Origin of the sequence: Pseudomonas sp. SJZ079, assembly GCF_007993865.1 — a bacterium.
GTDB lineage: Bacteria > Pseudomonadota > Gammaproteobacteria > Pseudomonadales > Pseudomonadaceae > Aquipseudomonas.
Genome location: NZ_VIUH01000009.1, coordinates 1 through 55,543, shown reverse-complemented (window position 1 = coordinate 55,543; position 55,543 = coordinate 1). Strand labels below are relative to the sequence as shown.

The window sequence follows — 55,543 nt, the reverse complement described above, 5'->3', positions numbered from 1 at the left end:
CTGACGGTGCCGAGCAAGCCCAGCAGCGGGTACATAGCCACCAAGGTCTTGCTCAGGCGCAGCGGGCCCATCAGGTGCTGACGGGCCTGGGCCAGCCAGGCGCTGCGCACCGCGCGCTGCCAGCTGCCGTCATCCTCTTGCAGCAGCTGCTGCCAGGCCTGACGGCGCTCGCCGACCCATTCGGGAAAGACCCGGCGCATGTACCAGAAGCGCTCGAACACCAGGGTCCAGAACAGCACGCAGAGCCCCGCCAACGCCCACATCACCACGCCACCGGCGCCCATGAAGTCGAGCAGCGCATAGCCGCTGTCGAGCAGCCGTAGCCAGAAGCCGAGCCAATCAGTCACGACGCGGCGCCCCGGACAGGTGCAGGGCGATCAAGCCGGCGCTTTGCTGTTCCAGCAGCTGGATCAACCCCTTGCTGCGGCTGGCCAGCAGGCTGTGCAGGAACAGCAGCGGGATCGCCACCACCAGACCCAGTACGGTGGTGACCAGGGCCTGGGAGATGCCATCGGCCATCAAGCGCGAGTCGCCGCCCCCGCCCTGGGTGATGGCCTGGAAGGTGACGATCATGCCGGTCACGGTGCCGAGCAAGCCGAGCAGCGGCGCCACCGCGCAGAGCAGCTTGAGCAGGCTCTGGCCTTTCTCCAGCGGCGGGGTTTCCTGGAGGATGGCCTCGTCGAGCTTCAACTCCAGGGTCTCCAGGTCGGACAGCTGCGGCTTCGGCCCCAGCACGCCGATCACCCGGCCCAGCGGATTATCGTCGCGCGGCTCACTCAGCGCGTGGATTTGCGCCCTCACCCCTTGCCCCACGCGGAGCAGATAGACCATGCGCCAGAGCGCCAGCAACAGACCGAACAGGCCCATGGCGACGATCAGCCAGCCGACCAGCCCGCCTTGCTGCACGCGATCCCACAGACTCGGCTGGCGTTGCAACTGGGCTAACCAGGTGCCGCGACTCGGGTCGATGGGCAGACTGGCGAGCGCCTCGGCACTCTCCAGGTAGTCCTCGACCTGACCCAGCCCGGACGGCTGGCGCGGCGGCGCCAGCAACTCACCGGCATCGGCGTCGTAACGCAGGAAGGCGTCGGCGCTGAAGGCGGAAAATGCACCGACGCGCAACACCGACTGCACCTCGCGGCGGCCATCGGCGGCCACCACCGGCAGCGCCACGCGCGCGACCCGGCCACTGGCGGCGAGGTCTTCGAGCAGCAGCATCCAGTAACCGTCGAGGTCTTCCGCCGAGGGCAAGGTGCGGCTTTCCGCCAGGGCCTTGAGGCGTTGCAGGCGCGCGGGGTACTGCGCGTTGAGCAGGCTGTCCTGCCACTGCCCGGCGACATCGCCGGCGCTCTGGCGGACTACGCCGAACAGCTCGCCGAGATGCCCGACACGCTGGGCCAGGCGCTTTTCCTGCTCGGCCAATTCGGCCTCCTGGCGGTCGAACTCAGCCTGCAAACGCTCGGCTTCGGCTTTCTGTACCTGCAGGGCGGCCTTGGCACTGGCCAGCCGCTGCGCGCGCTCGCCCCGTTCAGTGATAAAGGCCTGCTCGCGCGAATGCATGGCGGCAACTTCGGCGGCACGCTCGCCACGGATACGCTGCAGCAGTTGATCGGGGCTGAGCGTTTCAGCGGCCTGGACGATAATCGGTAGCAGACTCAAGGCGGCTATCGCGAGAAAACGACGGCTCATGGCTTGGCCTCCTGGGCCAGGGTTTTCACCGGCAGATCGAGCAGCACCGGTGCCTGCTCCTGGCGGGCGATGGCAATGGCCTGCTGCAGCGGGCGCCGCGCGCTGCTGTCCAACGCCTGCCACTTGCGACTTTGCGGGTCCCACCAGCCGCTTTGGTGGCCGTCGAGGGTCTGGAAATACAGCATCACCCGGCCCAGGCGCAGAAACTCGACGCTACGCGAACCACCGTCACCCGGCAGCTCACCGCGCCAGGTTTCCAGGGTGCGGCCGTAGTCACTCTCGACCTGATAGGCCTCGAGGATTCGTCGGTACTTTTCCGCCAGGCTGACATCGGCGCGCGGCAGCATATCCTGCAGTTGCGCCAGGCGATCGCTGCGCTCATCGGGCAGGAACGGCAGGTCGGCGGCAATGAACTCACCGAGCACTTCGACCATGCGGCGCATCTGCGGGGTGACCGCCTCCTGGGTGCGTTCGATGCCGTCCAGTTGCGCCTGGTAACCGGCCAGCTCCTTGCGTTGGGCGGCGACCAGCTCGCGCAGTTGGGCGTTATAGCCTTGCAAGGCCTCAGCGTGCTGCAGCGCATCGCGGTACTCATTGAGCATCTCGCGGCTGCTGTCATCGAGCTGCTCGATGCGCGCCTGCGAGGCCTTGGCTTCGGCGGCCAGGCGCTGGCTTTCATCCAGCGCGGCGTCCAATGGCGCGGCCAGCAGCGGCGCGCTGAGCAACGTCAGGGCAGCGGCCAACGCACGGAGGGGGTAAGGGTTCATGCAGGAAGAGTCCTCGACCGACGAGCTTACTTAAAAAAGAGAAGCATTATCATCTATGCCCTTGAGCGAAGGCAACGGGTAAAAAGCCACAGCCCAATGAAGGGTTTTATTGCGCCATGTCAAAAGCGGATTCGCTTAGCTCCCTAACATTGTCATCAACCCACCTTACCGACGACTCGACTGGAGCCACAATGCGCACACCCCTGCTCTCCGCTTCCCTGCTGGCCATGGCACTGACCACCCCCTTCGCCCAGGCCCACCAGGCCGGCGACATCATCCTGCGTGCCGGCGCCATCACCGTCGCCCCCCAGGAACAAAGCAGCGCTATCTGGGTTGGCGCGCTGAACAGCGACGTGGCCGGCACTAAAGCCTCGCTGAACAGTGACACCCAGCTGGGCTTGAACTTCGCCTACATGCTGACCAACCACGTCGGCATCGAATTGCTGGCCGCGACCCCGTTCAGCCACGACGTAGGCGTGAAAGGCATGCCAGGCGCGTTTGCCGGCCTCAACGGCCAGCTCGGCGAGCTCAAGCAGTTGCCGCCAACCTTGAGCCTGCTGTACTACCCGATGGACAGCGGCTCGGCCTTCCAGCCTTATGCGGGCGCGGGCATCAACTACACCTGGTTCTTCGACGACAAGCTCACCAGCGAGGCGCAAAACAAGGGCTTCAGCGGCCTGGACATGCAAGACTCCTGGGGCCTCGCCGCCCAGCTGGGCATGGACTACCTGCTCGGCGACAAGCTGATGCTCAACGGCCAGGTGCGCTATATCGACATCGACACCAGCGGCAGCACCTCCTTCGGCGGGCAGAAGGTCAAGGTCGAGGTGGAAGTCGATCCCTGGGTCTACATGGTCGGCCTCGGCTACACATTCTAGGCGCCAGCAGCGGTCAGAAAAAAACCGGCGAGTGCGCCGGTTTTTTATGCGCAGCAATGGCCGCGGCTCAGCTCAGCCCCAGCAGCTGCTGCAGGCCGACGCGGATCGAGGTCGGCGGCGGCAACCGATAGTGTTCCAGCAGACGCTGGTTGTTCGCCCGCGAATGGCGGATGTCGCCGGGGCGTGGCGGCAGGTAGCTGACCGCCGGCAATCCGCCGAACAGGCTGCCGATTTCGGCCAGCAGCCGATTCAGGCTGATGCTCTGATTCCAGCCGACGTTCACCGCACCGACTACCGCCTGCGGCGCGGTCAGGGCTTGTAGCAGCAGGTCGACCAGATCGGCGATGTAGAGGAAATCGCGGGTCTGCTCGCCATCGCCAAACACGCTGATCGGCAGCCCTTGCTGCGCGCGCGCGGTGAAGATGCTGATCACCCCGGAGTAAGGCGAAGAGGGGTCCTGACGCGGCCCGAAGATATTGAAGAAGCGAAAAATCGCCGGTTCCAGGCCATGCTGGCGGCGATAGAAGTCCAGATACTGCTCGCTGGCCAGTTTGTCCACCGCATAAGGGGTCAGCGGCGCCTTGGCGATTTCTTCGTCGATCGCCTGGCCTTCGCCGTTGTTGCCGTAGACCGCCGCACTGGAGGCGAACAGCACGCGCCTGACACCATGCTGACGCATCGCCTCGCAGACGTTCAGGGTGCCGACGAAGTTGCTCTGATGGGTGCTCACCGGGTCGTGCACCGAGGCCTGTACCGAGGCCACGGCGGCCAGGTGCACCACAGCGCTGCAGCCGGCCACCGCCTCCAACACCAGGGCGGCATCGGCCACATCGCCCTCGATCAGTTGCAGGCGCGGATGCTCCAGCGGCAGGTTGCCGCGCCTGCCCATCGACAGGTTATCCAGCACCCGCACCGCATGGCCCTGCGCCAGCAGCGCGTCGACCAGATGCGAACCGATGAAGCCGGCGCCGCCGGTGACCAGAACAGGGGATAGCGGCTCAGACATGACGGTAGTAGCGGTCCAGTAAGCTCGGCAGCCCGGCGCGCCAGGCGCGCGGTTTGATGCCGAAGGTGTGGAGGATTTTTTTGCAGGCCAGCACCGCATGCTGCGGCTCATTGCCGGCATCCGGACGCGCGGCATGCGCTTGCGCGGCGACCTCCTCGACCAGGCTGCTGCGGAAGTTACGCGCCTCGCTCAGCAGCGCCTGACCCAGGCCCAGCGAGGTGGTCGCCTCATGCCCGCCGTAGTGGTAGGTGCCCCATAACGGCGACTGGCAGTCGAGCTGTTTGAGTACTGCGAGGATCACCCGCGCCGCGTCATCGACCGGGGTCGGATTGCCGCGCCGATCATCGGCGAGCAGCACGGTCTCATCACGCTCGGCGCGAGCCAGGAAGCGCCCGAGGCGCCCCTCGGGACTCTCATCCAGCAACCAACCGAAGCGCAGCAGTACATGCCGCGGGCAGGTCGCGCGTACGCTTTGCTCGAGTCGCCACAAGGCCTGGCCCTGGATGCCCAAGGGCTGCGGTTCTTCCTTTTCGCTATAGGCGGTGACCCGCGAACCATCGAATACCCGGTAGCTGGACGGCTGCAGCAAACGGATCTCGTGGTGTTTGCACAGCTCGGCCAAGCGCTCGACGGCCCGCTCCTGCAGGGTCAGACGCGTCTCGCAGACCTCGTCTGCCTGGAACCAGTCGAAGTAATAGGCCAGATTGACCAGCGCATCGGGGCGGGTCTCATCCAGTAGATGGGTCAGGCTGGCGGCGTCCCAGCCACTTTCTGGCGGGCGTGGCGCCAGGAAGCCGATGTCCTCCTCGGCACCGAGGCGGATCAGCGCCTGTCCCAGGGCATTGCCGCCGCCCAGTAGCATCAAGCGCATATGCATGGTTGTTCGCTGCGATCAATCGCGTCAGGCGCACTCATGGGGCAATACCGCGAAGCACTGGCCTCGCGCCCTTGCTCACCGCTCCTGACTCGACCACCGCCTCTCTCCCGGCTTGGCATTATCGTAGTTAGACGCTGGCGCAGCGCCGAAGTGTCGCATTTTGCGGGTTTAAGCGCGCGCCGTCACTAGTCGCGCACCACGCCGGGTGCACGCGTCAGTCCGAACCAGCCACAGCACCAAGCCAACCGGCCCGCATCCGCGCGCCAGGCGCTTGCCCTCAACTCCTCAGCAAGCCCCCATCGACCGCGATCGATGCGCCCGTCAGGTAGCCGGCCAGCGGACTGGCGAGGAACGCCGCGAGCGCACCGAATTCCTCGGCCGTGCCATAACGGCCGAGCGGTATCTCGGCCTGCTCCTGAGCCATCAACACCTCGAGCGGGGTGCCGCTGCGCTCGGCCGCGCCGTGCAGCAGGCTCTGCGTGCGCTCGGTATAGAACATGCCCGGCAGCAAGCTGTTAACCGTGATGCCGGTGGCGCCCAGCTCGGTCGCCAGGGTCTTGCCCCAGTTCGCCAGGGCCGCGCGCAGGGCGCTGGACAGCACCAGGCCTAGAATGGGCTCGATCACGCTGGTCGAAGAGATCATCAGGATGCGGCCGAAGCGACGCCGACGCATGGCCGGCAACAGGCCGTTGGTCAGGGTCATGGCCGACACCAGCATGGCATCGAGCTGCGCATGCCAGAGCTGCGGGTTGCACTCAGCCGCAGGGCTTGGGGGTGGCCCGGCATTATTGCAGACGAGGATATCGGGATCACCGATAAGCGCCCGCACCTGCTGGATCGCCGCATCCAGATTGGCGATGTCATTGAGATCGGCCATCACCGCCTGGGCATCGCCACCGGCCTGGCGGATCTGCGCGACCGCGCGCTCCAGCTTGGTCGGGTCGCGTGCCAGCAGACAGACCCGCGTGCCCTCCTGTGCCAGGGCCTGGGCCACGCCGAAACCAAGCCCGGCGCTACCGCCACAGACCAGTGCACTACGATTTTCCAGAGCCAGGTTCATCCATCCTCCTCAGCAGCGCTGCAGCAACGCGCGAGTTTGCCGGCAGTCAGCGGCAAACCCGCGCCGATTCAGGCGGTCAGTACGCGACAGGCTTCGGCCGGGATGGTCACCGACACCGGGTTGCCGATGCTCAGGCCAATGCTCTGGCAAGGGGTACTCAGGGCGGTCAGCGATACCCCGGAACAGTCGATGGTGGTTTCGATGGTCGCGCCGCTGTCGCGCACGAAGGTCACGGTGCCCGGCAGGCAGTTGCCGGCAGTGGCTTGGGGCAGCGACAACTGCAGGTCTTCCGGGCGCACCAGCATCTTGATGCTGGCGCCGGCTTGAATGCTCTCGCAGATCGGCACCTGCAGCGCCGCACCGCCCGGCAGGCCCACGCGGCCGCCGCCCAGCGCGGTCGCCGGGAAGATGTTGCCGCTGCCGATGAAGTCGGCGACGAAGGCGTTGGACGGGTTGCGGTAGATCTCGATTGGCGTGCCGACCTGCTGCACCCGGTGCTCGCCGAGCACCACCACGATATCGGCCATGGTCATGGCTTCGCGCTGGTCATGGGTGACCAGGATGGTGGTGATGTTCAGACGCTGCTGCAGCTGGCGGATCTCGATCTGCATGGATTCGCGCAACTTGGCATCCAGCGCCGACAAGGGTTCGTCCAGCAGCAGCAGCTTGGGGTGCGAGGCAATCGCCCGGGCAATCGCCACGCGCTGGCGTTGGCCGCCAGACAGCTTGGCCACCGGACGGTCGACCATCTCCTGCAACTGGATCAGTTGCAGCAATTCAATCACCCGCGCCTGTTGATCGGCCTTGCTCACGCCGCGCAGGCGCAGCGGATAGGCGATGTTCTCGCCGACGGTCATGTGCGGGAACAGCGCCAGCGACTGGAACACCATGCCGAAGTTGCGCTGATGCGCCGGGGTGTGGCCGATGTCTTCGCCGTCCAGGCGGATTTCGCCGTCGCTGAGGGTTTCCAGCCCGGCGATCATGCGCAGCAGGGTGGTCTTGCCGCAGCCCGAGGGGCCGAGAAAGCACACCAACTTGCCCTCCGGCAGGTGCAGGTTGACGTCCGTCACGGCGCAGGCCGAGCCGTAGTGTTTTTCGACGTTTTCTAGAACTAATCCGCTCATGCGGCACCTCAAATAAGCTGTTGCCGGCAAGCCCAGGGCCTGCCCGGCTGAATTAAAAGGACACGCCACCTTCGCCGACCAGCTTCTCCAGCGCCCAGATCAGGGCGAAGTCGATCAGCACGATCAGCACGGCGAAGGAGAAAACCGTCGGGTCGAGGGACGACACGGTGCGGCTGTACATCCAGATCGGCACGGTCATCACGTCGATGTTGTAGAGGAAATAGGTCACGGTGAATTCGTTGAAGGAGATGATGAACGCCAGCAGCATCCCGGCCAGAATCCCCGAGCGCATCAGCGGCACCACCACATCGACGATCGCGCGCAACGGCGAGGCGCCGAGCATCTGCGCGGCCTCCTCGACCTCACTGCCGATCGACAGCATGGCCGCGGTGCAGTTCTTCACCACGAACGGCAGGGCGAGGATCACGTGGGCGATCACCAGCCGCGAGGTGTTCAGCTGAAACGGCAAGCTGTCGAACACCAGCAGCAGGGCCAGGCCCAGCACCACCATGGGGAACACCAGCGGCAGCGACATCAGCTGCATCGCCGCCGCCTTGCCGCGGAACTCGCAGCGCACCAGCGCATAGGCCGCCGGCACCGCGATCAGGGTGGCGAACAGCATGCTCAGGGTGGACACCAGCAGGCTGGTGGTGAGCGCCTGGCCGAGACTCAGCACGTCGCTCGAGTCCGGCGAGACGAAGGTGTGCCAGGCGGCCTTGTACCACTGCAGGCTGTAGCTGGCCGGCGGAAAGTCGAGGTTCGAGGCGCCGCTGAACGACATCACGATCATGGTCAGGATCGGCAGCACCGCCAGCAACAGGATGGCCCCGGACAGGAACATGGCGAAACGTCCGGTTTCGCCCGGCAAGGGGGCGGCGCGGCGCAAGCCGCCCTTGAGTAGACTGCTCATTGCGAAGCCTCCAGGATGCGCCGACGACGGCCGGTGACGAATTCGGAGAAGGTCATGATCGCCAGCGTGGTGACGATCAGCACCACCCCGGCGGCCGACGCGGCGGGCCAGTTCATCAGCGGGGCGATCTGGTCATGCACCATCACCGCGAGCATCGGCACCCGGCGGCCACCGAGGAGCAAGGGCACCACGAAGCTGCTGGCGTTGTAGGCGAACACCAGGGTGGCGCCGGTGATGATGCCCGGCAGGCTCATCGGCAACACCACCTGACGGAACACCTGCAGGCGACTGGCGCCCAGGGTCGCGGCGGCCTCCTCATAGCTGCGTGCAACGCCGCGCATGGCGCTGGCGATCGGCAGCACCGCCAACGGGAAGGCGGTCTGCACCAGGCCCATCAGCACGCCGGTCTGGTTGTACAGCAGCATCACCGGGCGGTCGATCAGGCCCAGGCCGAGCAGCGCCTGGTTGAGCATCCCCCCCGGGCCGAGGATCACCAGCCAGCCGTAGCTTTGCAGCAGCAGGTTGACCAGCAAGGGTAGCAGCACCGCGGCGAGGAACACCCGACGCAACAGCGGCGACTGCAGGCGCGACATGCAGTAGCCCACCGGAATCGCCAGCAGCACCGCGATCAGTGCACTGACCAGGGCCAGACGCAAGGTCAGCAGCAGCGACTTGAGGTAATAGGGTTCGAGCAACTGGGCGTAGCTGGCCAGGCTGAAACCGCTCCATTCCGCGCCCTTGGTGCCGACGCTCATGCGCAACACCAGCAGGCTGGCGGCAATCAGCACGCCGAGGAACAGCATCGACGGCGTCAGGAACAGCCAGGCTCGCGCGGTGGGGGAAATCGTCTTGGCCGGGCGCAGGGGCGCCACGCCGACCGGACGGGTCAGAGTTGAATGTGCCATTTCGGTGATCTCATCAGTACAGAAGGTTGCCGCGCACCGCGCAGAGGCTCGGGGCCAGCTGCGCGGTGCCGTTCACGGCAGGTACCGTAGCTACATCAGGAGGAGAAGATTTCCGTGTAGCGGCGAATCCACTGGTCGTGCACGGTGGCCAGGAAGGCGTTGTCGTGCATGATCGCCTTCTCCGAGATCTGCTCGGGCGTGAGGATGTACGGGCTCTTGCGCGCCTCGGCGGAGATGATCGCCTTGGCGTTGACCGGGCCGTTGAAGATGTCTTCGGCCATCTTGCCCTGCACCAGCGGGTCGAGCGAGTGGTCGATGAAGGCATAGGCCAGGTCGGTATCGCCGGGACGGTGCTTGGGCATGACCGAGAGCATCAGGTCGGTGTAGAAACCTTCTTTCATGCCGAAGGTGGCACCCAGGCCGTAGGCCGGATCGCGGATCTGCTTGGGGAAGAAGGCCGGCGCATAGAGGCCGCCCATGTCCAGCGAACCGGTGCGGAACAGTTCGGCGATCTGGTTGGGGTTCTCGCCCAGGGTAATCACCCGATCCTTGAGCTTCTCGAGCATTTTGAAACCCGGCTCGACATTGTGCTCGTCACCGCCGGCCAGCTTGGCGGCGATGATGATCAGGTCCATGGCCTCGGTCCAGTTCGGTGGCGGCAGGAAAATGTTCGGCGCCATGTCCTTGTCCCACAGGGCGGCGTAGCTGTCCGGCGCCTCTTTCACGGTGCGGGTGCTGTAGATCAGGCTGTTGCACCACAGCAGATAGCCGATGCCATGGCCGCCGGCGCCGGTCTGGTACTGCGCCGGCACGTCGCGCAGATTGGGGATGCGGTTGAGGTCGGGCTTTTCCAACAGCCCGGCGCTGGCCAGGCCCTCGGCGCCGACGCCGGCCAGGGTGATGATGTCGTATTGTGGGCGATCGCCAGCGGCCTTGAGCTTGGCGACCATCTCCGAGGTGCTGCCGGTGCGGTCGGCGATCACCTTGGCGCCGGTCTTGGCCTCGAAGGTCGCGGCGATATTGCGCAGCGCGGCCAGGCCGGTGTCGTCCGACCAGGTGAGCAGACGCAGGGTCTTGCCCTGGAACTTCATATCGCTGGCGCTGGCCTTGATGAAGGGAAAGGACAAGGCCGCGGCAGCCACCGACGCGGCGCCCACCGTCTTGATGAATTTTCTTCTGCTGAAATCGTGTTCGCTCATCGCTATTTCCTCTTGTTTTTATCTTTCATCGGGAGCTTGCGGCCCGGCGCCGGGCTCCCCGCAATAAACCGTTCAACCTGGCCTGACGGCTCAATTCGCGCCGGCGCGGCCTGAGCCGGTCAAGCCATCCTGCGGCGCACTCGACAGGCCAACAATCGATAAATAGTCATCGAAGCCATGCGTGAAACGCATGCCTTACAAGCAGGCATGCGTGCGCCACAAACGCCCGATTAAAGGGCGCGAATAACGTGTTTGATTTCCTGGAATGCCTGCAGCCCCCAGGGCCCCAACTCACGCCCGATGCTGCTCTGCTTGAAGCCGCCCCAGGCCGCCTGCGGGAAGATCACCTGCGGCGCATTGATCCACACCAGGCCCGCTTGCAGGGCATTGGCGACCCGTTCGGCGCGACTGGCGTCGCCGCTGACCACGCTGGCCACCAGGCCGAACTCGCTGTCGTTGGCCAGCTCGATGGCCTCTTCCTCACTGCTGAAACTGCGCACACAGAGCACCGGCCCGAAGATCTCCTCGCGCCACAGGGCACTGTCCAACGGCACCTCGGTAAATACCGTGGGCCGCAGGAAGTAGCCACGCGACAGGCCCGCCGGCCGCTCGCCGCCGGTCAGCAAGCGCGCGCCGACATCCAGGCCGTCGGCGATATGCCGGCAGACCCGCTGGTACTGGGCCTGATTGACCAGGGCGCCCATTTCCACATCCGACTCCAGTGGGTCACCGACGCGGATCGCCTCGGCCCGCGTCTGCAGGCGCGCGAGAAATTCATCGAGCAGCTCATCGGCGACCAGCACCCGACTGGTGGCCGAACACATCTGCCCGGCATTGAAGAAGCCGCCGCCACAGGCCAGCTCGACCGCCAGATCCAGATCGGCATCGGCGAACACCAGCAGCGAGGACTTGCCGCCCAGCTCCAGGCTCACGCCCTTGACGGTCTCGGCCGCGCGCTGCATGACCTGTACGCCCACCGCATTGCTGCCGGTGAACGACAACTTGGCCACCCCCGGATGCGCCGCCAGTGGCGCCCCGACCGCCAGGCCGGTGCCGCAGACCAGGTTGAACACCCCGGCCGGCAGGCCGCTCTCGGCGATGATGTCGGCCAGCTCCAGTTCCGCCAGCGGGGTGACCTCCGAGGGCTTCAACACCACGGTGCAACCCGCCGCCAAAGCGGGGGCCAGTTTCCAGGCGGTGGTCACCATGGGGAAATTCCACGGCACGATCAGCCCCACCACGCCACAGGGCTCACGACGCAGACGGGCGGCGAAGTCCGTGCTCGGCAGCGCCACCGCGGTGTCCTGCTGAGCATCCAGCGCCTCCGCCAGTTCGGCGTAATAGGTGAAGGTGGCGATCACATCGTCGACATCGATCGCCGCTTCCGTCAGCGGCTTGCCGTTGTTGCGGGCCTGCAGCTGGATCAGACGCTCGCGGCGCGCGTCGACCCCGGCGGCGATCCGGCGCAGACAGGCGCCCCGCTCGGCCCCGCTGCTGCGCCCCCAGAGCGGAAACGCCGCGTTCGCCGCGCGCACCGCCTGCTCCACCGCCGCGGCGGCGCCGCCAGCCACATTCACCAACTGCTCTTCGGTGGCAGGGTTGATCACCCGCAAGCTGTCGTCACCGCTCAACCATTGCCCATCGATATACAGGCCGGCCAGCGCGCCGTTGTGCGTCGGACGGCTGTTCAACATGCGGCCACCCCACTCATCCAGGCCTGCTGATCGATCTCGATCAACGTCGGCACCTGGGCTTCGCGCGCCTGGCGCAAGGCCGCGCGCAACGCCTCGGCGTCATTCGCCCGCCCCGCCGCGCAGCCCAAGGCCGTGGCCGCGGCGACAAAGTCCGGGGTGAAGATGTCCACACCCACCGGCTCGATGTCGCGGTTGACCATGTACTTCTTGATCTCCTCGTAACCCTGGTTATTCCACAGCAGCACGATGATCGGCGCACGCGCCTCCACCGCGCTGGCCAGCTCGGCCAGGGTGAACTGCAATCCGCCGTCGCCGATCAGGCACACCACCGGACGCCGCGCCTTGCCCTCGCGGCTGTCGCCGAGCAAGGCACCGATGGCCGCCGGCAAGGCATAGCCGAGAGTGCCGTAGCCGGTCGAGGAATTGAACCAACGGCGTGGCTGTTCCAGGTTCAGGGTCAGGTTGCCGCTGTATACCGGCTGAGTCGAATCGCCGACCAATACGGCGTCCGGCAGCTCCTCCAGCACCGTCTGCAGAAAGCTCGTCTGCCCCCGCATAGGGAGATCCCAGGACGCCTCGAGGTCTGCACGCAGTCGCGCGGCGCGGGCGCTGCCCCAGTCGTCACGACGCGCGGCCAATCCCTGCTCGGCCAGCGCCGCATGCAAGGCCTCCAGCGCCAGCGCGGAGTCGGCGACCAGTGCCATGGCGGGCGGGTAATTGCGCACCGCCTGATCCGGGTCGATGTCGATGCGCAACAGCGCCCCGGGAATCTCGAAGCCACCGGCGAAAGTCACGTCATAGTCGGTTTCACCCAGCTCGGTACCGACCGCCAGCACCACATCCGCCTCGGCCACCAGCTCGCGGGTGGCCAGGGTCGACTGGGTCGAGCCGATCAACAGCGGATGGGCCGAAGGCAACAGGCCCTTGGCATTGATGGTCAGGGCCACCGGGGCTTGCAACTGCTCGGCCAGGCGGGTCAGCGCCGGCGCCGCGTCGATGGCGCCGCCACCGGCGAGAATCAGTGGCCGCTTGGCGGCAGCCAGGCGGCTGGCCATCTGCGCGACGGCGGCCGGGCTGGCGCCGGGCCTGGCCAAGCTGATTGGCTGACTGGCCCGCAGCTGATCGGCCTCCTCGACCAGTACGTCCAGCGGAATCTCGATATGCACCGGGCGCGGACGCGCCGCCTGAAACACCGCGAAGGCACGCGCCAGCACCGCCGGCAGCTCGGTGGCCGACAGCAGAGTATGGGAGAAGGCGGAGAAGCCGGCGACCAGATTGCTCTGCGACGGCAGCTCGTGCAGCTTGCCACGCCCACCGCCGAGCTGACTGCGCGCCTGCACACTGGAGATCACCAGCATCGGAATCGAATCGGCATAGGCCTGGGCCATGGCCGTGGCGATATTGGTCATGCCAGGACCGGTGATGATGAAACACACCCCCGGCTTGCCGCTGGTACGCGCATAGCCATCGGCCATGAACCCAGCGCCCTGCTCGTGGCGCGGCGTGACATGTTCGATAGGCGAACGGGCCAGGCCGCGATAGAGCTCGACGGTATGCACGCCGGGAATACCGAATACCCGCTCAACGCCGTAGCCTTCGAGTAATTGCACCAATACTTCGCCACATGTCGCCATCTTCTTTGTCCTGTTCTAGCTACTTTGGGTTCTGCACTAGTCGCCCGCCGGCCGCCCCAAAAAACCAGAGGGCATTGAATTGACCGCGGGCGCGAGAAAGTGCGCAGACGAGACCTAATTTGACCGCTGCCAAGGCGACCTGACAACGCAAAATTTGTCATACTAGACATGTCCTCACCGCATAGCTGAGCACCGATGAAACGTCTCCCGCCCTTGCCCGCGCTGCATACCTTCGTGATCACCGCGCAATGCTGCAACTTCACCCGCGCGGCCGAACTGCTGCACATCACCCAGGGCGCGGTGAGTCGGCAGATCGCCGGACTGGAAAGCCACCTGGGCTACCCACTGTTTCAGCGCCAGGCCCGCGGGCTGAGCCTGACCGCCCAGGGTCGCGAACTGTTCCCGCAGATCCAGCAGGCCTTCGGCCTGATCGACGAGGCGGTCGAGCGGGTCGGTGCGCGCCGCGAGGCGCTGCGACTGAAGGCACCCACCTGCGTGATGCGCTGGCTGCTGCCACGCCTGATGCACTGGCAAGTCGAGCGGCCGGACGTGCCGGTGGAACTGACCACCACGGTGCAGCACTCGGTCGATTTTCGCAGTGAGGAATTCGACGCCGCCGTGGTCTTCGGCGCCCAACCCGGCCAGACAGTGGTGGCGCACCACCTGTTCGATGAGTTGCTGACCCCGGTCTGCTCCCAGCAATTGCTGACGGGCCCGCTGCCACTCAAGCACCCGGCCGACCTGGAACGCCACACCCTGCTGCACCCCACCCGCGACCAACGCGACTGGGAAGCCTGGCTGAAGGCCGCCGACACCAAGGTCGCCAGCATCGGCAAGGGCCAGCACTTCGATACCCTCGACCTGGCCATGTCGGTCGCCTCGCAGGGCCTGGGCGTGGCCATCGGCGACTGGTCGCTGATTGGCGAGGACTTGACCGCCGGGCGCCTGGCCACACCCTTCGAGTTGAAAGTCCGTACCGGCGACGCCTATTTCCTGATTTACCCCGAACGCCCACAACCCTCGACGCAGCTAACCGAACTGGTCGACTGGCTGCGCCAGCAAGCAGCGGCGCGCACCGTGCAGCTGCCGCGCTGAACGTCTAACAACCCCTCGCGCAACGCGAACGGGTCGGCATGAGGGGCGAGCCCTACGGGACAATCGCCGCGCAAAGAAAAACCCCTGTGGCCGAGTGAGCCACAGGGGTTCTGATCTGAAACGTTACTAGCTTGGTCTAAGGTATACCCTAGAACGGAATATCGTCATCGAAACTGTCGAAATCGGGTGCAGGCTGAGCGGCCTGTTGCGGGGCCGGACGCGCTTCACGTGGGGCCTGCTGTTGCGGCGCTTGCTGCGGACGCTGTTGGGCAGGACGCTGCTGGCGCGAATCACCGCCGGCATTGTCTGGGCGGCCGCCGAGCAGCTGCATGGTGCCCTGCATGTCGACGACGATTTCCGTGGTGTAGCGCTTGATGCCGTCCTTTTCCCACTCGCGGGTCTGCAGCTTGCCCTCGATGTACACCTGCGAACCCTTGCGCAGGTACTCGCCGGCGATTTCGGCGACCTTGCCGAACAGCGACACACGGTGCCACTCGGTTTTCTCGACTTTCTGCCCGGTCTGCTTGTCGGTCCACTGCTCGCTGGTGGCCAGGCTCAGATTGGTGACTGCGTTACCGCTAGGCAGGTAGCGGGTTTCCGGGTCCTGACCGCAGGTACCGACCAGAATGACTTTGTTAACCCCACGGGCCATAACGTTCTCCTAGGCTTTCAGCACGTCACCGGCGCCGGCTCGATCAGGCGCTCAAGGGACATGCGATCCAATTGTTGGGTATCCACTTTGATATAGATGGCGGCCTCGTCGACCACCACCACGGCATCCGCCACTCCAGGCGCTGCCAGCAAACGCTCGGCCAACCCCACATCTTGCAATGCCGCGGCTGAAAGCGGCAGGCGCAGGCTGGTCACATAAGGCGGTTCACGCATAGTAACAGCAAAGCCCAGCCAAAGAAGCGCCAAGGCGGCACAACCGAGGAACACCCCCGACAAGCTGTAATGCTGGTACAGCCAGCCCCCCAGAATGCCGCCCAGCGCCGCGCCGAGGAACTGGCTGGTGGAGTACACGCCCATCGCCGTGCCTTTGCCGCCCGCCGGTGCGACCTTGCTGATCAACGAGGGCAACGAGGCCTCCAGCAGGTTGAACGCAGTGAAGAACACCACGGTGCCCAGCACCAATGCACGCAGGCTGGTGCCGAAGGCCCAGAAATACAGTTCGCAGGCCAGCAGCACGGCCACCGCGCCGAGCAACACGCGCTTCATCCGGCGCTTCTTCTCGCCATAGATGATGAACGGCAGCATGCCGAAGAAGCCCACCAGCAAGGCGGTCAGATAGACCCACCAGTGCTCCTCCTTGGGCAGACCGCCTTGCGCTACCAAGGCCAGCGGCAAGGCTATAAAGCTGGCCATGAGGATGGCGTGCAGGACAAAGATGCCCAGATCCAGACGCAGCAGATCGGCATGTCTCAAGGTCGGCAGCAATGCCTGTTTGGCCACGCCCGACTCACGGTGGCGCAACGTCCTCGACGCGCGCGGCACCATCAGCAGCACGATAAAAATACCCAGCAGGGCCATGCCCGCGGTGACCCAGAACAACCCGGACAGGCCGTAGGCACGGGTCAGTAGCGGCCCCACCACCATGGCCACGGCGAAGGACAGGCCGATGCTCATGCCGATCATCGCCATGGCCTTGGTCCGATGCTGTTCACGGGTGAGGTCGGAGAGCAGGGCCATCACCGCGGCGGAAATAGCCCCGGCGCCCTGCAGCACACGTCCGGCGATGACCCCCCAGATCGAGTCCGCGTTGGCCGCCAACGCGGCACCGGCGGCAAAGATCAACAGCCCGACATAGATCACCGGCAAACGGCCGATGCGGTCGGATAGTACGCCGAAAGGTATCTGCAGCACGGCCTGAGTCAGGCCGTAGGCGCCGATCGCCAGACCAATAAGCGCTGGCGTGGCGCCTGCCAGGTCCATGCCATAGGTGGCCAACACCGGCAGCACCATAAACATGCCGAGCATGCGGAACGCGAATACCAGCGCCAGCCCACTGGCTGCACGGGTTTCGCTGCCACTCATGCGCTCGCTGTGCGGATCGTGCATGGATAATGCCCTGTGGAAATAGGCGGCGATTCTAACAGCCTCGCCCGGCGCGGCACAGCCGTGACGCTTTGCCGCGCAACACCCCTGGGCCGTATACTCGCGGGTTTCCGCCCGCCATGCGAGGCCGCTGTTTGTGGACAAGATTCTGATTCGTGGGGCACGCACCCATAACCTGAAAAACATCGACCTGACCCTGCCGCGCGACAAGTTGATCGTGATCACCGGCCTATCGGGCTCCGGCAAGTCATCGCTGGCCTTCGACACCCTGTACGCCGAGGGCCAGCGCCGCTACGTCGAATCGCTATCGGCCTACGCCCGGCAATTTCTGTCGATGATGGAAAAGCCCGACGTCGACACCATCGAGGGCCTGTCGCCAGCCATCTCCATCGAGCAGAAATCCACCTCGCACAACCCGCGCTCCACCGTCGGCACCATCACCGAGATCTACGACTACCTGCGCCTGCTCTATGCCCGCGTGGGTATTCCGCGCTGCCCGGATCACGATGTTCCGCTGGAAGCACAGACTGTCAGCCAGATGGTCGACCTGGTCATGGCCTTACCGGAAGGCCGCAAGCTGATGCTGTTGGCGCCGGTGATCCGTGAGCGCAAGGGCGAGCACCTCTCGGTATTCGAGGAACTACGCGCCCAGGGCTTCGTCCGCGCAAGGGTCAACGGCAAGCTCTACGAGCTGGATGAACTGCCCAAGCTGGACAAGCAGAAGAAACACTCGATCGACGTGGTGGTCGACCGTTTCAAGGTCCGCGAGGACCTGCAGCAACGCCTGGCGGAATCCTTCGAGACTGCACTCAATCTGGCCGACGGCATCGCTTTGGTCGCGCCACTGGATGACGAACCGGGTGTCGCGGGCGAGGAAATCATCTTCTCCGCGCGCTTCGCCTGCCCGCATTGCGGCCACGCCATCAGCGAGCTGGAACCCAAGCTGTTCTCCTTCAACAACCCGGCTGGCGCCTGCCCCACCTGCGACGGCTTGGGCGTGAAGCAGTTCTTCGACACCAAACGCCTGGTCAACGGCGAGATGACCCTGGCCGAAGGGGCGATTCGCGGCTGGGATCGACGTAACGTCTACTACTTCCAGATGCTCGGCTCGTTGGCTGCGCATTACGGCTTCAACCTGGAGATCCCCTTCGACGACCTGGCCGCCGAGCACCAGAAGACCATCCTGTTCGGCAGCGGAAGCCATAGCGTCGACTTCCGCTACCTCAACGACCGTGGCGACATCGTCAAGCGCGCCCACCCCTTCGAGGGCATAGTGCCCAACCTGGAGCGCCGCTACCGCGAGACCGAGTCGACCAGTGTGCGCGAGGAGCTGTCCAAGCTCCTCAGCACCCAGCACTGCCCGGATTGCCGTGGCACCCGCCTGCGTCGCGAGGCGCGGCATGTGTGGGTCGGTGAGCGCACGCTGCCAGCCGTGACCGGTCTACCGATCGGCGAGGCCGCCGAATATTTCGGCGGCCTCGCCTTGACCGGACGGCGCGGCGAGATCGCCGAGAAGATTCTCAAGGAAATCCGCGAGCGCCTGCAGTTCCTGGTCAATGTCGGCCTGGATTATCTGACCCTGGACCGCAGCGCCGACACCCTGTCCGGCGGCGAAGCCCAGCGCATTCGCCTGGCCAGCCAGATCGGCGCCGGCCTGGTCGGGGTGATGTACATCCTCGACGAACCGTCCATCGGCCTGCACCAGCGCGACAACGAGCGCCTGCTCGGCACCCTGCGCCACCTGCGCGATATCGGTAACACGGTGATCGTGGTGGAACACGACGAGGACGCCATTCGCATGGCCGACTACGTGGTCGACATCGGCCCCGGTGCCGGCGTGCATGGCGGCCAGATTGTCGCCCAGGGCACGGCGGCCGAGGTGATGGCACACCCGGATTCGCTGACCGGCAAGTACCTCTCCGGTCGGGTCAAGATTGAAGTACCAAGCCAGCGCACGCCGCGTGACCACAAGCTCTCGCTGAAGATCAAAGGCGCACGCGGCAACAACCTGCGCAACGTCAATCTAGAAGTCCCGATTGGCCTGCTGACCTGCGTCACCGGGGTCTCGGGCTCCGGCAAGTCAACCCTGATCAACAACACCCTGTACCCGCTCAGCGCCACTGCCCTGAATGGTGCCACCACCCTGGAAGCTTCGCCGCACGACAGCTGCGACGGCCTGCAGCACCTGGACAAGGTGGTGGATATCGACCAGAGCCCGATCGGTCGTACCCCGCGCTCCAACCCGGCGACCTACACCGGCCTGTTCACGCCGATCCGCGAACTGTTTGCCGGCGTACCGGAATCGCGCTCACGCGGTTATGGCCCGGGCCGCTTTTCCTTCAACGTCAAAGGCGGACGCTGCGAGGCCTGCCAGGGCGATGGCCTGATCAAGGTGGAGATGCACTTTCTGCCGGACATCTATGTGCCCTGCGACGTATGCAAGAGCAAGCGCTACAACCGTGAAACCCTGGAAGTGAAGTACAAGGGTAAGAACATCACCGAGGTGCTCGACATGACCATCGAGGAAGCGCGCAGCTTCTTCGATGCCGTGCCGGCCCTGGCGCGTAAACTGCAGACCCTGATGGACGTGGGCCTGTCCTACATCAAGCTGGGACAGAGCGCGACCACCCTGTCCGGCGGTGAAGCGCAACGGGTCAAGCTGTCGCGTGAGCTGTCCAAGCGCGATACCGGCAAGACCCTGTACATCCTAGATGAGCCGACTACCGGCCTGCACTTCGCCGACATCCAACAACTGCTCGACGTGCTGCATCGCCTGCGCGACCACGGCAACACGGTGGTGGTGATCGAGCACAACCTGGACGTGATCAAGACCGCCGACTGGATGATAGATCTAGGCCCGGAAGGCGGCTCCAAAGGCGGCCAAATCATCGCCTGCGGCACGCCGGAAGAAGTCGCCGAGATGCCGCAATCCTATACCGGACACTTCCTTAAACCGTTGCTGGAGAGGGATCGCGCGTAACTGACTGAGGGACAGTCCACATGCACAAGAAAGCCCCGTTACCGGGGCTTTCTTGTGCGCGCGCAACGATCTACATCTGCGCTTGCAGGTAGTTTTCCAGGCCTAGCGTATCGATCAGCTGCAACTGAGTCTCTAGCCAGTAGGCATGATCCTCTTCGGTATCCTTCAACTGCACCAGAAGAATATCGCGGCTCGGGTAGTCCTGGTGGCGCTCGCACAACTCAATCCCCTTGCACAACGCCGCGCGCACCTCGTACTCCAGGGCGAGGTCAAGCTTGAGCATGTCAGGCACCGTCTGACCAAAGCTGAACGGGTTTGGCGTCATATCCGGCAGCCCCTCGAGAAACAGGATGCGCTTGAGCAAGGCATCGGCGTGCTGAGTCTCCTCCTCCATCTCGTGGTTGATTCGCAGGTAAAGCTTGCCGAAGCCCCAGTCCTCGTAGAGGCGCGAGTGCACAAAGTACTGATCGCGTGCGGCCAGCTCGCCTTTGAGCAGGCGCTTTAAACAGTCGACAACTTCCGCGTGACCTTTCATCAGGCAAATCCTTGGGCAGACAACCAAACAGCCACGCATCCTCGTCGCCACAACGCACAAGGTCAAGCACCCAGTACAGCGCTTCCGCACGGCAGTTCGTGCACATGCATGGCACCAGCAGAATCCTACGCACCAATAGCGCGATCAGCTCGCCAAAACTGTCACCAACTAAAAACAGCCAACCGTTGGTTTGGCCCTGCATCAGCTTGAGCGAATTCGCGGCGAAACCGGCCATGCAGCACCGAGCACCAGGGGCAAAATCGGGCGACGAAACAGCGTTGCGGGAAGGAGAACAACAACGGGAGAGATGACACTAGGAGTACTAGGCTCAGACAGGATGGGCAATTGTTCTTATAGAGCCTTCGAGCCTGCAGGATCGGAGACTGACAAATCTTACCCAGACAAGCTGCGCATACAACAGCAAACGCAACGGTGTGTATTTCTGTCACTCCAAACACAAAAAAACCGGGCCAAGGCCCGGTTTTCTCTACAACCTACAACTTACTCAGCAGCTTCTACTGCGCCACCGACCGGACGGTCGACCAGCTCAACATAAGCCATCGGAGCGTTGTCGCCAGTGCGGAAACCGCACTTGAGGATGCGCAGGTAACCGCCCTGACGGGTGGCATAACGCTTGCCCAGGTCGTTAAACAGCTTACCGACGATGGCTTTCGAACGAGTACGGTCGAAGGCCAGACGACGATTTGCAACGCTATCTTCTTTAGCCAGAGTGATCAGCGGCTCAGCAACGCGACGCAGTTCTTTGGCTTTCGGCAGAGTAGTTTTGATCAGCTCGTGCTCGAACAGCGATACCGCCATGTTTTGGAACATGGCCTTGCGGTGTGCGCTGGTGCGGCTGAGGTGACGGCCACTTTTACGATGACGCATGGTTCAATTCCTTACCAAACTGACGTTCGGTGATGATGACGATCAGGCTGTCGCCTTATCGTCTTTCTTCAGACTTGCCGGCGGCCAATTGTCGAGGCGCATACCGAGGGACAGACCGCGAGAAGCCAGAACATCCTTGATTTCAGTCAGGGATTTCTTGCCCAGGTTCGGCGTTTTCAACAGTTCTACTTCGGTGCGCTGAATCAGATCGCCGATATAGTAAATGTTTTCTGCCTTGAGGCAGTTTGCCGAACGTACGGTCAGTTCCAGATCATCTACCGGACGCAGCAGGATCGGATCGATCTCGTCTTCCTGCTCGATCACTACAGGCTCACTGTCACCTTTGAGGTCGACGAACGCGGCCAACTGCTGCTGCAGAATGGTCGCGGCACGACGGATAGCTTCCTCAGGATCAAGAGTCCCGTTGGTTTCTAGGTCGATAACCAGTTTGTCCAAGTTGGTACGCTGCTCGACGCGAGCATTTTCCACCACGTAAGCAATACGGCGTACAGGGCTGAACGAAGCGTCAAGCTGCAAGCGACCGATGCTGCGGCTTTCATCTTCATCACTCTGGCGCGCGTCTGCCGGCTCATAGCCGCGACCACGAGCTACGGTGAGCTTCATGTTCAGCGCGCCATTAGCAGCCAGGTTAGCGATTACGTGGTCGCCATTGACGATTTCGACATCGTGATCCAGCTGAATATCGGCAGCGGTAACTACACCCGAGCCCTTCTTCGCCAGAGTCAGCGTCACTTCGTCGCGACCGTGCAGCTTGATAGCCAGACCTTTAAGGTTGAGCAGGATCTCAATCACATCTTCCTGAACACCTTCGATGGCGCTGTACTCATGGAGTACACCGTCAATCTCGGCCTCGACTACTGCACAGCCAGGCATGGAGGACAACAGGATGCGACGCAGCGCGTTGCCCAGGGTGTGGCCAAAACCACGCTCGAGAGGCTCGAGAGTGATCTTAGCGCGGGTCGGACTGACCACCTGCACATCGATGTGACGGGGGGTCAGGAACTCATTTACCGAAATCTGCATGGATGCACCTATTTTCTAGCCCTTACTTGGAGTAGAGCTCGACAATCAGGCTTTCGTTGATGTCGGCGGAGAGATCACCACGAGCAGGCACGTTTTTAAACACGCCGGACTTCTTCTCGGTGTCTACTTCTACCCATTCAACGCGGCCACGCTGAGCACAGAGTTCAAGGGCTTGAACGATGCGCAGCTGATTCTTCGCCTTCTCACGAACTGCAACAACGTCACCAGCTTTAACCTGGTAGGACGGCACGTTTACAGTTTTACCGTTGATGCTGATCGACTTGTGCGAAACCAACTGACGGGATTCAGCACGGGTCGAACCAAAGCCCATACGGTAAACAACGTTATCCAGACGGCACTCGAGCAGTTGCAGCAGGTTCTCACCAGTAGCGCCTTTCTTACCGGCAGCTTCTTTGTAGTAACCACTGAACTGACGCTCGAGCACGCCATAGATACGGCGAACTTTTTGCTTCTCACGCAGCTGAGTACCGTAGTCGGACTGACGGCTACGGCGCTGACCGTGAATACCTGGGGCTGCTTCGATGTTGCACTTCGATTCCAGAGCGCGTACGCCACTTTTCAGGAAAAGATCTGTGCCTTCACGACGAGACAGTTTGCATTTGGGACCAATGTAACGAGCCATTTCTCACTGTCTCCTGATTACACGCGACGCTTCTTCGAAGGACGGCATCCGTTATGCGGAATGGGCGTCACATCGGTGATGCTGGCGATCTTGTAACCGCAGCCGTTCAAAGCACGGACAGCGGACTCACGACCCGGACCGGGACCCTTGACGTTCACATCAAGGTTCTTCAGGCCGTATTCCAGCGCAGCTTGACCAGCACGCTCAGCAGCCACCTGGGCAGCGAACGGGGTGCTTTTACGCGAGCCGCGGAAACCTGAACCACCAGAGGTAGCCCAAGACAGAGCATTGCCCTGACGGTCAGTAATGGTCACGATTGTGTTGTTGAAAGACGCGTGGATATGGGCGATGCCATCCACCACTGTCTTTTTGACTTTCTTACGAGTACGAGCAGCAGGCTTAGCCATGACTTATTTCCTGTCGATTCGCGGGCGCAATTACTTGCGGATCGGCTTACGCGGGCCCTTACGGGTGCGCGCGTTGGTCTTGGTACGCTGACCGCGGACCGGAAGGCCACGGCGATGACGCAGACCGCGGTAGCAGCCCAGGTCCATCAAGCGCTTGATTTTCATGTTCACTTCACGACGCAGATCACCCTCGGTATTAACCTTGGCTACTTCGCCACGCAGCTGCTCGATCTGCTCGTCAGAGAGATCTTTGATCTTTACTGCCGGATTAACACCAGCAGCAACACAGATTTTCTGTGCTGTAGTGCGACCGACACCGAAGATGTAGGTCAGCGAGATAACAGTGTGTTTGTTATCCGGAATGTTTACGCCTGCAATACGGGCCATTCAGTGTAACTCCAATTGACAGCTACCTACGCCCCGGAAGCCAAGAAATAGGGCGCGAGATACTAACGCTGTAAAAACAAATAATCAACCCGGCAGCGCACTAGCTGCCGGGCTTGTAACGCTTCAATCACATCAGCCTTGGCGCTGTTTGTGACGCGGTTCCGCGCTGCAAATCACTCGCACAACACCTTCGCGACGAATAATTTTGCAGTTACGGCACAGCTTTTTCACCGATGCACGAACTTTCATTACCCACTCCTCGAACCTTATGGACACTTCAGCGAAGCATGCCGCTGCCGTAGCCCTTCAGGTTGGCTTTCTTCATCAGGGATTCGTACTGGTGCGAAACGAGGTGCGATTGTACTTGCGACATGAAGTCCATCACAACCACCACCACGATCAGCAACGAGGTCCCGCCAAGGTAGAACGGTACGTTGGCCGCCACCACCAGAAACTGGGGCAACAAGCATACGGCCGTCATGTACAGAGCACCGAACATGGTCAAACGAGTCAGCACGCCATCGATATAGCGCGCAGACTGCTCACCCGGACGGATACCCGGAATAAAGGCACCGGACTTCTTCAGGTTTTCCGCTACGTCTTTCGGATTGAACATCAAGGCTGTATAGAAGAAGCAGAAGAAAACAATCCCCGCACTAAACAGCAAAATATTCAACGGCTGACCAGGAGCGATAGCCTGTGAAATATCCTGCAGCCAGCCCATACCTTCAGACTGACCAAACCAGGCACCCAGCGAAGCCGGGAACAACAGAAGGCTGCTGGCGAAAATCGCAGGAATAACACCTGCCATATTCACCTTCAAAGGCAAGTGACTGGTCTGCGCGGCAAAAACCTTACGGCCCTGCTGACGCTTGGCGTAGTGCACCGCGATGCGACGCTGACCACGCTCAATGAACACCACAAAACCAATGATCGCTACTGCCAGCAAACCGATGGCGATGAGCGCGAAAATATTGATATCGCCCTGACGAGCAGACTCGAAAGACTGCCCAATCGCCGACGGCAGACCGGCTACGATGCCTGCAAAAATCAGCATCGAAATACCGTTGCCAACACCGCGCTCGGTGATCTGCTCGCCCAACCACATCATAAACATCGCACCCGCCACAAATGTGGTGACTGCTACGAAGTGGAAGCCGAAATCGACCGAAAACGCTACACCCTGACTCGCCAGACCAACGGACATGCCGATAGCCTGGACGAACGCCAAGAGCAAAGTGCCGTAGCGGGTGTATTGGCTGATCTTGCGACGACCAGCCTCACCTTCCTTCTTCAACTGCTCCAACTGCGGGCTGACAGCGGTCATCAGCTGCATGATGATCGATGCCGAAATATACGGCATGATCCCCAGTGCAAAGATACTCATCCGCTCCAGCGCGCCGCCGGAAAACATGTTGAACAAGCTAAGAATGGTCCCCTCATTCTGTCGAAACAGATCTGCCAGCCGGTCTGGATTGATCCCCGGCACTGGAATGTGTGCACCGATCCGATAGACGATAATCGCCATTAACAGGAAGCGCAGTCGAGCCCAGAGCTCGGATAACCCGCCATTGCTGAGCGCTGAGAGAGCACCTTGCTTAGCCATTTATTCCTCGAACTTACCGCCAGCTGCTTCGATAGCCGCACGCGCACCTTTGGTGGCAGCGATACCTTTAAGGGTGACAGCACGAGTAACCTCGCCGGACAGCATGACTTTCACACGCTGTACGTTTTGGTTAATCAGGTTGGCATCCTTTAGCGCTTGCAGAGTAACAACATCGCCTTCGACCTTGTTCAGCTCGGAAGTGCGCACTTCTGCGCGATCCATAGCCTTCAGGGAAACGAAGCCGAACTTAGGCAAACGACGGTGCAGAGGTTGCTGACCGCCTTCAAAACCCGGAGCAATGGTGCCACCGGAACGGGAGGACTGACCCTTGTGGCCACGGCCACCGGTCTTACCCAAACCGCTACCGATACCACGGCCCGGACGGTGCTTCTCGCGGCGGGAACCCGGCGCAGGACTCAGATCGTTCAGGTACATGTATTAACCCTCGACTCGCAGCATGTAGTAAGCCTTGTTGATCATCCCGCGATTCTCGGGAGTATCCAGGACTTCTACAGTGTGACCAATCCGACGCAGACCCAGACCCTTCACACACAACTTGTGATTCGGGATACGGCCGCTAACGCTTTTGATCAGCGTAACTTTGACGGTGTTAGCCATGATTAGAAAATCTCCTTAACAGTCTTGCCGCGCTTGGCAGCAATAGAATCAGGAGACTGCATAGCCTTCAGCCCTTTGAAAGTGGCATGCACCACGTTCACCGGATTGGTCGAGCCATAGCACTTGGCCAGAACGTTCTGCACGCCGGCCACTTCCAACACGGCGCGCATAGCACCACCAGCGATAATGCCAGTACCTTCGGAAGCCGGCTGCATGTACACCTTGGAGGCGCCATGGGCAGATTTCATCGCGTACTGCAACGTGGTGCCGTTCAGATCCACCTGGATCATATTGCGGCGCGCTGCTTCCATAGCCTTCTGGATTGCAGCAGGCACTTCACGGGACTTGCCGCGACCGAAACCAACGCGACCTTTACCATCACCCACCACGGTCAACGCGGTAAATGTGAAAATTCGGCCACCTTTAACGGTCTTAGCAACGCGATTAACCTGTACCAGCTTCTCGATATAGCCTTCGTCGCGCTTTTGGTCGTTATATGACATAACTTAGAACTCCAGCCCGCCTTCACGAGCAGCATCAGCCAGCGCCTTGACGCGGCCGTGGTACTTGAAGCCAGAACGGTCGAATGCAACCTGAGTCACACCAGCGGCTTTCGCACGCTCAGCAACCAGCTGACCAACTTTCTTGGCCGCGTCGACGTTGCCAGTGGCGCCATCACGCAGTGCTTTGTCCAAAGTCGAGGCGCTGGCCACAACTTTGCTGCCGTCGGCCGAAATGACCTGGGCATAAATGTGCTGCGAAGAGCGATACACGCAGAGACGCACGACTTCTAGTTCGTGCATTTTCAGGCGTGCTTTGCGAGCGCGACGCAGTCTTGTTACTTTCTTGGCGGTCATTTGCTAGGCCCTACTTCTTCTTGGCTTCTTTACGGCGGACGACTTCGTCGGCGTAACGAACACCTTTGCCCTTGTAAGGTTCAGGACGACGGAAGTCACGAATTTCCGCAGCAACCTGACCAACCAACTGCTTATCGACACCCTTGATCAGGATGTCGGTCTGGCTAGGGGTCTCGGCGGTAACGCCTTGCGGCAGTTCGTAATCGATCGGGTGCGAATAGCCCAACGCCAGAGACAGAACCTGCCCCTTGGCTTGCGCCTTGTAACCAACACCGACCAACTGGAGCTTACGCTCGAAGCCTTCGCTGACGCCGATTACCATATTGTTAACCAACGCACGAGTGGTACCGGCCATTGCGCGGGTTTGCTGGTCGCCGTTACGAGCAGCGAAACGCAGCTCACCGGATTCCTCAAGCACCTCAATGGACGAATGAATATTCAGTTCCAAAGCGCCCTTGGCGCCTTTGACCGATAGCTGCTGACCGGCGAGCTTAATCTCTACACCAGCAGGCAGCTTGACGGGGTTTTTAGCAACGCGAGACATGCCTATACCCCCCTTAGAACACTGTACACAGCACTTCACCACCGACACCGGCAGCGCGCGCAGCACGATCCGTCATCACACCTTTGTTGGTGGAGACGATGGATACGCCGAGACCGCCACGAACCTTTGGCAGATCTTCAACGGACTTGTACTGGCGAAGGCCTGGGCGGCTGACGCGCTTAACTTCTTCAATGACCGGGCGGCCTTCGAAGTACTTCAGCTCGATGGACAGCTGCGGCTTAACTTCACCGCTGATCTGATAACCCGCAATATAACCTTCGTCCTTGAGAACTTGGGCTACAGCCACCTTCAACGTGGAAGACGGCATGCTTACGACGGACTTTTCAGCCATCTGGGCATTACGGATACGAGTTAGCATGTCCGCTAACGGGTCCTGCATACTCATGGGCTAGACGCTCCTGATACAAAAAGAATTAGCCTTGCGGCTAGAGTCGCCAAAACGCCGGACAAGATAAAGCCCAGGCTCAGGCGAGCCGAACATTCTAGAGACTGATCAAAAATGAATCAAGCCCCAAAAGGGGCTTGATTCATTTTCTTGCACTGGATCGACGATGCCAACGGCACCGCCGGCCCAGACTCACACAGCCGCTTACCAGCTGGCCTTGCGCAGACCCGGTACATCGCCACGCATAGCCGCTTCACGCAGCTTGATACGCGACAGGCCGAACTTACGGAAAACACCGTGCGGACGACCAGTAATGCGGCAGCGATTACGCAGGCGAGAAGAGCTGGCATCACGCGGTTGCTTTTGCAACGCGATCTGGGCTTCCCAGCGTGCTTCCGGACTGGCTTCCAGATCGGAGATGACTGCCTTTAGCTCGGCACGCTTTTTGGCGTACTTGGCTACCGTTTGCTGACGCTTCAGCTCACGGTTTTTCATGCTCATTTTGGCCATGATCCAACTCCAATCAGTTGCGGAACGGAAACTTGAAGGCGCGCAGCAATGCACGACCCTCGTCATCCGTACGAGCAGTGGTGGTCAGGGTAATATCCAGACCACGCAGGACATCGATCTTGTCGTAGTCGATTTCCGGGAAGATGATCTGCTCTTTAACGCCCATGCTGTAGTTACCACGACCATCGAAGGACTTGGCATTCAGCCCGCGGAAGTCACGCACCCGCGGCAGGGAGATCGACAGCAGACGATCCAGGAATTCGTACATACGATCGCTGCGCAAGGTGACCTTGACGCCGATCGGCCAACCCTCACGAACCTTGAAACCTGCAATCGACTTACGGGCATGAGTCACAACGACTTTCTGACCGCAAATCTTTTCCAGATCGGAAACAGCATGGTCGATAATCTTCTTATCGCCAATCGCTTCGCCAAGACCCATGTTCAGGGTGATTTTGGTAATACGCGGAACTTCCATCACGTTCGAAAGCTTCAGGTCTTCCTTCAGCTTCGGCGCGATTTCTTTCCGATAAATCTCTTTTAGTCGTGCCATGGTCTTCTACCTAGCAGTGTTCAAGCATCAACCGCTTTTTGGGTCGACTTGAAGACACGAATTTTTTTACCGTCTTCAACCTTAAAACCAACACGATCTGCCTTGCTGGTTTCACCGTTGAAAATGGCTACGTTAGAAGCGTGCAATGGCGCTTCTTTTTCGACGATACCGCCTTGAACGCCCGACGCAGGGTTCGGCTTGGTATGGCGCTTGACCAGGTTGACCCCACCAACGACCAGACGGTCATCAGCGAGCACCCTCAGCACCTTGCCACGCTTACCTTTGTCTTTGCCGGCGATCACGATGATCTCGTCGTCACGACGAATCTTTTGCATGTCGGATCTCCTTACAGCACTTCAGGGGCGAGCGAGACGATCTTCATGAACTTCTCGTTGCGAAGCTCACGGGTCACGGGCCCAAAGATACGGGTACCGATCGGCTCTTGCTTGTTGTTCAACAGAACAGCAGCGTTGCCATCAAAGCGAATAATCGAGCCATCAGGGCGACGAACGCCGTGACGAGTGCGGACTACTACTGCAGTCATCACTTGGCCTTTCTTCACTTTACCGCGCGGAATTGCTTCCTTAACGGTCACCTTGATGATGTCGCCGATACCGGCGTAACGGCGGTGCGAACCGCCCAGCACCTTGATGCACATAACGCGACGAGCACCGCTGTTGTCAGCGACGTCGAGCATGGATTGAGTCTGAATCATATAATTTCTCCGACCCTTAGCCCTTAGACTTCCACTGCGCGTTCGAGAACTTCAACCAGCGCCCAAGACTTGGTCTTGGCTACAGGACGGGTTTCACGGATGGAAACCTTGTCACCGATGTGGCACTGATTGCTTTCGTCGTGAGCGTGCAGCTTGGTCGAACGCTTGACATATTTGCCGTAGATCGGGTGCTTAACGCGACGCTCGATCAATACGGTGATGGTCTTGTCCATCTTGTCGCTGACGACACGGCCGGTCAGCGTACGGACTGTTTTTTCGGCTTCAGCCATGATCACTTACCTGCCTGCTGGTTGAGCACAGTTTTCACACGAGCGATGTCGCGCTTAACTTGCGAGAGCAGGTGAGACTGCCCCAACTGGCCAGTTGCTTTCTGCATACGCAGATTGAACTGGTCGCGCAGCAGGCCGAGCAGTTGCTCGTTCAGCTGCTGTGCTGATTTTTCACGAAGTTCATTCGCCTTCATCACATCACCGTCCGCTTAACAAAAGTGGTGGCGAGCGGCAGCTTTGCAGCAGCCAGGGCGAAAGCCTCACGCGCCAACTCTTCGGAAACGCCTTCGATCTCATACAGGACTTTGCCTGGCTGGATCTGGGCTACCCAATATTCAACGCCACCCTTACCTTTACCCATCCGCACTTCGAGAGGCTTCTTGGTAACCGGTTTATCAGGGAACACGCGAATCCAGATTTTCCCGCCACGCTTAACGTGACGAGTCAGAGCACGACGAGCGGACTCGATCTGACGGGCGGTGAGACGACCGCGGGCAACAGACTTCAGCGCGAACTCGCCGAAGCTGACTTTGCTACCGCGCTGAGCCAGACCACGGTTGTGGCCGGTCATCTGCTTGCGGAACTTCGTACGCTTTGGTTGCAACATTTGGCGTACCCCTTACTTAGCAGCTTTTTTACGAGGCGCAGGTGCTTGCGGCTTGAGTTCTTCCTGGCGACCACCAATCACTTCGCCCTTGAAGATCCAAACCTTGACACCGATCACACCGTAAGTGGTGTGCGCTTCGTACGTGGCATAGTCGATATCGGCACGCAGGGTGTGCAACGGCACACGACCTTCGCGATACCATTCGGTGCGTGCAATTTCAGCACCACCAAGACGACCGCTCACTTGGATTTTGATGCCCTTGGCACCAATGCGCATCGAGTTCTGAACAGCGCGCTTCATAGCGCGACGGAACATCACACGACGCTCCAGCTGCTGAGCTACGCTCTGCGCAACCAGCATACCGTCGAGCTCCGGCTTGCGGATCTCTTCGATATTGATGTGCACAGGCACACCCATTTGCTTGGTCAGGTCCTGACGCAGCTTCTCAACATCTTCACCTTTCTTGCCGATCACGATACCGGGACGGGCGGTGTGGATGGTGATGCGTGCGGTTTGAGCCGGGCGAGCAATGTCGATACGGCTCACGGACGCGCTTTTTAATTTGTCTTGGAGATACTCGCGCACCTTCAGATCAGCGAACAAATAGTCCGCATAAGTCCGACCGTCTGCGTACCAGACGGAGGTGTGCTCCTTGACGATTCCCAGGCGAATGCCAATGGGATGTACTTTCTGACCCATCTGATCGACTCCGTTACTTGTCCGCAACCTTGACAGTGATATGGCAAGACCGCTTGACGATGCGATCAGCGCGGCCTTTGGCACGCGGCATGATTCGCTTCAGCGAACGCCCTTCGTTGACGAAAACGGTGCTGACCTTGAGGTCATCAACATCTGCGCCTTCGTTATGCTCGGCGTTGGCCACAGCCGACTCCAGCACTTTCTTGATGATCTCGGCGGCTTTCTTACTGCTGAAAGCCAATACATTGAGCGCTTCGCCCACCTTCTTCCCGCGGATCTGGTCTGCGACCAAGCGGGCTTTCTGGGCGGAGATTCGAGCGCCCGACAACTTAGCGGCTACTTCCATTTCCTAACCCCTTAACGCTTGGCTTTCTTGTCTGCTACGTGCCCACGATAAGTGCGGGTACCAGCAAACTCGCCGAGTTTGTGACCGACCATGTCTTCGTTCACCAGAACTGGGACATGTTGACGGCCGTTATGCACAGCGATGGTCAGACCGACCATTTGCGGCAGAATCATTGAACGGCGCGACCAGGTTTTAACTGGTTTGCGATCGTTCTTTTCCGCCGCCACTTCGATCTTCTTCAGTAGGTGAAGATCAATAAAAGGACCTTTTTTCAGAGAACGTGGCACTGTCGTATCCCTCTATTTACTTGCGACGACGGACGATCATGTTATCGGTGCGTTTGTTACCACGAGTCTTCGCGCCCTTAGTCGGGAAGCCCCATGGAGACACCGGATGACGACCACCAGAGGTACGACCTTCACCACCACCGTGTGGGTGGTCGACCGGGTTCATGGCAACACCACGAACGGTCGGGCGAACGCCACGCCAGCGTTTGGCACCAGCTTTACCCAGCGAACGCAGGCTGTGCTCGGAGTTCGAGACTTCGCCCAGGGTCGCACGGCACTCGGCCAGCACTTTACGCATTTCACCGGAACGCAGACGCAGGGTCACATAGACACCTTCACGCGCAATCAGCTGAGCCGAAGCACCAGCGGAACGTGCGATCTGAGCGCCTTTACCCGGCTTCAGTTCGATACCGTGAACAGTGCTACCAACTGGAATGTTGCGCAGTTGCAGGCTGTTACCGGCCTTGATCGGAGCCATCAGACCCGCGACCAGCTGATCGCCAGCAGATACGCCTTTAGGGGCGATAATGTAGCGACGCTCGCCATCGGCATACTTCAGCAGGGCCAAATGCGCAGTACGGTTTGGATCGTATTCGATGCGCTCGACAGTGGCTGGAATGCCATCTTTGTCATTGCGACGGAAATCGACCAAGCGGTAATGCTGCTTGTGACCACCACCGATATGACGGGTAGTGATGCGACCATTGTTGTTACGACCGCCAGTCTTCGACTTCTTCTCAAGCAGCGGAGCGTAAGGAGCGCCTTTATGCAGCTCCTGATTGACCACCTTGACCACAAAACGGCGGCCAGCGGAAGTCGGTTTGCATTTAACGATTGCCATGATGCACCCCTCCCTTACTCAGCACTGCTGGCGAAATCGAGATCTTGGCCCGGCTGAAGGGAGATAACTGCCTTCTTCCAGTCGTTACGCTTGCCCAGACCGCGAGCGGTGCGCTTGCTCTTACCCAGAACGTTCTGAGTAGTCACACGCTCAACCTTCACGCTGAACAGGCTTTCGACGGCCTTCTTGATTTCCAGCTTGGTTGCATCGGTTGCAACCTTGAAAACGAATTGGCTTTTCTTGTCAGCCAGAACAGTAGCCTTCTCGGAGACGTGCGGGCCAAGTAGCACTTTAAATACGCGTTCCTGGTTCATCCCAGCAGCTCCTCGAATTTCTTCACGGCAGAAACGGTAACCAGTACCTTTTCGTACGCGATCAGACTGACCGGATCGGAACCTTGCACGTCACGAACATCAACATGCGGCAGGTTACGAGCAGCCAGGTACAGATTCTCATCAATAGCATCGGACACGATCAACACATCGGTCAGACCCATGCCATTCAGCTTGCCCAGCAGGTCTTTAGTTTTCGGCGCCTCGACGCTGAAGTCCTCAACCACAACCAGGCGATCAGTACGAACCAGCTCAGCAAGAATCGAACGCAATGCAGCGCGATACATCTTCTTGTTCAGCTTTTGATCGTGATTTTGCGGACGAGCAGCAAAGGTCACACCACCGCCACGCCAGATCGGACCGCGCGTGGTACCAGCACGAGCACGACCAGTGCCCTTCTGACGCCACGGACGCTTGCCACCACCGGATACATCGGAGCGGGTTTTCTGCTGCTTGCTGCCTTGACGGCCGCCGGCCATGTAGGCCACAACTGCTTGGTGAACCAGGGTCTCGTTGTAATCGCCACCGAAAGTCGCTTCGGAAACTTCGATCGCTTGAGCGCCATTTACATTTAATTGCATGTCAGCTTCCCCTTAACCGCGAGCCTTGGCTGCCGGACGCACAACCAAGTTGCCGCCAGTAGCACCAGGAACGGCACCCTTGACCAACAGCAGGTTGCGTTCAGCATCGACGCGCACTACTTCCAGGGACTGCACAGTCACGCGCTCAGCACCCATGTGACCGGACATTTTCTTGCCCTTGAAGACGCGACCCGGAGTTTGGCACTGGCCAATCGAACCCGGAACACGGTGGGACACGGAGTTACCGTGAGTGTTGTCTTGGCCGCGGAAGTTCCAACGCTTGATGGTACCGGCAAAGCCTTTACCCTTGGACTGACCGGTGACATCCACCATTTGCCCAGCTTGGAAAATTTCAGCGTTGATCAGATCGCCGGCCTGGTAATCGCCTTCTGCAAGACGGAACTCCCAAACACCACGACCTGCCGCGACGTTCGCCTTAGCGAAGTGACCGGCCTGAGCCTTGCTGACACGCGAAGCACGACGCTCACCGACAGTAACCTGCACTGCACGATAGCCATCGGTTTCTTCAGTTTTGAACTGGGTGACGCGATTCGGCTCGATCTCAATGACCGTAACCGGAATGGAGACACCTTCTTCGGTGAAAATACGGGTCATCCCGCATTTACGACCGACTACACCAATAGTCATGTTGTAACCTCATGAGTGTACGGGGCTTTCACCCGCTATGGCCGCCCATTTCAGAGCGTTACACGACTAAAACCCCAAGGTTTTAGCCGAGGCTGATCTGCACTTCCACGCCAGCCGCAAGATCGAGCTTCATCAGCGCATCAACGGTTTTATCCGTTGGCTGGACAATGTCCAGAACACGCTTGTGGGTACGAATTTCGAACTGATCCCGCGCGTCTTTGTTGACGTGCGGAGAAGTCAGTACGGTGTACCGCTCCTTGCGGGTAGGCAGAGGAATCGGACCACGCACCTGAGCACCAGTACGTTTCGCGGTTTCCACGATTTCCTGGGTAGATTGATCGATCAGGCGATGATCAAAAGCCTTCAACCGAATACGGATTTGTTGATTTTGCATTTTGACCTCAGATTCCAAGCTGCTATTCCCAACAGGCGCAATACGCCCGTTAAAAGGAGGCGCAATTCTATAGACGGCCCCTATGGGTGTCAACCCAATAAAAAAGCCCCCGCAAGCGGGGGCTCCCCTGCAGATCAATCGATTACTCGATGATCTTGGCAACCACGCCGGCACCAACGGTACGGCCGCCTTCGCGAATCGCGAAACGCAGACCGTCTTCCATGGCGATCGACTTGATCAGGGTAACAACCATTTTCACGTTATCGCCCGGCATTACCATTTCAACGCCTTCCGGCAGTTCGCAGTTACCAGTCACGTCCGTAGTACGGAAGTAGAACTGCGGACGGTAGCCTTTGAAGAACGGAGTGTGGCGGCCGCCTTCTTCTTTGCTCAGCACGTACACTTCAGCTTCGAACTTGGTGTGCGGCTTAACACTACCCGGCTTAGCCAGGATCTGGCCACGCTCTACGTCGTCACGCTTGGTGCCGCGCAGCAGGATACCGCAGTTCTCGCCAGCACGACCTTCGTCGAGCAGCTTGCGGAACATCTCAACACCAGTACAGATGGTCTTGACGGTGTCACGCAGACCCACGATCTCAACTTCTTCCTGAATCTTGATGATGCCGCGCTCGATACGACCGGTTACCACGGTGCCGCGACCGGAAATCGAGAACACGTCCTCAACTGGCATCAGGAACGGCTTGTCGATAACGCGAACCGGATCCGGAATATAGGAGTCCAGGGTCTCGACCAGCTTACGAACGGCACTGGTGCCCATTTCGTTGTCGTCTTGACCGTTCAGCGCCATCAGCGCGGAGCCGATGATGATCGGAGTGTCGTCACCCGGGAAGTCGTAAGCCGACAGCAGGTCACGCACTTCCATCTCAACCAGTTCCAGCAGCTCAGCGTCGTCCACCATGTCAGCCTTGTTCAGGAAGACAACGATGTAAGGAACGCCAACCTGACGGGACAGCAGGATGTGCTCGCGAGTCTGCGGCATCGGGCCGTCAGCAGCGGAGCAAACCAGGATAGCGCCATCCATCTGCGCAGCACCGGTGATCATGTTCTTCACATAATCCGCGTGACCCGGGCAATCAACGTGCGCGTAGTGACGGATGGTGGAGTCATATTCAACGTGGGAAGTGTTGATCGTGATACCACGAGCCTTCTCTTCCGGAGCGCTGTCAATTTGAGCGAAGTCACGAATAGCACCACCGAAAGCCTCAGCGCAGACCTTGGTCAGCGCTGCAGTCAGAGTGGTTTTACCATGGTCAACGTGACCGATAGTGCCAACGTTAACGTGCGGTTTGTTACGTTCAAACTTTTCTTTAGCCACGACAGTGAACCTCTTGCCTAAAGGGCTGAATCAGCCTTGTCTTTTAACGATGGCTTCGACGACATTCGACGGAGCCTCGGAGTATTTGCAGAATTCCATGGAGTAGCTCGCGCGACCCTGAGACATGGAGCGAACGTCGGTCGCATAACCGAACATCTCACCCAACGGAACTTCGGCGCGGATCACCTTGCCGGAAACCGTATCTTCCATGCCCTGGATCAGACCACGACGACGATTCAGGTCACCCATCACGTCACCCATGTAGTCCTCAGGTGTCACCACTTCCACTTTCATGATCGGCTCAAGCACTACTGCGCCGCCCTTCTGGGACAGCTGCTTAGTCGCCATGGAGGCAGCAACCTTGAACGCCATCTCGTTAGAGTCGACGTCATGGTAGGAACCATCGAACACTGTAGCCTTCAGGCCGATGAGCGGATAACCGGCAACAACGCCGTTTTTCATCTGCTCTTCGATGCCCTTCTGAATGGCCGGAATGTATTCCTTCGGAATCACACCACCAACCACTTCATTGACGAACTGCAAGCCTTCCTGACCTTCGTCAGCAGGCGAGAAGCGCACCCAGCAATGACCGAACTGACCACGACCACCGGACTGACGAACGAACTTGCCTTCGATCTCACAGGTCTTCGTGATCTTCTCACGATAGGAAACCTGCGGCTTACCGATGTTGGCTTCGACGTTGAACTCGCGACGCATGCGATCGACCAGGATATCCAGGTGCAACTCGCCCATGCCGGAGATGATTGTCTGGCCAGTTTCTTCATCGGTCTTGACGCGGAAAGACGGATCTTCTTGAGCCAACTTGCCCAAGGCGATGCCCATCTTCTCCTGGTCATCCTTGGTCTTCGGCTCTACAGCTACCGAAATAACCGGCTCCGGGAAGTCCATACGCACGAGGATAATCGGCTTATCAAGCGAACACAGGGTGTCACCAGTAGTGACGTCCTTCATGCCAATCAGGGCCGCGATGTCGCCAGCGCGCACTTCCTTGATCTCTTCACGGGTATTCGCATGCATTTGCACCATACGACCCACGCGCTCTTTCTTGCCCTTGACCGAGTTGATCACGGCATCACCCGAGCTCAATACGCCCGAGTAAACACGCGCAAAGGTCAGGGTGCCCACGAACGGGTCGGTAGCGATTTTAAACGCCAGAGAGGAGAACGGTTCGCTATCGTCGGCGTGACGCTCCATCGCGACGGTTTCGTCATCCGGGTCAGTACCCTTGATCGCAGGGATATCCACTGGCGCCGGCAAGTAATCGATAACCGCATCGAGAACCAGGGGCACACCCTTGTTCTTGAAGGAGGAGCCGCAAACTGCCAGAACGATTTCACCGGCAATAGTGCGCTGACGCAGCGCTGCCTTGATCTCGGCATTGCTCAGCTCTTCGCCTTCGAGATACTTGTTCATCAGCTCTTCGTTGGCTTCGGCCGCAGCCTCAACCATGTTGGAGCGCCACTCCTGAGCGAGCTCCAGCATATCCGCTGGAATTTCTTCCTCGCGCAGAGCCATGCCCTTGTCTTCATCGTTCCAGTAGATAGCCTTCATCTTGATCAGATCGATCTGACCCTGGAAGTTATCTTCTGCTCCGATAGCAAGCTGAATAGGCACCGGAGTATGACCCAGGCGCTGCTTGATCTGCCCGATCACGCGCAGGAAGTTAGCACCGGCGCGGTCCATCTTGTTGACGTAAACAAGACGCGGAACACCGTACTTGTTGGCTTGACGCCATACGGTTTCCGACTGCGGCTCAACACCCGAAGTACCACAGAACACAACCACAGCACCATCGAGCACGCGCAGCGAGCGCTCTACTTCAATGGTGAAGTCAACGTGCCCCGGGGTGTCGATGATGTTGAAGCGGTGCTTTTCAAACTGCTTCTCGGAACCCTGCCAGAAGGCAGTGGTAGCCGCGGAGGTGATAGTGATACCACGCTCCTGCTCCTGCGCCATCCAGTCCATGGTCGCGGCGCCATCATGCACCTCGCCCATCTTGTGGTTGACGCCCGTGTAAAACAAAACCCGCTCCGTGGTCGTGGTCTTGCCGGCATCCACGTGCGCGACAATACCAATGTTACGGTAGCGGTTAATCGGTGTAGTACGAGCCATAAAGCCCTCGCAAATTTAGAAGCGCGTAATTTAGAAGCGGTAGTGCGAGAAGGCCTTGTTGGCTTCTGCCATGCGGTGCACGTCTTCACGCTTCTTAACTGCAGCACCTTTGCCTTCAGCGGCATCCAGCAACTCACCAGCCAAGCGCAGAGCCATGGACTTCTCGCCACGCTTACGGGCGAAATCTACCAGCCAACGCATGGCAAGAGCATTACGACGGGAAGGACGAACTTCGACAGGGACCTGGTAAGTAGCACCACCAACGCGGCGCGACTTCACTTCGACCAGCGGAGCGATGGCGTCGAGAGCTTTCTCGAAGATTTCCAGGGGGTCACTGTTCTTGCGTTCTTTAACTTTATCCAGCGCGCCATAAACAATACGCTCGGCCACGGCTTTTTTGCCGCTTTCCATTACGTGGTTCATGAACTTGGCGAGAATCTGGCTTCCGTATTTCGGATCGTCCAGAATCTCACGTTTGGCTGCTACGCGACGTCTTGGCATTGATAAGCCCTCAAACGGTCTTCAGGTTAGCCCGGGACCCCACCAGAGGTGTCGCCCGACCTTACTCTTATCGACTCAAATAAATAGATAACTGCAACTCAGAGCAAACGACCGATCACTTCGGACGCTTGGTACCGTACTTCGAACGACCCTGGTTACGACCCTTAACACCGGAAGTATCCAAAGAACCGCGTACGGTGTGGTAGCGCACACCCGGAAGGTCTTTTACACGACCGCCACGGATCAGCACCACACTGTGCTCTTGCAGGTTGTGGCCTTCACCGCCGATGTACGAGGAAACCTCGAAACCGTTGGTCAGACGCACACGGCATACTTTACGCAGTGCCGAGTTAGGTTTTTTCGGCGTAGTGGTATACACGCGAGTGCACACACCACGACGCTGCGGGCAGTTCTGCAGCGCAGGCACGTCGGATTTCTCGACGATACGCTTGCGCGGCTGACGTACCAGCTGGTTAATAGTTGCCATCTATAAGCTCCACTGTTGTCTTTCGACGCTATTGCCCTACTAAGGAAAGCAAAATGGCAGGGCGGATGCCCTGCCAAATTTAGGGGTGCATGAGTCTAATGACACTCACAGCCCCAGTCAAGGCCAAGCCCCGCCACCCAAGCAGCGAGGCCGTCCACTCAATTACCGCTGGAGTTCAGCGCTTCGGTCAGTGCGGCTTCGACCTCACTGGCGCTGACACGTACAGGCTGGGCGGCTTCACGCTTGCGCTTGCGCTCGCGGTGATAGGCCAGACCGGTACCGGCCGGGATCAGACGACCCACGACCACGTTCTCCTTCAGACCACGCAGGAAGTCGCGCTTACCGGTAACCGCAGCCTCAGTGAGCACACGAGTGGTCTCCTGGAACGAGGCCGCCGAGATGAACGACTCGGTGGACAACGAGGCCTTGGTGATACCCAGCAGCACGCGAGTGTACTTGGCGATGAACTTGTCATCTGCAGCCAGACGCTCGTTCTCACCCAGCACACCCGTCAACTCCATCTGGTCACCCTTGATGAAGGTGGAGTCTCCCGACTCAGCGATCTCAACCTTGCGCAACATCTGACGCAGGATGGTTTCGATGTGCTTGTCGTTGATCTTCACACCTTGCAGGCGGTAGACGTCCTGAATTTCATTGACGATGTACTTGGCCAGCGCGCTGACACCCAGCAGACGCAGGATATCGTGCGGATCGCTTGGGCCGTCGGAGATAACTTCACCCTTGTTGACCTGCTCACCTTCAAACACGTTCAGGTGGCGCCACTTCGGAATCAGCTCTTCGTACGGATCGCTGCCGTCGGTCGGAGTAATGACCAGACGACGCTTGCCCTTGGTCTCCTTACCGAAGGAAATCGTGCCGCTGATCTCGGCCAGGATCGATGCTTCTTTCGGACGACGCGCTTCGAACAAGTCGGCAACGCGCGGCAGACCACCGGTGATGTCACGGGTCTTTGAGGTTTCCTGCGGGATACGGGCAATAACATCACCCACGCCCACCTGGACACCATCCGCCACACCCACCAAGGCGTTAGCCGGCAGGAAGTACTGCGCCGGTACATCAGTACCCGGCAACAACAAGTCCTTACCATTGGCGTCGACCATCTTCACCGCCGGACGGATGTCCTTGCCAGCCGCTGGACGATCCTTAGGATCCAACACCTCAATGTTGGTCAAACCGGTCAATTCATCGGTCTGACGCTTGATGGTGATGTTCTCCTCCATGCCGACGAAGGTCACGGTACCCTTCATTTCGGTGACGATGGGGTGAGTGTGCGGATCCCACTTGGCCACGATGGCGCCAGCGTCGACCTTGTCGCCTTCCTTCACGGAAATGACCGCACCATACGGCAGCTTGTAGCGCTCACGCTCACGACCGAACTCATCGGCAATCGCCAGTTCACCGGAGCGCGATACCGCGACCAGTGCGCCATCGAGACGCTCGACGTGCTTGAGGTTGTGCAGACGCACCGTGCCACCGTTCTTCACCTGAACGCTGTCTGCAGCGGAAGTCCGGCTAGCCGCACCGCCGATGTGGAACGTACGCATGGTCAGCTGGGTACCCGGCTCACCAATCGACTGGGCAGCAATAACACCGACCGCCTCACCGATATTGATCTGGTGACCACGGGCCAGGTCACGACCGTAGCACTTGGCGCAGATGCCATAACGGGTTTCACAGCTGATCGGCGAGCGCACGATCACTTCGTCGATGCTGTTCAGCTCGATGAACTCAACCCACTGCTCGTCGACCAGCGTACCGGCTGGAACCAGCACCTCGTCTCCGCCTGGCTTGACCACGTCACGGGCGATGACTCGGCCCAGTACGCGCTCACCCAACGGCTCGACCACATCACCGCCTTCGATGTGCGGCGTCATTAGCAGACCGTGCTCGGTACCGCAATCGATCGCGGTAACCACCAGATCCTGGGCCACGTCGACCAAACGACGGGTCAGGTAACCGGAGTTCGCAGTCTTCAGTGCAGTATCCGCCAAACCTTTACGAGCACCGTGAGTCGAGATGAAGTACTGCAGTACCGACAGACCTTCACGGAAGTTCGCGGTGATCGGCGTTTCGATGATCGAGCCGTCCGGCTTGGCCATCAGACCACGCATACCGGCGAGCTGACGGATCTGCGCAGCAGAACCCCGCGCACCGGAGTCGGCCATCATGTACATGGAGTTGAAGGACTCTTGATCGACAGTCTTGCCTTCGCGATCGACTACCTTCTCTTTCGAGAGGTTGGCCATCATCGCCTTGGATACTTCGTCGTTGGCCTTCGACCACAGGTCGATTACTTTGTTGTACTTCTCGCCCTGGGTTACCAGGCCGGAAGCGTACTGGCTTTCGATCTCTTTAACTTCTTCGGTGGCGGATTCGATGATGCGCGCCTTCTCATCCGGGATGACGAAGTCGTTCACGCCGATCGATACACCAGAGATGGTCGAATAAGCGAAACCGGTATACATCAACTGGTCCGCGAAGATCACCGTGTCTTTCAAGCCAACGGTGCGGTAGCACTGGTTGATCAGCTTGGAGATCGCCTTCTTCTTCATCGACTGGTTGACCACGTCATAGGACAGGCCATCCGGCACGATCTGGAACAGCAGCGCACGGCCGACAGTGGTGTCGACGATACGGGTGTTCTTGGTGATGCTGCCGTCGCGGTCCTTGATCACTTCGTTGATGCGCACTTTAACGCGCGCATGCAGCGAGGCTTCGCCACCACGGAACACCCGGTCGACTTCCTGCAGGTCGGCGAATACGCGACCTTCGCCCTTGGCGTTGATCGCTTCGCGGGTCATGTAGTACAGACCCAGCACCACGTCCTGGGACGGTACGATGATCGGCTCACCGTTGGCAGGCGAGAGGATGTTGTTGGTCGACATCATCAACGCGCGCGCTTCCAGCTGGGCTTCCAGCGTCAGCGGCACGTGCACGGCCATCTGGTCACCGTCGAAGTCGGCGTTGTACGCGGCGCAGACCAGCGGGTGCAGCTGAATCGCCTTACCTTCGATCAGAACCGGTTCAAACGCCTGGATACCCAGACGGTGCAGGGTCGGCGCACGGTTGAGTAGTACCGGGTGTTCGCGAATCACTTCGGCGAGAACGTCCCACACCTCAGGCAGTTCGCGCTCGACCATCTTCTTCGCGGCCTTGATGGTGGTCGCCAGACCACGCATTTCCAGCTTGCCGAAGATGAACGGCTTGAACAGCTCGAGGGCCATCTTCTTCGGCAGACCGCACTGGTGCAGACGCAGGGTCGGACCCACGGTAATTACCGAACGACCGGAGTAGTCCACGCGCTTACCGAGCAGGTTCTGCCGGAAGCGACCTTGCTTACCCTTGATCATGTCAGCCAGCGACTTCAGCGGACGCTTGTTCGAGCCAGTGATGGCGCGACCACGACGGCCGTTGTCGAGCAGGGCGTCAACCGACTCCTGCAGCATGCGCTTTTCGTTGCGCACGATGATGTCCGGCGCAGACAGGTCGAGCAGACGCTTCAGACGATTGTTACGGTTGATCACCCGACGGTACAGGTCGTTCAGGTCGGAGGTCGCAAAACGACCGCCATCCAGCGGAACCAACGGACGCAGATCCGGCGGCAGAACCGGCAGCACGGTCAGCACCATCCACTCAGGCAGGTTGCCCGAGCCGAGGAAGGCTTCCATCAGTTTCAAGCGCTTGGACAGCTTCTTGATCTTGGTTTCCGAGTTGGTCTGCGGAATTTCTTCGCGCAGGCGGCCAATCTCGTGCTCCAGATCGATGGCGTGCAGCAGCTCGCGCACAGCTTCGGCGCCCATACGGGCATCGAAGTCATCGCCAAACTCTTCGAGAGCCTCGAAGTACTGCTCGTCGTTCAGCAGCTGACCTTTTTCCAGCGTGGTCATGCCCGGATCGATTACCACGTAGCTCTCAAAATAGAGCACGCGCTCGATATCACGCAGGGTCATATCCATCAGCAGGCCGATACGGCTCGGCAGCGACTTGAGGAACCAGATGTGCGCGACTGGCGAAGCCAGTTCGATGTGCGCCATGCGCTCGCGACGGACCTTGGCCAGCGCGACTTCAACGCCGCACTTCTCGCAGATCACACCACGGTGCTTCAAGCGCTTGTACTTACCGCACAGGCACTCGTAATCTTTTACCGGGCCAAAGATTTTGGCGCAGAACAGGCCGTCACGCTCAGGCTTGAACGTACGGTAGTTGATGGTTTCCGGCTTTTTAACTTCGCCGAACGACCACGAACGGATCATCTCAGGCGAGGCCAACCCAATACGGATGGCGTCGAACTCTTCGACTTGACCCTGGTTTTTCAGCAAATTCAGTAGGTCTTTCAAGGCCTTTCCTCCTGGCGGAGCTGGCAGTGGAGCAAAGCGCTCCACTGCCGATTCGCGTCACGTGTTATTCGGTTTCCAGATCGATATCGATACCGAGCGAACGGATCTCTTTGATCAGTACGTTGAAGGACTCAGGCATGCCTGGCTCCATACGGTGATCACCGTCCACGATGTTTTTGTACATCTTGGTACGTCCATTCACATCGTCCGACTTCACGGTCAGCATTTCCTGCAGGGTGTAGGCGGCGCCGTAGGCTTCCAGAGCCCACACCTCCATCTCACCGAAGCGCTGACCACCGAACTGCGCCTTACCACCCAGCGGCTGCTGAGTAACCAGGCTGTAGGAACCCGTTGAACGCGCGTGCATCTTGTCGTCCACCAGGTGGTTCAATTTCAGCATGTACATGTAGCCAACGGTAGTCGGCCGCTCGAACAGGTTGCCAGTACGACCGTCGACCAACTGCATCTGGCCGCTCTCAGGCAGATCAGCCAGCTTGAGCATGGCCTTGATCTCGCTTTCCTTGGCACCATCGAATACCGGAGTGGCCATCGGCACACCGCCACGCAGGTTTTTCGCCAAGTCGAGGATTTCCTGATCGCTCAGCTCATCCAGACTCTCTTGACGACCGCCGATCTCGTTGTAGATCTGCTGCATGAACTTGCGCAGCTCGGCGACCTTGCGCTGCTCTTCGAGCATGCGGTTGATCTTCTCGCCCAGGCCCTTGGCTGCAAGGCCCAGGTGGGTTTCGAGGATCTGCCCGACGTTCATCCGCGACGGTACGCCCAGCGGGTTGAGGACGATATCGACCGGTGTGCCATTGGCATCGTGCGGCATGTCTTCAACCGGCATGATCACCGAGACCACACCCTTGTTACCGTGACGACCGGCCATCTTGTCACCCGGCTGGATGCGACGACGAATAGCCAGGTAGACCTTGACGATTTTCAGCACGCCCGGCGCCAGATCGTCGCCCTGCTGCAGCTTGCGTTTCTTGTCTTCGAACTTGTCGTCGAGCAACTGACGGCGATCGGAAATATAGGCCTGCGCCTTTTCCAACTGCTCGTTCAACGCGTCATCCGCCATGCGCAGCTTGAACCACTGACCGCGCTCGAAGCCGTCGAGGAACTCATCGGTGATCTCTGCGCCTTTTTTCAGGCCAGCACCACCTTCGACCTTCTTGCCGACCAGAGCTGCACGCAGACGCTCGAAGGTTGCACCTTCGACAATGCGGAACTCTTCGTTCAGATCCTTGCGAATCTCGTCGAGCTGCATCTTTTCGATGGCCAGTGCACGAGCATCACGCTCGACACCATCACGGGTGAAGACCTGGACGTCGATGACCGTACCCTTGGTGCCAGTTGGCACGCGCAGGGAGGTGTCCTTAACGTCGCTGGCCTTCTCACCGAAGATCGCACGCAACAGCTTCTCTTCCGGCGTCAGCTGGGTCTCGCCTTTCGGGGTGACCTTACCAACCAGAATGTCGCCCGGGCCGACTTCGGCGCCGACATACACGATGCCCGCTTCGTCCAGCTTATTCAGCGCAGCTTCACCGACGTTCGGGATATCCGCAGTAATCTCTTCGGAGCCGAGCTTAGTGTCACGCGACACGCAAGTCAGTTCCTGGATGTGGATAGTGGTGAAGCGATCTTCTTGAACCACGCGCTCAGACAGGCAGATGGAGTCTTCGAAGTTGAAACCGTTCCACGGCATGAACGCCACGCGCATGTTCTGACCCAATGCCAGCTCACCCATATCGGTGGACGGGCCGTCAGCCAGAATATCGGTACGCGCAACCTTGTCACCCTTGCGCACCAGCGGACGCTGGTTGATGCAGGTGTTCTGGTTGGAGCGGGTGTACTTGGTCAGGTTATAGATGTCGACACCGGCTTCACCGGTTTCAACTTCGTCATCATTAACCCGAACCACGACACGACTGGCATCGACCGAATCGATCACGCCACCGCGACGAGCAACCACACAAACGCCGGAGTCGCGTGCCACGTTGCGCTCCATGCCAGTACCCACCAGCGGCTTATCGGCGCGCAGGGTTGGCACAGCCTGACGCTGCATGTTCGAGCCCATCAACGCCCGGTTGGCGTCGTCGTGCTCAAGGAACGGGATCAGCGAAGCCGCAACGGAAACCACCTGCTTGGGCGATACGTCCATCAGGGTGACGTCTTCCGGCGCCTTCACGGTAAATTCGTTCTGGTGACGTACAGCCACCAACTCATCCACCAGATGACCTTGTTCGTTCATCATCGCCGATGCCTGGGCGATGACGTGGTCGGCCTCTTCAATCGCAGAGAGGAACACGATCTCGTCGGTCACCAGGGTGTCTTTCACCACGCGGTACGGGCTCTCGAGGAAGCCGTACTTGTTGGTGCGCGCATAGGCGGCCAAGGAGTTGATCAGACCAATGTTCGGACCTTCAGGCGTTTCAATCGGGCACACGCGGCCGTAATGGGTCGGGTGTACGTCACGCACTTCGAAGCCGGCACGCTCACGAGTCAGACCGCCCGGGCCGAGTGCGGAGACACGGCGCTTGTGGGTGATCTCGGAGAGCGGGTTGTTCTGGTCCATGAACTGCGACAGCTGGCTGGAACCGAAGAACTCCTTCACCGCCGCGGCCACTGGCTTGGCGTTGATCAGGTCCTGCGGCATCAAGCCTTCGCTTTCAGCCATCGACAGACGCTCTTTGACCGCGCGCTCAACACGCACCAGGCCCACACGGAACTGGTTCTCAGCCATTTCGCCAACGCAACGTACGCGACGGTTACCCAAATGGTCGATGTCGTCGACGATGCCTTTACCGTTGCGAATATCGACCAGAGTCTTCAACACCTCGACGATATCTTCTTTGCTCAACACGCCCGAACCTTCGATCTCGGTGCGACCGATACGACGGTTGAACTTCATCCGGCCTACGGCAGACAGGTCGTAGCGCTCGGCACTGAAGAACAGGTTGTTGAACAGCGTCTCGGCAGCATCCTTGGTCGGCGGCTCGCCGGGACGCATCATGCGGTAGATCTCGACCAACGCTTCCAGCTGATTGGTGGTGGAGTCAATCTTCAGGGTATCGGAGATGAACGGACCACAATCGATATCGTTGGTGTACAAGGTTTCCAGTCGCACAACCTGAGCCTTGGCAACCTGCACCAGGATCTCAGCGGTCAACTCGGTGTTGCATTCGGCAATGATCTCGCCGGTAGCCGGGTGCACGATTGCCTTGGCCGTGGTGCGGCCAATCAGGTAATCGAGCGGCACTTCCAGCTCTTTGATGCCAGCCTTGTCCAGCTGATTTACGTGACGCGCAGTGATACGGCGACCCTGCTCAACGATGACCTTGCCGTTTTCATCCTTAATATCCAGGACGGCAACTTCACCACGCAGACGCTGCGGCACCAACTCCAGGTTCAGGCTCTCGCCCTTCACGTGGAAGATGTTGGTGGAATAGAACGCGTCGAGCACTTCCTCAGTGCTGTAACCCAGCGCACGCAGCAGCACCGAGGCCGGCAGCTTGCGACGGCGGTCGATACGCACGAACACGGCGTCCTTCGGATCGAACTCGAAGTCCAGCCAAGAGCCGCGGTACGGAATCACCCGAGCGGAATACAGCAACTTACCGGAGCTGTGGGTCTTGCCACGGTCGTGGTCGAAGAACACGCCCGGCGAACGGTGCAACTGGGAAACGATGACGCGCTCGGTACCGTTGATTACGAAAGTACCGTTCTCAGTCATCAGGGGGATTTCCCCCATGTACACTTCTTGCTCTTTAATGTCTTTGATCGCTTTGTTCGACGATTCTTTGTCGAAAATGATCAAACGGACTTTTACCCGCAGCGGCACGGCAAAAGTCACGCCGCGTAGCACGCATTCCTTGACGTCAAATGCCGGCTCGCCCAGGCGATAACCGACATATTCCAGAGCAGCGTTGCCGGAATAGCTGATAATCGGGAAAACGGATTTGAAGGCCGCATGCAGGCCGATGTCACGAAACTGATCCTTGGTCGCTCCCGCCTGCAGGAATTCGCGATACGAATCCAGCTGGATGGCCAGGAGATAAGGCACATCCATGACATCCGGCAACTTGCTAAAGTCCTTACGGATACGTTTTTTCTCAGTATATGAGTAAGCCATCAGCGTTCCCCAGCTTGGTCACCTGCTTATTTGGCCTCTCCGACGGGAGCAGCCAGAAACTCTTGCAAACCCTTTGGTTTGCGCCACCACACAGGGTGGGTTTATTCCCGATCAAGGCCAGCCAACGATTAGCCGACCTAGAACGGAAAAAGGCCGGTGGCAAAAGCCACCAGCCATCAGCCTTATGCGAGTCGCTTAGGCTGTTGACGCAAGGTCGTCGCTTACTTGAGCTCGACTTTAGCGCCAGCTTCTTCCAGAGCCTTTTTAGCGGCTTCGGCTTCGTCCTTCGAAACGCCTTCCTTAACAACGCCAGGAGCGCTGTCAACGACTGCCTTGGCTTCTTTCAAGCCCAGACCAGTCAGCTCACGAACAGCCTTGATGACGTTTACTTTCTTCTCGCCAGCTTCCAGCAGCATGACGTTGAACTCGGTCTGCTCTTCAGCAACAGCGGCAACGGCAGCAGCCGGGCCAGCAGCAGCAGCGGCAGTCACACCGAACTTCTCTTCCATTGCCTTGATCAGTTCAACAACCTGCATCACGGACATGTCGGAAACGGCGTTGATGATGTCTTCGTTAGTCAGAGCCATGACTCTAATTTCCTGTATTGGGGGACAGCCTTCACGGCCATCAAATTAAACAAATAAGATTGAAAGACTCTGCGCACCCTTAGGCTGCGACAGCTTCCTTCTGGTCGCGAACAGCTGCCAATGTACGAACGAACTTGCTGGTAGCGCCTTGCATCACGCTCATCAGCTGAGAAATAGCTTCGTTGTAGGTCGGCAGAGTTGCCAGTACGTCGATCTGATTGGCTGCGAGGAACTGCCCCTCGAACGCAGCTGCCTTGATCTCGAACTTGTCCTGACCCTTGGAGAACTCCTTGAAAATACGGGCAGCAGCGCCCGGATGTTCATTGGAGAACGCAATCAGGGTCGGGCCTTTGAACACGTCGTTGAGAACTTCAAAGGAAGTACCCTCAACGGCGCGGCGCAGCAGGGTGTTACGCACGACTTTCACGTACACACCAGATGCGCGGGCCTCTTTACGGAGTCCGGTCATTGCAGACACGGTCACGCCGCGGGCATCAGCCACGACAGCGGACAGGGCAGCTTTGGCAGCCTCGTTGACTTCAGCGACGATGGCCTTCTTGTCTTCGAGTTTAATTGCCACGGGTTTACTCCTGGATGTTACCGTTTCGTCCCACCGAAGTAGGACGGCGTTTTGGTGTCTGATTCGGTAAGAATCGGGAGCACCATCTGCGTAGGCTTGCGGTTTAAGGCTTGCGCCCCCTACGGTCTTGGATAGCCCCCGCCAGGCAGGGACCCCAATTTTTCAGGCTGACGGCGTTGCTTCCGTCAGCCAAATGTTATGCGTCTAGCGAAGCCTGATCGATAATCAGACCAGGGCCCATAGTGGTGCTCAGGGTCACACGCTTGACGTAAATGCCTTTCGAAGTCGACGGCTTCAAACGCTTCAGATCGGCGATCAGCGCTTCGACGTTTTGCTTCAGCTTGTCAGCGTCGAAGCCAACCTTGCCCACGGAACCGTGAATGATACCGTTCTTGTCAGTACGGAAGCGTACTTGACCGGCCTTGGCGTTCTTAACCGCAGTCGCAACGTCAGGCGTCACAGTACCTACTTTCGGGTTCGGCATCAGACCACGAGGACCCAGGATCTGGCCCAACTGACCGACAACACGCATCGCATCTGGAGAAGCGATCACTACGTCATAGTTCAGATCGCCGCCTTTCATTTCGGCAGCCAGGTCATCCATACCAACGCGATCCGCGCCGGCAGCCAAGGCAGCTTCAGCAGCAGGACCCTGAGTGAACACAGCAACGCGAACGCTTTTACCGGAGCCATTCGGCAGCACGGTGGCGCCACGCACGACCTGATCGGATTTACGCGGGTCAACGCCCAGGTTCACGGCAACATCAACAGATTCCGAGAACTTGACAACCGACAACTCAGCCAGCAGAGCGGCGGCTTCTGCGAAGTTGTAAGCCTTACCAGCTTCAACTTTTTCCGCGATTGCCTTTTGACGCTTAGTCAACTTAGCCATTACACACCCTCCACGTTCAGGCCCATGCTACGAGCGGAGCCGGCGATCGTACGCACGGCAGCGTCCATATCAGCGGCAGTCAGATCAGCCTGCTTGGTCTTGGCGATTTCTTCCAACTGAGCGCGAGTCACAGTGCCAACCTTGACGGTGTTCGGACGCGCGGAACCACTGGTCAAGCCAGCAGCCTTCTTCAGAAGCACGGAGGCCGGGGTGCTTTTGGTTTCAAACGTGAAGCTGCGGTCACTGTAAACAGTGATGATCACGGGAGTCGGCAGACCAGGTTCCATGCCCTGCGTCTTGGCGTTGAACGCCTTGCAGAATTCCATGATATTCACACCGTGCTGACCCAGAGCCGGACCAACGGGTGGTGACGGATTGGCCTGCGCAGCCTTTACTTGCAGCTTGATATAAGCCGTTATCTTCTTAGCCATGAGCTACTCCAGTTACGGGTTTTAACGCCTTTCGGCTCCCCGGTTATTCACGCGTTTATCCCAGTGACGACAAAACCCCACAGCCTACGGCTGCGGGGTATGGGATGCTTGTGTCAGTTACGCCTTCTCGACCTGACTAAACTCCAGCTCGACCGGTGTCGAACGACCAAAAATGGTCACCGCCACCTGAATCCGGCTCTTCTCGTAATTCACTTCTTCAACAACACCACTGAAGTCCGCAAACGGGCCATCAGTCACTCGAACCATCTCGCCCGGCTCAAACAGCGTCTTCGGTTTCGGCTTGTCGCCACTATCAGCAACACGACGCAGAATCGCCTCAGCTTCCTTATCGGTAATAGGCGCTGGCTTAGCGGCCGTACCACCAATAAAGCCCATGACGCGAGGAGTATCCTTGACCAAATGCCAAGTACCCTCGTTCATATCCATCTGCACCAGGACATAACCGGGAAAGAATTTGCGCTCGCTTTTGCGCTTCTGACCGTTCCGCATTTCTACCACTTCTTCGGTAGGAACCAGAATCTCGCCAAACCCATCTTCCATACCTGCGAACTTCACACGCTCGATCAACGAGCGCATAACATGCTTCTCGTAACCCGAGTAAGCATGCACAACGTACCAACGCTTAGCCACGGGACACCTTCAACCGACAATCAACGAAACAAGCCAACCAAGCAGGGAATCTAGCCCCCACAACAACAACGCCATAACCAGAACAACAGCCACTACAATCAACGTGGTCTGAGTGGTTTCTTGGCGAGTCGGCCAAACGACCTTACGAATTTCAACGCGCGCCTCTTTTGCCAGCACGAAAAAGGCCTGCCCCCTCGTCGTCTGCAGGGCGACAAGCCCAGCCACAACGGCGATCACCAGCAACGCCAATACGCGGTACAGAATCGGCTCGGCAGAAAAGTACTGATTACCGACCACACCCACGACCACCAAAGCAGCACTGAGCAGCCACTTAATCAGGTCAAAGCGAGAGTCTTTGACTTCAGCCTTAGCATTCATTTACGAGGATCCTGTGAAAGACACGCCAAATTCGTTAAGAAAATGGCAGGTCAGGAGGGAATCGAACCCCCAACCTGCGGTTTTGGAGACCGCCGCTCTGCCAATTGAGCTACTGACCTAAAACAAAATCAGGCCGACCATTATGCCGGCCTGACAGGGACAGATCAACCGATTACTCGACGATCTTAGCAACCACACCCGCACCAACGGTACGACCACCTTCGCGAATTGCGAAACGCAGACCATCTTCCATGGCGATAGGAGCGATCAGGGTGACAACCATCTTGACGTTGTCTCCCGGCATTACCATTTCAACGCCTTCCGGCAGCTCGCAGTTACCAGTCACATCCGTAGTACGGAAGTAGAACTGCGGGCGATAGCCCTTGAAGAAAGGAGTGTGACGACCACCCTCATCTTTCGACAGAACGTACACTTCGCCCTCGAACTTAGTGTGCGGCTTGATCGTGCCCGGCTTAGCCAGCACCTGACCGCGCTCTACGTCGTCGCGCTTGGTGCCACGCAACAGCACACCAACGTTCTCACCCGCACGCCCCTCGTCGAGCAACTTACGAAACATCTCCACACCAGTACAAATGGTCTTAGTGGTATCACGAATACCAACAATTTCCACTTCCTCCTGGATGCGCACAATGCCGCGCTCCACCCGACCAGTTACCACGGTACCCCGACCGGAAATCGAGAACACGTCCTCAATCGGCATCAGGAATGGCTTATCGATAGCACGCTCAGGCTCAGGAATGTAAGCATCCAGAGTCTCAACCAACTTACGAACGGCACTAGTACCCATCTCATTGTCATCTTGACCGTTCAGCGCCATCAGCGCAGAACCGATAATGATCGGCGTATCGTCACCCGGGAAGTCGTAGGTCGACAGCAGATCACGCACCTCCATCTCAACCAGCTCCAGCAGCTCAGCGTCATCCACCATGTCAGCCTTGTTCAGGAAGACAACGATGTAAGGAACGCCAACCTGGCGGGACAGCAGGATGTGCTCGCGAGTCTGCGGCATCGGGCCATCAGCAGCAGAGCAAACCAGGATAGCGCCATCCATCTGCGCAGCACCGGTAATCATATTTTTCACATAATCCGCATGACCCGGGCAGTCAACGTGTGCGTAGTGACGAACAGAGGAGTCATACTCAACATGAGAGGTATTAATGGTAATACCACGTGCTTTTTCTTCTGGAGCATTGTCGATCTGAGAGAAATCGCGAGCAGCACCACCCCATGTATCAGCACAAACTCTGGTTAGCGCCGCAGTCAGAGTAGTCTTGCCATGGTCAACGTGACCGATTGTGCCAACATTGAGGTGCGGCTTCTTACGTTCAAATTTCTCTTTAGCCATCTCGACCATCTCCCAGCAAAGAATTGAGCAAGTCGTACCGCCATTAAAATAAAGGCAGATACTCGCATATCTGCCTTTATTAAATGGAGCTCATGAGCGGATTTGAACCGCTGACCTCACCCTTACCAAGGGTGTGCTCTACCAGCTGAGCTACATGAGCGAAACACATTGCGCAAACAACAAACCTGGAGCGGGTAGCGGGAATCGAACCCGCATCATCAGCTTGGAAGGCTGAGGTTCTACCACTGAACTATACCCGCAGAGCCTGTTGTTCACGTCGAATTTGGTGGAGGGAGAAGGATTCGAACCTTCGAAGTCGATGACGTCAGATTTACAGTCTGATCCCTTTGGCCGCTCGGGAATCCCTCCAAAAGGAGGCGGCATTCTCTTTAGAAGCCACCCTACTGTCAAGCATTTTCTCATTAAAAACCTGAGGTTAGCTGCATTGACAGCCGCTTAACAGATTCACCAGTTGGCGCCACCCTGCGAAGCGGGCGCCATTCTATTCAATCTAACGCGGCGTTGCAATGCTTTCACACGGCATTAATTGATGCTGTAAGCCCTTGAAGTCCAAGACCAAACGTTGCAGGAGGGCATCGCCAGCCAAATGGCGGCTCCCTGGAGCAATACGCACCCAATAACTACGGTGTGCACGCGACAACCCCCTCAGCAAAGGGTCATAGCCAGCATCCCGCAGGCGCTGCATGACACTTTCCGCCGAATCATGGCGAGGAAATATCCCGAGCGATATTCCGTTGGCTAAATCGCCTTGAGTAATGATGTAACTATCGATCTTGCGAGCCTGTAATTCTTTCAACTGCCGCAATGAGGCCTGCCGCGAAGCCAAGGGCGCCAAATACACCCAATAATCGCTTCCAGCGGCCACATCGACCGGCTGCACATGCGAACGAATATCCAAACTAATAAGCCGCTGTTCAACTTCGGCTGCCGATGCCTCCTGCTCAAAACTCCCCAGGAAAAGACAAACCGCTTCAGGCTTACTCTCTACCGGAGCCTCACGCGACACCGGCTCCTCAGACTCACTCACCAAGCGAATAGCGTGCTTGCCCTCCCGAAGCATTGAAAGAGGCGCTACCTCTTTGACTTGCAACGGAGCCTGCTGCTGATGCCAAACGTAATAGAACAAATTCAGCACAACCAACAACAAAAACAACCAACGCATGCATAACCTCAATCAAGCGGGCAGGCCATAGCCAAGCCAATGAACACCAAATCCGGCATGACTCGAGCACCGGGGATCATGCCGACTACCAGGGAAGCATCTCCTCCTGTGAGAAAAATCTCAAAAGACTCCCCCAGACATTCGCGCGCCAAATCCAGCTGAGTATGAACAAACCCCTGCAACATCAAGGAGCAGCCACGCTCAACCGCCTCGGCCGTTGATCGCCCGGGCGACAAACTCTGCAGCGCGCGCTCCGCAACAACATCGTCGTAACGAATTCGCCGCGTATGAGTACGTAGCTGGTTGCGCATCAGTGGCACTCCAGGGCAAATGAACCCGCCAAGGTGGTTCGCATCAGCGTCAACAAAATCGGAGGTCACCGCCGTACCAAGATCGAGCACTAAGCACGCGTGACGCGCCTGGTGGTACGCACCCACAAGCGCCAACCAACGATCCAAGCCAAGACGCTCATATTCCTCATATCCGTTTCGCACCCCAGCCAGCTCAGCCGCTGGTTGCGCACAGACGCATCGAATAGAAAACGCCTGCTCCAGCGCATCAACCAGGCGCGACGTTTCTTGATCAGTTCGCACACTCACTAAACGACAAGCGCGCACCGCAACGGACTGTCGCCGGACCGCCTGCACAAGCTCCTCATCGGAGCCAACAACGCCTCCGCCGCAAACTTTTGAGTCGCGCCCCAAAACCAGCCGCCACTTAATAAAGCTGTTCCCGCAATCCAGCTCAAGAATCATCATGCAACCTTAAACTGAGTTCTCCGCCACTAAAGCTTCGCTCATTGCCATCCACTTCCAGGCGAATAGCACCTGTGCGGTCAACGCCTAACACTACACCTGTTATGGACTGAGAACCTGCCGTCAACACAACCGCTCGACCTTGCCAAACATGGTGCTCTTGCCACTCCGCCAGCAACGCACTGAACCCCAGCCTCTGATGAATTTCCAGATACCTACACAATTGCCGATTCAGCTCACAAACCAATTCATTTCGATCAACCAAACCACCCAACCCTTCACACATAGACGTCCACGGCTGATCGATCACAATATTGTCGGCAGCCCGCATATTCACATTGACGCCAATACCTATCACCACGTGGCAAATATCTTCTGGGTCGCCCGACAACTCCGAGAGTATCCCAGCTATCTTGCGACCATTGACCAGTAAATCATTGGGCCACTTCAACCCGACGCCAGTCACACCAGCAGCACGTATTGCATTCAGCAGAGCCAACCCCACCACCAAGCTCAGCCCCTCGACCTGGCGCATTCCACCGTCGATTCGGAGCATCAAGCTGTAATACAGATTTTCCGCGAACGGGCTAACCCAATTACGCCCACGACGACCACGCCCCGCAGTTTGACGCTCCGCTAGCACAACAAAAGGCGGCTCCTGCCGAGTACCTAAACGCCGCAGGGCCTCCGCATTGGTCGAGTCAACGGATTGCAAAATACTTATAGGCCAAGCAGAAGAGGCCGAGCAGCTACTCAATACACCCTCATCCAGCAAACAGAGCGGACCCGCCAAACGGTAGCCGCGACCACGCACCTTATGGATAGGCAACGCTAACTCAGTCTCCAGGTGGCGCAACTGCTTCCATATTGCGGACCTACTAATGCCCAAGGCAGCACCAAGCGCTTCACCTGAATGAAAACGGCCATCTTGCAGAAGCTTTAATAAGGGCAGCATGCTGTTCCTATCGAGCAATGAGGCACGCATGATAGCGACGCCCTACTCACTTGCCTACCGAGGCTCTGCGAGTATTTTCGCGCACAAAGACAAACCCCCAACCGGTGCAAGCCGATTGGGGGTTTGGTGTTAGGCGCTTGACGATGACCTACTCTCACATGGGGAAACCCCACACTACCATCGGCGATGCATCGTTTCACT

General features: G+C 59.1%; 62 protein-coding genes and 4 tRNA genes (1 of these 66 cut by a window edge). 3 read left to right on the top strand and 63 right to left on the bottom strand.

Annotated features, from left to right (window positions below):
• The 3 genes in view from FBY03_RS10555 to FBY03_RS10545 are tightly spaced (each overlapping or abutting the next) and all read right to left on the bottom strand, a layout consistent with a single transcriptional unit that may run on beyond the window.
• Positions 1-347: the 5' portion of a MotA/TolQ/ExbB proton channel family protein gene (locus FBY03_RS10555; RefSeq protein ID WP_256677913.1), read on the bottom strand. Its footprint begins 202 nt before the window's first position; only the first 347 of its 549 coding nucleotides appear in the window; the start codon lies at positions 345-347; its stop codon lies beyond the left edge, outside the window.
• The gene (locus FBY03_RS10550; RefSeq protein WP_147172181.1) at positions 340-1,689 is read right to left on the bottom strand and encodes a MotA/TolQ/ExbB proton channel family protein; all 1,350 of its coding nucleotides are present in this window, start codon (positions 1,687-1,689) and stop codon (positions 340-342) included. Before FBY03_RS10550 ends, FBY03_RS10555 begins: the two co-directional genes overlap by 8 nt.
• Positions 1,686-2,456, bottom strand: a complete 771-nt coding sequence (locus FBY03_RS10545; RefSeq protein WP_147172179.1) for a DUF3450 domain-containing protein — start codon at positions 2,454-2,456, stop codon at positions 1,686-1,688. Before FBY03_RS10545 ends, FBY03_RS10550 begins: the two co-directional genes overlap by 4 nt.
• Before the next feature lie 191 nt (positions 2,457-2,647).
• Between FBY03_RS10545 and FBY03_RS10540 the strand changes: the two genes are divergently transcribed.
• Positions 2,648-3,334 (top strand): OmpW family protein, encoded by a 687-nt coding sequence (locus FBY03_RS10540; protein WP_147172177.1) that lies wholly within the window; start codon positions 2,648-2,650, stop codon positions 3,332-3,334.
• A 67-nt stretch (positions 3,335-3,401) separates the two neighbouring features.
• Here the strand turns inward: FBY03_RS10540 and FBY03_RS10535 are convergent, their stop codons facing one another.
• The 9 genes from FBY03_RS10535 to FBY03_RS10495 all read right to left on the bottom strand — a co-directional run bounded on the left by FBY03_RS10535 (position 3,402) and on the right by FBY03_RS10495 (position 13,743).
• Entirely contained in the window at positions 3,402-4,340 is a 939-nt protein-coding gene (locus FBY03_RS10535) for an NAD-dependent epimerase/dehydratase family protein (RefSeq protein ID WP_147172175.1), read from the bottom strand.
• Positions 4,333-5,217, bottom strand: a complete 885-nt coding sequence (locus FBY03_RS10530) for a sugar nucleotide-binding protein (protein WP_178090629.1) — start codon at positions 5,215-5,217, stop codon at positions 4,333-4,335. The genes FBY03_RS10535 and FBY03_RS10530 overlap by 8 nt, the downstream gene beginning before the upstream one ends.
• A 277-nt stretch (positions 5,218-5,494) precedes the next feature.
• A complete protein-coding gene (locus FBY03_RS10525) occupies positions 5,495-6,277 on the bottom strand; it encodes an SDR family oxidoreductase (protein ID WP_147172173.1) in 783 nt (260 codons plus the stop codon).
• A gap of 68 nt (positions 6,278-6,345) precedes the next feature.
• Entirely contained in the window at positions 6,346-7,401 is a 1,056-nt protein-coding gene (locus FBY03_RS10520) for an ABC transporter ATP-binding protein (protein WP_147172172.1), read from the bottom strand.
• Positions 7,402-7,453: 52 nt separating this feature from the next.
• Positions 7,454-8,311: an ABC transporter permease gene (locus FBY03_RS10515; RefSeq protein ID WP_147172170.1), complete on the bottom strand. Its 858-nt coding sequence runs from the start codon at positions 8,309-8,311 to the stop codon at positions 7,454-7,456.
• Positions 8,308-9,216, bottom strand: coding sequence for an ABC transporter permease (locus tag FBY03_RS10510; RefSeq protein WP_147172168.1), 909 nt, complete (start codon positions 9,214-9,216; stop codon positions 8,308-8,310). The genes FBY03_RS10515 and FBY03_RS10510 overlap by 4 nt, the downstream gene beginning before the upstream one ends.
• 95 nt (positions 9,217-9,311) lie before the next feature.
• Positions 9,312-10,415 (bottom strand): extracellular solute-binding protein, encoded by a 1,104-nt coding sequence (locus tag FBY03_RS10505; RefSeq protein ID WP_147172166.1) that lies wholly within the window; start codon positions 10,413-10,415, stop codon positions 9,312-9,314.
• A 230-nt stretch (positions 10,416-10,645) separates the two neighbouring features.
• A complete protein-coding gene (locus FBY03_RS10500) occupies positions 10,646-12,109 on the bottom strand; it encodes an aldehyde dehydrogenase family protein (RefSeq protein WP_147172164.1) in 1,464 nt (487 codons plus the stop codon).
• Positions 12,103-13,743: a 5-guanidino-2-oxopentanoate decarboxylase gene (locus FBY03_RS10495; protein ID WP_147172162.1), complete on the bottom strand. Its 1,641-nt coding sequence runs from the start codon at positions 13,741-13,743 to the stop codon at positions 12,103-12,105. The genes FBY03_RS10500 and FBY03_RS10495 overlap by 7 nt, the downstream gene beginning before the upstream one ends.
• 195 nt (positions 13,744-13,938) lie before the next feature.
• Here FBY03_RS10495 and FBY03_RS10490 point away from each other — a divergent pair, with 195 nt between their 5' ends.
• Positions 13,939-14,838, top strand: coding sequence for a LysR substrate-binding domain-containing protein (locus FBY03_RS10490; RefSeq protein WP_147172160.1), 900 nt, complete (start codon positions 13,939-13,941; stop codon positions 14,836-14,838).
• Between the two features lie 148 nt (positions 14,839-14,986).
• On the opposite strand, the gene FBY03_RS10485 is transcribed toward FBY03_RS10490, so the two are convergent.
• Positions 14,987-15,490 (bottom strand): single-stranded DNA-binding protein, encoded by a 504-nt coding sequence (locus FBY03_RS10485; RefSeq protein WP_025167699.1) that lies wholly within the window; start codon positions 15,488-15,490, stop codon positions 14,987-14,989.
• Between the two features lie 17 nt (positions 15,491-15,507).
• A complete protein-coding gene (locus FBY03_RS10480) occupies positions 15,508-16,896 on the bottom strand; it encodes an MFS transporter (protein ID WP_147172158.1) in 1,389 nt (462 codons plus the stop codon).
• A 133-nt stretch (positions 16,897-17,029) separates the two neighbouring features.
• Between FBY03_RS10480 and uvrA the strand changes: the two genes are divergently transcribed.
• Entirely contained in the window at positions 17,030-19,873 is a 2,844-nt protein-coding gene (gene uvrA / locus FBY03_RS10475) for an excinuclease ABC subunit UvrA (protein WP_147172156.1), read from the top strand.
• A gap of 70 nt (positions 19,874-19,943) precedes the next feature.
• Here uvrA and bfr read toward each other — a convergent pair whose 3' ends face one another.
• The 49 genes from bfr to birA all read right to left on the bottom strand — a co-directional run bounded on the left by bfr (position 19,944) and on the right by birA (position 55,342).
• The gene (gene bfr / locus FBY03_RS10470; protein WP_147172154.1) at positions 19,944-20,408 is read right to left on the bottom strand and encodes a bacterioferritin; all 465 of its coding nucleotides are present in this window, start codon (positions 20,406-20,408) and stop codon (positions 19,944-19,946) included.
• Positions 20,409-20,909: 501 nt separating this feature from the next.
• On the bottom strand, positions 20,910-21,296 hold the full coding sequence (rplQ, locus tag FBY03_RS10465; RefSeq protein WP_025167705.1) for a 50S ribosomal protein L17: 387 nt from the start codon (positions 21,294-21,296) through the stop codon (positions 20,910-20,912).
• A gap of 42 nt (positions 21,297-21,338) precedes the next feature.
• On the bottom strand, positions 21,339-22,340 hold the full coding sequence (rpoA, locus tag FBY03_RS10460; protein WP_025167706.1) for a DNA-directed RNA polymerase subunit alpha: 1,002 nt from the start codon (positions 22,338-22,340) through the stop codon (positions 21,339-21,341).
• Between the two features lie 22 nt (positions 22,341-22,362).
• A complete protein-coding gene (rpsD, locus tag FBY03_RS10455; RefSeq protein ID WP_147172152.1) occupies positions 22,363-22,983 on the bottom strand; it encodes a 30S ribosomal protein S4 in 621 nt (206 codons plus the stop codon).
• Between the two features lie 17 nt (positions 22,984-23,000).
• Complete coding sequence (gene rpsK / locus FBY03_RS10450) at positions 23,001-23,390, bottom strand: 30S ribosomal protein S11 (RefSeq protein ID WP_013789773.1); 390 nt, start codon at positions 23,388-23,390, stop codon at positions 23,001-23,003.
• 30 nt (positions 23,391-23,420) lie between these two features.
• Positions 23,421-23,777 (bottom strand): 30S ribosomal protein S13, encoded by a 357-nt coding sequence (rpsM, locus tag FBY03_RS10445; protein ID WP_147172150.1) that lies wholly within the window; start codon positions 23,775-23,777, stop codon positions 23,421-23,423.
• A 132-nt stretch (positions 23,778-23,909) separates the two neighbouring features.
• Positions 23,910-24,026 carry a 50S ribosomal protein L36 gene (gene rpmJ, locus FBY03_RS10440; RefSeq protein ID WP_002555468.1) on the bottom strand — a complete coding sequence of 39 codons (117 nt, stop codon included), beginning with the start codon at positions 24,024-24,026 and terminating at the stop codon, positions 23,910-23,912.
• A gap of 28 nt (positions 24,027-24,054) precedes the next feature.
• A complete protein-coding gene (gene secY, locus FBY03_RS10435; protein ID WP_025167709.1) occupies positions 24,055-25,383 on the bottom strand; it encodes a preprotein translocase subunit SecY in 1,329 nt (442 codons plus the stop codon).
• A complete protein-coding gene (gene rplO, locus FBY03_RS10430) occupies positions 25,384-25,818 on the bottom strand; it encodes a 50S ribosomal protein L15 (RefSeq protein ID WP_025167710.1) in 435 nt (144 codons plus the stop codon).
• Positions 25,819-25,821: 3 nt separating this feature from the next.
• Positions 25,822-26,001 carry a 50S ribosomal protein L30 gene (rpmD, locus tag FBY03_RS10425; protein ID WP_025167711.1) on the bottom strand — a complete coding sequence of 60 codons (180 nt, stop codon included), beginning with the start codon at positions 25,999-26,001 and terminating at the stop codon, positions 25,822-25,824.
• A 2-nt stretch (positions 26,002-26,003) separates the two neighbouring features.
• Positions 26,004-26,504 carry a 30S ribosomal protein S5 gene (gene rpsE / locus FBY03_RS10420; protein WP_025167712.1) on the bottom strand — a complete coding sequence of 167 codons (501 nt, stop codon included), beginning with the start codon at positions 26,502-26,504 and terminating at the stop codon, positions 26,004-26,006.
• A 3-nt stretch (positions 26,505-26,507) separates the two neighbouring features.
• The gene (rplR, locus tag FBY03_RS10415; protein WP_147172144.1) at positions 26,508-26,858 is read right to left on the bottom strand and encodes a 50S ribosomal protein L18; all 351 of its coding nucleotides are present in this window, start codon (positions 26,856-26,858) and stop codon (positions 26,508-26,510) included.
• Between the two features lie 10 nt (positions 26,859-26,868).
• On the bottom strand, positions 26,869-27,402 hold the full coding sequence (rplF, locus tag FBY03_RS10410) for a 50S ribosomal protein L6 (protein WP_147172142.1): 534 nt from the start codon (positions 27,400-27,402) through the stop codon (positions 26,869-26,871).
• 13 nt (positions 27,403-27,415) lie between these two features.
• Entirely contained in the window at positions 27,416-27,808 is a 393-nt protein-coding gene (gene rpsH / locus FBY03_RS10405; RefSeq protein ID WP_147172140.1) for a 30S ribosomal protein S8, read from the bottom strand.
• 204 nt (positions 27,809-28,012) lie between these two features.
• Positions 28,013-28,318 (bottom strand): 30S ribosomal protein S14, encoded by a 306-nt coding sequence (gene rpsN, locus FBY03_RS10400; RefSeq protein ID WP_025167716.1) that lies wholly within the window; start codon positions 28,316-28,318, stop codon positions 28,013-28,015.
• 13 nt (positions 28,319-28,331) lie between these two features.
• Positions 28,332-28,871, bottom strand: coding sequence for a 50S ribosomal protein L5 (gene rplE, locus FBY03_RS10395; RefSeq protein ID WP_147172138.1), 540 nt, complete (start codon positions 28,869-28,871; stop codon positions 28,332-28,334).
• 20 nt (positions 28,872-28,891) lie between these two features.
• Positions 28,892-29,206 (bottom strand): 50S ribosomal protein L24, encoded by a 315-nt coding sequence (gene rplX, locus FBY03_RS10390; RefSeq protein WP_147172136.1) that lies wholly within the window; start codon positions 29,204-29,206, stop codon positions 28,892-28,894.
• 11 nt (positions 29,207-29,217) lie between these two features.
• Positions 29,218-29,586: a 50S ribosomal protein L14 gene (gene rplN, locus FBY03_RS10385; RefSeq protein WP_014854220.1), complete on the bottom strand. Its 369-nt coding sequence runs from the start codon at positions 29,584-29,586 to the stop codon at positions 29,218-29,220.
• A gap of 23 nt (positions 29,587-29,609) precedes the next feature.
• A complete protein-coding gene (gene rpsQ / locus FBY03_RS10380) occupies positions 29,610-29,876 on the bottom strand; it encodes a 30S ribosomal protein S17 (RefSeq protein ID WP_025167719.1) in 267 nt (88 codons plus the stop codon).
• A gap of 2 nt (positions 29,877-29,878) precedes the next feature.
• Entirely contained in the window at positions 29,879-30,070 is a 192-nt protein-coding gene (gene rpmC, locus FBY03_RS10375; RefSeq protein WP_002555481.1) for a 50S ribosomal protein L29, read from the bottom strand.
• The gene (rplP, locus tag FBY03_RS10370; protein ID WP_003243901.1) at positions 30,070-30,483 is read right to left on the bottom strand and encodes a 50S ribosomal protein L16; all 414 of its coding nucleotides are present in this window, start codon (positions 30,481-30,483) and stop codon (positions 30,070-30,072) included. Before rplP ends, rpmC begins: the two co-directional genes overlap by 1 nt.
• A 12-nt stretch (positions 30,484-30,495) precedes the next feature.
• Positions 30,496-31,182 (bottom strand): 30S ribosomal protein S3, encoded by a 687-nt coding sequence (gene rpsC, locus FBY03_RS10365; RefSeq protein WP_025167720.1) that lies wholly within the window; start codon positions 31,180-31,182, stop codon positions 30,496-30,498.
• A 13-nt stretch (positions 31,183-31,195) separates the two neighbouring features.
• Complete coding sequence (gene rplV, locus FBY03_RS10360) at positions 31,196-31,528, bottom strand: 50S ribosomal protein L22 (protein ID WP_025167721.1); 333 nt, start codon at positions 31,526-31,528, stop codon at positions 31,196-31,198.
• 11 nt (positions 31,529-31,539) lie between these two features.
• The gene (gene rpsS, locus FBY03_RS10355; protein ID WP_002555486.1) at positions 31,540-31,815 is read right to left on the bottom strand and encodes a 30S ribosomal protein S19; all 276 of its coding nucleotides are present in this window, start codon (positions 31,813-31,815) and stop codon (positions 31,540-31,542) included.
• 16 nt (positions 31,816-31,831) lie between these two features.
• Positions 31,832-32,656, bottom strand: coding sequence for a 50S ribosomal protein L2 (gene rplB, locus FBY03_RS10350; RefSeq protein WP_147172134.1), 825 nt, complete (start codon positions 32,654-32,656; stop codon positions 31,832-31,834).
• Between the two features lie 14 nt (positions 32,657-32,670).
• Complete coding sequence (rplW, locus tag FBY03_RS10345; protein ID WP_025167723.1) at positions 32,671-32,970, bottom strand: 50S ribosomal protein L23; 300 nt, start codon at positions 32,968-32,970, stop codon at positions 32,671-32,673.
• On the bottom strand, positions 32,967-33,569 hold the full coding sequence (rplD, locus tag FBY03_RS10340) for a 50S ribosomal protein L4 (RefSeq protein ID WP_025167724.1): 603 nt from the start codon (positions 33,567-33,569) through the stop codon (positions 32,967-32,969). The genes rplW and rplD overlap by 4 nt, the downstream gene beginning before the upstream one ends.
• Positions 33,570-33,581: 12 nt before the next feature.
• Positions 33,582-34,217, bottom strand: coding sequence for a 50S ribosomal protein L3 (gene rplC / locus FBY03_RS10335; protein ID WP_025167725.1), 636 nt, complete (start codon positions 34,215-34,217; stop codon positions 33,582-33,584).
• 82 nt (positions 34,218-34,299) lie between these two features.
• Complete coding sequence (gene rpsJ / locus FBY03_RS10330) at positions 34,300-34,611, bottom strand: 30S ribosomal protein S10 (protein ID WP_025167726.1); 312 nt, start codon at positions 34,609-34,611, stop codon at positions 34,300-34,302.
• A gap of 142 nt (positions 34,612-34,753) precedes the next feature.
• On the bottom strand, positions 34,754-35,947 hold the full coding sequence (gene tuf / locus FBY03_RS10325) for an elongation factor Tu (RefSeq protein WP_147172132.1): 1,194 nt from the start codon (positions 35,945-35,947) through the stop codon (positions 34,754-34,756).
• A 30-nt stretch (positions 35,948-35,977) separates the two neighbouring features.
• Complete coding sequence (gene fusA, locus FBY03_RS10320; protein WP_147172130.1) at positions 35,978-38,080, bottom strand: elongation factor G; 2,103 nt, start codon at positions 38,078-38,080, stop codon at positions 35,978-35,980.
• A gap of 30 nt (positions 38,081-38,110) precedes the next feature.
• Positions 38,111-38,581 carry a 30S ribosomal protein S7 gene (gene rpsG, locus FBY03_RS10315; protein ID WP_003186074.1) on the bottom strand — a complete coding sequence of 157 codons (471 nt, stop codon included), beginning with the start codon at positions 38,579-38,581 and terminating at the stop codon, positions 38,111-38,113.
• Positions 38,582-38,696: 115 nt separating this feature from the next.
• A complete protein-coding gene (rpsL, locus tag FBY03_RS10310) occupies positions 38,697-39,068 on the bottom strand; it encodes a 30S ribosomal protein S12 (RefSeq protein WP_003186084.1) in 372 nt (123 codons plus the stop codon).
• A 158-nt stretch (positions 39,069-39,226) separates the two neighbouring features.
• The gene (rpoC, locus tag FBY03_RS10305) at positions 39,227-43,426 is read right to left on the bottom strand and encodes a DNA-directed RNA polymerase subunit beta' (protein ID WP_147172128.1); all 4,200 of its coding nucleotides are present in this window, start codon (positions 43,424-43,426) and stop codon (positions 39,227-39,229) included.
• A gap of 64 nt (positions 43,427-43,490) precedes the next feature.
• Positions 43,491-47,564 carry a DNA-directed RNA polymerase subunit beta gene (rpoB, locus tag FBY03_RS10300; protein ID WP_147172126.1) on the bottom strand — a complete coding sequence of 1,358 codons (4,074 nt, stop codon included), beginning with the start codon at positions 47,562-47,564 and terminating at the stop codon, positions 43,491-43,493.
• Positions 47,565-47,785: 221 nt separating this feature from the next.
• Positions 47,786-48,151: a 50S ribosomal protein L7/L12 gene (gene rplL / locus FBY03_RS10295; protein ID WP_025167731.1), complete on the bottom strand. Its 366-nt coding sequence runs from the start codon at positions 48,149-48,151 to the stop codon at positions 47,786-47,788.
• Between the two features lie 79 nt (positions 48,152-48,230).
• Positions 48,231-48,731, bottom strand: a complete 501-nt coding sequence (gene rplJ / locus FBY03_RS10290) for a 50S ribosomal protein L10 (RefSeq protein ID WP_147172124.1) — start codon at positions 48,729-48,731, stop codon at positions 48,231-48,233.
• A 196-nt stretch (positions 48,732-48,927) separates the two neighbouring features.
• Positions 48,928-49,623: a 50S ribosomal protein L1 gene (rplA, locus tag FBY03_RS10285; protein ID WP_025167733.1), complete on the bottom strand. Its 696-nt coding sequence runs from the start codon at positions 49,621-49,623 to the stop codon at positions 48,928-48,930.
• Complete coding sequence (gene rplK, locus FBY03_RS10280; RefSeq protein ID WP_025167734.1) at positions 49,623-50,054, bottom strand: 50S ribosomal protein L11; 432 nt, start codon at positions 50,052-50,054, stop codon at positions 49,623-49,625. The genes rplA and rplK overlap by 1 nt, the downstream gene beginning before the upstream one ends.
• A 117-nt stretch (positions 50,055-50,171) precedes the next feature.
• A complete protein-coding gene (nusG, locus tag FBY03_RS10275; protein WP_025167735.1) occupies positions 50,172-50,705 on the bottom strand; it encodes a transcription termination/antitermination protein NusG in 534 nt (177 codons plus the stop codon).
• 9 nt (positions 50,706-50,714) lie between these two features.
• Complete coding sequence (gene secE, locus FBY03_RS10270) at positions 50,715-51,083, bottom strand: preprotein translocase subunit SecE (protein WP_147172122.1); 369 nt, start codon at positions 51,081-51,083, stop codon at positions 50,715-50,717.
• 43 nt (positions 51,084-51,126) lie between these two features.
• Positions 51,127-51,202: transfer RNA gene (locus FBY03_RS10265), tRNA-Trp, on the bottom strand.
• 53 nt (positions 51,203-51,255) lie between these two features.
• Positions 51,256-52,449, bottom strand: coding sequence for an elongation factor Tu (gene tuf, locus FBY03_RS10260; protein WP_147172120.1), 1,194 nt, complete (start codon positions 52,447-52,449; stop codon positions 51,256-51,258).
• Positions 52,450-52,533: 84 nt separating this feature from the next.
• Positions 52,534-52,609: transfer RNA gene (locus FBY03_RS10255), tRNA-Thr, on the bottom strand.
• Between the two features lie 26 nt (positions 52,610-52,635).
• Positions 52,636-52,709: transfer RNA gene (locus FBY03_RS10250), tRNA-Gly, on the bottom strand.
• A 24-nt stretch (positions 52,710-52,733) separates the two neighbouring features.
• Positions 52,734-52,818 (bottom strand) — tRNA-Tyr (locus tag FBY03_RS10245).
• A 142-nt stretch (positions 52,819-52,960) separates the two neighbouring features.
• Entirely contained in the window at positions 52,961-53,632 is a 672-nt protein-coding gene (locus FBY03_RS10240; protein ID WP_147172118.1) for an SPOR domain-containing protein, read from the bottom strand.
• Positions 53,633-53,640: 8 nt separating this feature from the next.
• The gene (locus tag FBY03_RS10235) at positions 53,641-54,387 is read right to left on the bottom strand and encodes a pantothenate kinase (RefSeq protein ID WP_147172116.1); all 747 of its coding nucleotides are present in this window, start codon (positions 54,385-54,387) and stop codon (positions 53,641-53,643) included.
• Positions 54,377-55,342 (bottom strand): bifunctional biotin--[acetyl-CoA-carboxylase] ligase/biotin operon repressor BirA, encoded by a 966-nt coding sequence (birA, locus tag FBY03_RS10230; protein ID WP_147172114.1) that lies wholly within the window; start codon positions 55,340-55,342, stop codon positions 54,377-54,379. Before birA ends, FBY03_RS10235 begins: the two co-directional genes overlap by 11 nt.
• Positions 55,343-55,543: the final 201 nt, after the last annotated feature.

Excerpts from the sequence above, each read along its gene's own strand:
- FBY03_RS10550 (WP_147172181.1), bottom strand. The coding sequence starts at position 1,689 with ATGAGCCGTCGTTTTCTCGCGATAGCCGCCTTGAGTCTGCTACCGATT.
- FBY03_RS10545 (WP_147172179.1), bottom strand. The coding sequence starts at position 2,456 with ATGAACCCTTACCCCCTCCGTGCGTTGGCCGCTGCCCTGACGTTGCTC.
- FBY03_RS10540 (WP_147172177.1), top strand. The coding sequence starts at position 2,648 with ATGCGCACACCCCTGCTCTCCGCTTCCCTGCTGGCCATGGCACTGACC.
- FBY03_RS10535 (WP_147172175.1), bottom strand. The coding sequence starts at position 4,340 with ATGTCTGAGCCGCTATCCCCTGTTCTGGTCACCGGCGGCGCCGGCTTC.
- FBY03_RS10530 (WP_178090629.1), bottom strand. The coding sequence starts at position 5,217 with ATGCATATGCGCTTGATGCTACTGGGCGGCGGCAATGCCCTGGGACAG.
- FBY03_RS10525 (WP_147172173.1), bottom strand. The coding sequence starts at position 6,277 with ATGAACCTGGCTCTGGAAAATCGTAGTGCACTGGTCTGTGGCGGTAGC.
- FBY03_RS10520 (WP_147172172.1), bottom strand. The coding sequence starts at position 7,401 with ATGAGCGGATTAGTTCTAGAAAACGTCGAAAAACACTACGGCTCGGCC.
- FBY03_RS10515 (WP_147172170.1), bottom strand. The coding sequence starts at position 8,311 with ATGAGCAGTCTACTCAAGGGCGGCTTGCGCCGCGCCGCCCCCTTGCCG.
- FBY03_RS10510 (WP_147172168.1), bottom strand. The coding sequence starts at position 9,216 with ATGGCACATTCAACTCTGACCCGTCCGGTCGGCGTGGCGCCCCTGCGC.
- FBY03_RS10505 (WP_147172166.1), bottom strand. The coding sequence starts at position 10,415 with ATGAGCGAACACGATTTCAGCAGAAGAAAATTCATCAAGACGGTGGGC.
- FBY03_RS10500 (WP_147172164.1), bottom strand. The coding sequence starts at position 12,109 with ATGTTGAACAGCCGTCCGACGCACAACGGCGCGCTGGCCGGCCTGTAT.
- FBY03_RS10495 (WP_147172162.1), bottom strand. The coding sequence starts at position 13,743 with ATGGCGACATGTGGCGAAGTATTGGTGCAATTACTCGAAGGCTACGGC.
- FBY03_RS10490 (WP_147172160.1), top strand. The coding sequence starts at position 13,939 with ATGAAACGTCTCCCGCCCTTGCCCGCGCTGCATACCTTCGTGATCACC.
- FBY03_RS10485 (WP_025167699.1), bottom strand. The coding sequence starts at position 15,490 with ATGGCCCGTGGGGTTAACAAAGTCATTCTGGTCGGTACCTGCGGTCAG.
- FBY03_RS10480 (WP_147172158.1), bottom strand. The coding sequence starts at position 16,896 with ATGCACGATCCGCACAGCGAGCGCATGAGTGGCAGCGAAACCCGTGCA.
- bfr (WP_147172154.1), bottom strand. The coding sequence starts at position 20,408 with ATGAAAGGTCACGCGGAAGTTGTCGACTGTTTAAAGCGCCTGCTCAAA.
- rplQ (WP_025167705.1), bottom strand. The coding sequence starts at position 21,296 with ATGCGTCATCGTAAAAGTGGCCGTCACCTCAGCCGCACCAGCGCACAC.
- rpoA (WP_025167706.1), bottom strand. The coding sequence starts at position 22,340 with ATGCAGATTTCGGTAAATGAGTTCCTGACCCCCCGTCACATCGATGTG.
- rpsD (WP_147172152.1), bottom strand. The coding sequence starts at position 22,983 with ATGGCTCGTTACATTGGTCCCAAATGCAAACTGTCTCGTCGTGAAGGC.
- rpsK (WP_013789773.1), bottom strand. The coding sequence starts at position 23,390 with ATGGCTAAGCCTGCTGCTCGTACTCGTAAGAAAGTCAAAAAGACAGTG.
- rpsM (WP_147172150.1), bottom strand. The coding sequence starts at position 23,777 with ATGGCCCGTATTGCAGGCGTAAACATTCCGGATAACAAACACACTGTT.
- rpmJ (WP_002555468.1), bottom strand. The coding sequence starts at position 24,026 with ATGAAAGTTCGTGCATCGGTGAAAAAGCTGTGCCGTAACTGCAAAATT.
- secY (WP_025167709.1), bottom strand. The coding sequence starts at position 25,383 with ATGGCTAAGCAAGGTGCTCTCTCAGCGCTCAGCAATGGCGGGTTATCC.
- rplO (WP_025167710.1), bottom strand. The coding sequence starts at position 25,818 with ATGTACCTGAACGATCTGAGTCCTGCGCCGGGTTCCCGCCGCGAGAAG.
- rpmD (WP_025167711.1), bottom strand. The coding sequence starts at position 26,001 with ATGGCTAACACCGTCAAAGTTACGCTGATCAAAAGCGTTAGCGGCCGT.
- rpsE (WP_025167712.1), bottom strand. The coding sequence starts at position 26,504 with ATGTCATATAACGACCAAAAGCGCGACGAAGGCTATATCGAGAAGCTG.
- rplR (WP_147172144.1), bottom strand. The coding sequence starts at position 26,858 with ATGACCGCCAAGAAAGTAACAAGACTGCGTCGCGCTCGCAAAGCACGC.
- rplF (WP_147172142.1), bottom strand. The coding sequence starts at position 27,402 with ATGTCTCGCGTTGCTAAAAACCCCGTCAAGCTGCCTGCTGGTGTAGAG.
- rpsH (WP_147172140.1), bottom strand. The coding sequence starts at position 27,808 with ATGAGTATGCAGGACCCGTTAGCGGACATGCTAACTCGTATCCGTAAT.
- rpsN (WP_025167716.1), bottom strand. The coding sequence starts at position 28,318 with ATGGCCAAAATGAGCATGAAAAACCGTGAGCTGAAGCGTCAGCAAACG.
- rplE (WP_147172138.1), bottom strand. The coding sequence starts at position 28,871 with ATGGCACGACTAAAAGAGATTTATCGGAAAGAAATCGCGCCGAAGCTG.
- rplX (WP_147172136.1), bottom strand. The coding sequence starts at position 29,206 with ATGCAAAAGATTCGTCGTGACGACGAGATCATCGTGATCGCCGGCAAA.
- rplN (WP_014854220.1), bottom strand. The coding sequence starts at position 29,586 with ATGATTCAGACTCAATCCATGCTCGACGTCGCTGACAACAGCGGTGCT.
- rpsQ (WP_025167719.1), bottom strand. The coding sequence starts at position 29,876 with ATGGCTGAAGCCGAAAAAACAGTCCGTACGCTGACCGGCCGTGTCGTC.
- rpmC (WP_002555481.1), bottom strand. The coding sequence starts at position 30,070 with ATGAAGGCGAATGAACTTCGTGAAAAATCAGCACAGCAGCTGAACGAG.
- rplP (WP_003243901.1), bottom strand. The coding sequence starts at position 30,483 with ATGTTGCAACCAAAGCGTACGAAGTTCCGCAAGCAGATGACCGGCCAC.
- rpsC (WP_025167720.1), bottom strand. The coding sequence starts at position 31,182 with ATGGGTCAGAAAGTACATCCCATTGGCATTCGCCTGGGAATCGTCAAG.
- rplV (WP_025167721.1), bottom strand. The coding sequence starts at position 31,528 with ATGGAAGTAGCCGCTAAGTTGTCGGGCGCTCGAATCTCCGCCCAGAAA.
- rplB (WP_147172134.1), bottom strand. The coding sequence starts at position 32,656 with ATGGCAATCGTTAAATGCAAACCGACTTCCGCTGGCCGCCGTTTTGTG.
- rplW (WP_025167723.1), bottom strand. The coding sequence starts at position 32,970 with ATGAACCAGGAACGCGTATTTAAAGTGCTACTTGGCCCGCACGTCTCC.
- rplD (WP_025167724.1), bottom strand. The coding sequence starts at position 33,569 with ATGCAATTAAATGTAAATGGCGCTCAAGCGATCGAAGTTTCCGAAGCG.
- rplC (WP_025167725.1), bottom strand. The coding sequence starts at position 34,217 with ATGACTATTGGTGTAGTCGGTCGTAAATGCGGGATGACCCGTATTTTC.
- rpsJ (WP_025167726.1), bottom strand. The coding sequence starts at position 34,611 with ATGCAAAATCAACAAATCCGTATTCGGTTGAAGGCTTTTGATCATCGC.
- fusA (WP_147172130.1), bottom strand. The coding sequence starts at position 38,080 with ATGGCTCGTACTACACCGATTAACCGCTACCGTAACATTGGTATTGTC.
- rpsG (WP_003186074.1), bottom strand. The coding sequence starts at position 38,581 with ATGCCAAGACGTCGCGTAGCAGCCAAACGTGAGATTCTGGACGATCCG.
- rpsL (WP_003186084.1), bottom strand. The coding sequence starts at position 39,068 with ATGGCAACTATTAACCAGCTGGTACGTCAGCCGCGCAAGCGTATCGTC.
- rpoB (WP_147172126.1), bottom strand. The coding sequence starts at position 47,564 with ATGGCTTACTCATATACTGAGAAAAAACGTATCCGTAAGGACTTTAGC.
- rplL (WP_025167731.1), bottom strand. The coding sequence starts at position 48,151 with ATGGCTCTGACTAACGAAGACATCATCAACGCCGTTTCCGACATGTCC.
- rplA (WP_025167733.1), bottom strand. The coding sequence starts at position 49,623 with ATGGCTAAGTTGACTAAGCGTCAAAAGGCAATCGCGGAAAAAGTTGAA.
- rplK (WP_025167734.1), bottom strand. The coding sequence starts at position 50,054 with ATGGCTAAGAAGATAACGGCTTATATCAAGCTGCAAGTAAAGGCTGCG.
- secE (WP_147172122.1), bottom strand. The coding sequence starts at position 51,083 with ATGAATGCTAAGGCTGAAGTCAAAGACTCTCGCTTTGACCTGATTAAG.
- tuf (WP_147172120.1), bottom strand. The coding sequence starts at position 52,449 with ATGGCTAAAGAGAAATTTGAACGTAAGAAGCCGCACCTCAATGTTGGC.
- FBY03_RS10240 (WP_147172118.1), bottom strand. The coding sequence starts at position 53,632 with ATGCGTTGGTTGTTTTTGTTGTTGGTTGTGCTGAATTTGTTCTATTAC.
- FBY03_RS10235 (WP_147172116.1), bottom strand. The coding sequence starts at position 54,387 with ATGATTCTTGAGCTGGATTGCGGGAACAGCTTTATTAAGTGGCGGCTG.
- birA (WP_147172114.1), bottom strand. The coding sequence starts at position 55,342 with ATGCTGCCCTTATTAAAGCTTCTGCAAGATGGCCGTTTTCATTCAGGT.